At 71.2% G+C, this 54,733-nt stretch carries 56 protein-coding genes and 1 pseudogene (1 of these 57 cut by a window edge); 22 read left to right on the forward strand and 35 right to left on the reverse strand.

What is annotated here, in order from left to right:
- Positions 1–368: 368 nt before the first annotated feature.
- Complete coding sequence (locus tag ACIQ8J_RS00005) at positions 369–1,010, reverse strand: DNA-3-methyladenine glycosylase (protein ID WP_403276364.1); 642 nt, start codon at positions 1,008–1,010, stop codon at positions 369–371.
- Between the two features lie 94 nt (positions 1,011–1,104).
- On the opposite strand from ACIQ8J_RS00005, the gene ACIQ8J_RS00010 reads away from it, so the two are divergent.
- Positions 1,105–1,641 carry a YbhB/YbcL family Raf kinase inhibitor-like protein gene (locus ACIQ8J_RS00010; RefSeq protein WP_403276366.1) on the forward strand — a complete coding sequence of 179 codons (537 nt, stop codon included), beginning with the start codon at positions 1,105–1,107 and terminating at the stop codon, positions 1,639–1,641.
- A 182-nt stretch (positions 1,642–1,823) separates the two neighbouring features.
- Complete coding sequence (locus ACIQ8J_RS00015; RefSeq protein ID WP_403276369.1) at positions 1,824–2,339, forward strand: HNH endonuclease; 516 nt, start codon at positions 1,824–1,826, stop codon at positions 2,337–2,339.
- Between the two features lie 69 nt (positions 2,340–2,408).
- On the opposite strand, the gene ACIQ8J_RS00020 is transcribed toward ACIQ8J_RS00015, so the two are convergent.
- From ACIQ8J_RS00020 to ACIQ8J_RS00035, 4 genes are all read right to left on the reverse strand, one after another.
- A complete protein-coding gene (locus tag ACIQ8J_RS00020) occupies positions 2,409–3,182 on the reverse strand; it encodes a sulfite exporter TauE/SafE family protein (RefSeq protein ID WP_403276371.1) in 774 nt (257 codons plus the stop codon).
- Positions 3,183–3,275: 93 nt separating this feature from the next.
- Entirely contained in the window at positions 3,276–4,226 is a 951-nt protein-coding gene (locus tag ACIQ8J_RS00025) for an SPFH domain-containing protein (RefSeq protein WP_399049333.1), read from the reverse strand.
- 79 nt (positions 4,227–4,305) lie between these two features.
- Positions 4,306–4,734, reverse strand: a complete 429-nt coding sequence (locus ACIQ8J_RS00030; protein ID WP_403276374.1) for an NfeD family protein — start codon at positions 4,732–4,734, stop codon at positions 4,306–4,308.
- Positions 4,735–4,781: 47 nt separating this feature from the next.
- Complete coding sequence (locus tag ACIQ8J_RS00035; RefSeq protein ID WP_403276377.1) at positions 4,782–5,573, reverse strand: ABC transporter ATP-binding protein; 792 nt, start codon at positions 5,571–5,573, stop codon at positions 4,782–4,784.
- A gap of 146 nt (positions 5,574–5,719) precedes the next feature.
- Here ACIQ8J_RS00035 and ACIQ8J_RS00040 point away from each other — a divergent pair, with 146 nt between their 5' ends.
- Positions 5,720–6,508, forward strand: coding sequence for a hypothetical protein (locus ACIQ8J_RS00040; RefSeq protein ID WP_403276379.1), 789 nt, complete (start codon positions 5,720–5,722; stop codon positions 6,506–6,508).
- Positions 6,509–6,592: 84 nt separating this feature from the next.
- On the opposite strand, the gene ACIQ8J_RS00045 is transcribed toward ACIQ8J_RS00040, so the two are convergent.
- From ACIQ8J_RS00045 to ACIQ8J_RS00055, 3 genes are all read right to left on the reverse strand, one after another.
- Positions 6,593–6,838: a chaplin gene (locus ACIQ8J_RS00045; protein ID WP_403276382.1), complete on the reverse strand. Its 246-nt coding sequence runs from the start codon at positions 6,836–6,838 to the stop codon at positions 6,593–6,595.
- A 148-nt stretch (positions 6,839–6,986) separates the two neighbouring features.
- Positions 6,987–7,631: a response regulator gene (locus ACIQ8J_RS00050; RefSeq protein ID WP_403276384.1), complete on the reverse strand. Its 645-nt coding sequence runs from the start codon at positions 7,629–7,631 to the stop codon at positions 6,987–6,989.
- A complete protein-coding gene (locus ACIQ8J_RS00055; protein ID WP_403276386.1) occupies positions 7,624–8,808 on the reverse strand; it encodes a GAF domain-containing sensor histidine kinase in 1,185 nt (394 codons plus the stop codon). The genes ACIQ8J_RS00050 and ACIQ8J_RS00055 overlap by 8 nt, the downstream gene beginning before the upstream one ends.
- Before the next feature lie 216 nt (positions 8,809–9,024).
- Here ACIQ8J_RS00055 and ACIQ8J_RS00060 point away from each other — a divergent pair, with 216 nt between their 5' ends.
- The 3 genes from ACIQ8J_RS00060 to ACIQ8J_RS00070 all read left to right on the forward strand — a co-directional run bounded on the left by ACIQ8J_RS00060 (position 9,025) and on the right by ACIQ8J_RS00070 (position 11,743).
- Positions 9,025–9,726 (forward strand): SDR family NAD(P)-dependent oxidoreductase, encoded by a 702-nt coding sequence (locus ACIQ8J_RS00060; protein ID WP_403276389.1) that lies wholly within the window; start codon positions 9,025–9,027, stop codon positions 9,724–9,726.
- 8 nt (positions 9,727–9,734) lie between these two features.
- Entirely contained in the window at positions 9,735–10,802 is a 1,068-nt protein-coding gene (locus ACIQ8J_RS00065; RefSeq protein WP_403276472.1) for an S-adenosylmethionine:tRNA ribosyltransferase-isomerase, read from the forward strand.
- Positions 10,803–11,071: 269 nt separating this feature from the next.
- Complete coding sequence (locus ACIQ8J_RS00070) at positions 11,072–11,743, forward strand: transglycosylase SLT domain-containing protein (RefSeq protein ID WP_403276391.1); 672 nt, start codon at positions 11,072–11,074, stop codon at positions 11,741–11,743.
- Between the two features lie 77 nt (positions 11,744–11,820).
- On the opposite strand, the gene ACIQ8J_RS00075 is transcribed toward ACIQ8J_RS00070, so the two are convergent.
- On the reverse strand, positions 11,821–14,355 hold the full coding sequence (locus ACIQ8J_RS00075; RefSeq protein WP_403276393.1) for an FHA domain-containing protein: 2,535 nt from the start codon (positions 14,353–14,355) through the stop codon (positions 11,821–11,823).
- 347 nt (positions 14,356–14,702) lie between these two features.
- Here ACIQ8J_RS00075 and ACIQ8J_RS00080 point away from each other — a divergent pair, with 347 nt between their 5' ends.
- Positions 14,703–16,304 (forward strand): streptophobe family protein, encoded by a 1,602-nt coding sequence (locus tag ACIQ8J_RS00080; protein WP_403276395.1) that lies wholly within the window; start codon positions 14,703–14,705, stop codon positions 16,302–16,304.
- 101 nt (positions 16,305–16,405) lie between these two features.
- Positions 16,406–17,647 (forward strand): phosphoserine phosphatase SerB, encoded by a 1,242-nt coding sequence (gene serB / locus ACIQ8J_RS00085; RefSeq protein WP_403276397.1) that lies wholly within the window; start codon positions 16,406–16,408, stop codon positions 17,645–17,647.
- Between the two features lie 79 nt (positions 17,648–17,726).
- On the opposite strand, the gene ACIQ8J_RS00090 is transcribed toward serB, so the two are convergent.
- The 4 genes from ACIQ8J_RS00090 to ACIQ8J_RS00105 form a co-directional block, all read right to left on the reverse strand.
- Positions 17,727–18,245, reverse strand: a complete 519-nt coding sequence (locus tag ACIQ8J_RS00090; protein ID WP_403276399.1) for a SixA phosphatase family protein — start codon at positions 18,243–18,245, stop codon at positions 17,727–17,729.
- An 83-nt stretch (positions 18,246–18,328) separates the two neighbouring features.
- Positions 18,329–18,535, reverse strand: coding sequence for a hypothetical protein (locus tag ACIQ8J_RS00095; RefSeq protein WP_403276401.1), 207 nt, complete (start codon positions 18,533–18,535; stop codon positions 18,329–18,331).
- 179 nt (positions 18,536–18,714) lie between these two features.
- Complete coding sequence (locus ACIQ8J_RS00100; protein ID WP_399049359.1) at positions 18,715–18,831, reverse strand: SGM_5486 family transporter-associated protein; 117 nt, start codon at positions 18,829–18,831, stop codon at positions 18,715–18,717.
- A 30-nt stretch (positions 18,832–18,861) separates the two neighbouring features.
- Complete coding sequence (locus ACIQ8J_RS00105; RefSeq protein ID WP_403276404.1) at positions 18,862–20,148, reverse strand: CynX/NimT family MFS transporter; 1,287 nt, start codon at positions 20,146–20,148, stop codon at positions 18,862–18,864.
- Between the two features lie 136 nt (positions 20,149–20,284).
- Here ACIQ8J_RS00105 and ACIQ8J_RS00110 point away from each other — a divergent pair, with 136 nt between their 5' ends.
- A complete protein-coding gene (locus ACIQ8J_RS00110; RefSeq protein ID WP_403276406.1) occupies positions 20,285–20,968 on the forward strand; it encodes a FadR/GntR family transcriptional regulator in 684 nt (227 codons plus the stop codon).
- A 7-nt stretch (positions 20,969–20,975) separates the two neighbouring features.
- Here the strand turns inward: ACIQ8J_RS00110 and ACIQ8J_RS00115 are convergent, their stop codons facing one another.
- The 3 genes from ACIQ8J_RS00115 to fabG form a co-directional block, all read right to left on the reverse strand.
- Entirely contained in the window at positions 20,976–21,350 is a 375-nt protein-coding gene (locus ACIQ8J_RS00115) for a hypothetical protein (protein ID WP_403276409.1), read from the reverse strand.
- 130 nt (positions 21,351–21,480) lie between these two features.
- Positions 21,481–22,248 carry an enoyl-ACP reductase FabI gene (gene fabI, locus ACIQ8J_RS00120; RefSeq protein ID WP_403276411.1) on the reverse strand — a complete coding sequence of 256 codons (768 nt, stop codon included), beginning with the start codon at positions 22,246–22,248 and terminating at the stop codon, positions 21,481–21,483.
- A gap of 5 nt (positions 22,249–22,253) precedes the next feature.
- Entirely contained in the window at positions 22,254–22,973 is a 720-nt protein-coding gene (gene fabG / locus ACIQ8J_RS00125) for a 3-oxoacyl-[acyl-carrier-protein] reductase (protein ID WP_403276413.1), read from the reverse strand.
- A gap of 209 nt (positions 22,974–23,182) precedes the next feature.
- On the opposite strand from fabG, the gene ACIQ8J_RS00130 reads away from it, so the two are divergent.
- From ACIQ8J_RS00130 to tyrS, 3 genes are all read left to right on the forward strand, one after another.
- Positions 23,183–24,694: a TldD/PmbA family protein gene (locus ACIQ8J_RS00130; protein WP_403276473.1), complete on the forward strand. Its 1,512-nt coding sequence runs from the start codon at positions 23,183–23,185 to the stop codon at positions 24,692–24,694.
- A gap of 91 nt (positions 24,695–24,785) precedes the next feature.
- A complete protein-coding gene (locus ACIQ8J_RS00135) occupies positions 24,786–26,183 on the forward strand; it encodes a metallopeptidase TldD-related protein (protein WP_403276415.1) in 1,398 nt (465 codons plus the stop codon).
- A 53-nt stretch (positions 26,184–26,236) separates the two neighbouring features.
- Positions 26,237–27,505, forward strand: coding sequence for a tyrosine--tRNA ligase (tyrS, locus tag ACIQ8J_RS00140; RefSeq protein ID WP_403276417.1), 1,269 nt, complete (start codon positions 26,237–26,239; stop codon positions 27,503–27,505).
- 61 nt (positions 27,506–27,566) lie between these two features.
- Here the strand turns inward: tyrS and ACIQ8J_RS00145 are convergent, their stop codons facing one another.
- Entirely contained in the window at positions 27,567–27,842 is a 276-nt protein-coding gene (locus ACIQ8J_RS00145) for a GlsB/YeaQ/YmgE family stress response membrane protein (protein WP_403276420.1), read from the reverse strand.
- 215 nt (positions 27,843–28,057) lie between these two features.
- On the opposite strand from ACIQ8J_RS00145, the gene ACIQ8J_RS00150 reads away from it, so the two are divergent.
- The gene (locus ACIQ8J_RS00150; RefSeq protein WP_403276422.1) at positions 28,058–28,432 is read left to right on the forward strand and encodes a DUF3099 domain-containing protein; all 375 of its coding nucleotides are present in this window, start codon (positions 28,058–28,060) and stop codon (positions 28,430–28,432) included.
- A 196-nt stretch (positions 28,433–28,628) separates the two neighbouring features.
- Entirely contained in the window at positions 28,629–28,868 is a 240-nt protein-coding gene (locus tag ACIQ8J_RS00155) for a hypothetical protein (RefSeq protein ID WP_403276424.1), read from the forward strand.
- Here ACIQ8J_RS00155 and moaA read toward each other — a convergent pair.
- The 3 genes from moaA to ACIQ8J_RS00170 all read right to left on the reverse strand — a co-directional run bounded on the left by moaA (position 28,851) and on the right by ACIQ8J_RS00170 (position 32,008).
- Positions 28,851–29,840: a GTP 3',8-cyclase MoaA gene (gene moaA / locus ACIQ8J_RS00160; protein WP_403276427.1), complete on the reverse strand. Its 990-nt coding sequence runs from the start codon at positions 29,838–29,840 to the stop codon at positions 28,851–28,853. The two genes, ACIQ8J_RS00155 and moaA, sit on opposite strands and share 18 nt — an antisense overlap.
- 174 nt (positions 29,841–30,014) lie before the next feature.
- Positions 30,015–31,646, reverse strand: a complete 1,632-nt coding sequence (locus tag ACIQ8J_RS00165; protein WP_403276430.1) for a cation acetate symporter — start codon at positions 31,644–31,646, stop codon at positions 30,015–30,017.
- The gene (locus tag ACIQ8J_RS00170; RefSeq protein WP_403276433.1) at positions 31,643–32,008 is read right to left on the reverse strand and encodes a DUF485 domain-containing protein; all 366 of its coding nucleotides are present in this window, start codon (positions 32,006–32,008) and stop codon (positions 31,643–31,645) included. The genes ACIQ8J_RS00165 and ACIQ8J_RS00170 overlap by 4 nt, the downstream gene beginning before the upstream one ends.
- A 349-nt stretch (positions 32,009–32,357) precedes the next feature.
- On the opposite strand from ACIQ8J_RS00170, the gene ACIQ8J_RS00175 reads away from it, so the two are divergent.
- On the forward strand, positions 32,358–33,908 hold the full coding sequence (locus ACIQ8J_RS00175) for a S8 family peptidase (protein ID WP_403276435.1): 1,551 nt from the start codon (positions 32,358–32,360) through the stop codon (positions 33,906–33,908).
- Between the two features lie 47 nt (positions 33,909–33,955).
- Here the strand turns inward: ACIQ8J_RS00175 and ACIQ8J_RS00180 are convergent, their stop codons facing one another.
- Genes ACIQ8J_RS00180 through ACIQ8J_RS00190 form a run of 3 tightly spaced genes read right to left on the reverse strand, consistent with a single transcriptional unit; the run spans position 33,956 to position 36,540 of the window.
- Positions 33,956–34,999, reverse strand: a complete 1,044-nt coding sequence (locus ACIQ8J_RS00180) for a zinc-dependent alcohol dehydrogenase family protein (protein ID WP_403276437.1) — start codon at positions 34,997–34,999, stop codon at positions 33,956–33,958.
- 18 nt (positions 35,000–35,017) lie between these two features.
- Positions 35,018–35,665, reverse strand: a complete 648-nt coding sequence (locus ACIQ8J_RS00185) for a lysoplasmalogenase (protein ID WP_403276440.1) — start codon at positions 35,663–35,665, stop codon at positions 35,018–35,020.
- Entirely contained in the window at positions 35,662–36,540 is an 879-nt protein-coding gene (locus ACIQ8J_RS00190; RefSeq protein WP_403276442.1) for a sterol desaturase family protein, read from the reverse strand. The genes ACIQ8J_RS00185 and ACIQ8J_RS00190 overlap by 4 nt, the downstream gene beginning before the upstream one ends.
- A 160-nt stretch (positions 36,541–36,700) precedes the next feature.
- Here ACIQ8J_RS00190 and ACIQ8J_RS00195 point away from each other — a divergent pair, with 160 nt between their 5' ends.
- A complete protein-coding gene (locus ACIQ8J_RS00195; RefSeq protein ID WP_403276444.1) occupies positions 36,701–39,769 on the forward strand; it encodes an NACHT domain-containing protein in 3,069 nt (1,022 codons plus the stop codon).
- A gap of 2 nt (positions 39,770–39,771) precedes the next feature.
- Here ACIQ8J_RS00195 and ACIQ8J_RS00200 read toward each other — a convergent pair whose 3' ends face one another.
- The 7 genes and pseudogenes from ACIQ8J_RS00200 to ACIQ8J_RS00230 form a co-directional block, all read right to left on the reverse strand.
- The gene (locus ACIQ8J_RS00200) at positions 39,772–40,485 is read right to left on the reverse strand and encodes a VIT family protein (RefSeq protein ID WP_403276446.1); all 714 of its coding nucleotides are present in this window, start codon (positions 40,483–40,485) and stop codon (positions 39,772–39,774) included.
- Between the two features lie 82 nt (positions 40,486–40,567).
- Entirely contained in the window at positions 40,568–42,025 is a 1,458-nt protein-coding gene (gene tnpB, locus ACIQ8J_RS00205; RefSeq protein WP_403276448.1) for an IS607 family element RNA-guided endonuclease TnpB, read from the reverse strand.
- Positions 42,022–42,474: pseudogene (locus ACIQ8J_RS00210) on the reverse strand (IS607 family transposase); the annotation flags it as partial. The pseudogene ACIQ8J_RS00210 and the gene tnpB, both read right to left, overlap by 4 nt.
- 44 nt (positions 42,475–42,518) lie before the next feature.
- On the reverse strand, positions 42,519–43,745 hold the full coding sequence (locus tag ACIQ8J_RS00215; RefSeq protein ID WP_403276450.1) for an amidohydrolase family protein: 1,227 nt from the start codon (positions 43,743–43,745) through the stop codon (positions 42,519–42,521).
- Entirely contained in the window at positions 43,742–45,046 is a 1,305-nt protein-coding gene (locus tag ACIQ8J_RS00220) for an amidohydrolase family protein (protein WP_403276452.1), read from the reverse strand. Before ACIQ8J_RS00220 ends, ACIQ8J_RS00215 begins: the two co-directional genes overlap by 4 nt.
- Before the next feature lie 10 nt (positions 45,047–45,056).
- Complete coding sequence (locus ACIQ8J_RS00225) at positions 45,057–45,941, reverse strand: SDR family NAD(P)-dependent oxidoreductase (RefSeq protein WP_403276455.1); 885 nt, start codon at positions 45,939–45,941, stop codon at positions 45,057–45,059.
- A 1-nt stretch (position 45,942) separates the two neighbouring features.
- Entirely contained in the window at positions 45,943–46,740 is a 798-nt protein-coding gene (locus ACIQ8J_RS00230) for an acetoacetate decarboxylase family protein (RefSeq protein WP_403276457.1), read from the reverse strand.
- A gap of 113 nt (positions 46,741–46,853) precedes the next feature.
- On the opposite strand from ACIQ8J_RS00230, the gene ACIQ8J_RS00235 reads away from it, so the two are divergent.
- The 6 genes from ACIQ8J_RS00235 to ACIQ8J_RS00260 all read left to right on the forward strand — a co-directional run bounded on the left by ACIQ8J_RS00235 (position 46,854) and on the right by ACIQ8J_RS00260 (position 52,366).
- Positions 46,854–47,486 carry a TetR/AcrR family transcriptional regulator gene (locus ACIQ8J_RS00235; protein ID WP_403276459.1) on the forward strand — a complete coding sequence of 211 codons (633 nt, stop codon included), beginning with the start codon at positions 46,854–46,856 and terminating at the stop codon, positions 47,484–47,486.
- Between the two features lie 161 nt (positions 47,487–47,647).
- Positions 47,648–48,625 carry a DEDDh family exonuclease gene (locus ACIQ8J_RS00240; RefSeq protein ID WP_403276461.1) on the forward strand — a complete coding sequence of 326 codons (978 nt, stop codon included), beginning with the start codon at positions 47,648–47,650 and terminating at the stop codon, positions 48,623–48,625.
- A 54-nt stretch (positions 48,626–48,679) separates the two neighbouring features.
- Complete coding sequence (locus tag ACIQ8J_RS00245) at positions 48,680–48,913, forward strand: hypothetical protein (RefSeq protein ID WP_399049399.1); 234 nt, start codon at positions 48,680–48,682, stop codon at positions 48,911–48,913.
- Positions 48,914–48,969: 56 nt separating this feature from the next.
- The gene (locus ACIQ8J_RS00250) at positions 48,970–49,755 is read left to right on the forward strand and encodes an SURF1 family protein (protein ID WP_403276464.1); all 786 of its coding nucleotides are present in this window, start codon (positions 48,970–48,972) and stop codon (positions 49,753–49,755) included.
- A gap of 48 nt (positions 49,756–49,803) precedes the next feature.
- On the forward strand, positions 49,804–51,606 hold the full coding sequence (locus ACIQ8J_RS00255) for a glycoside hydrolase family 15 protein (RefSeq protein WP_403276465.1): 1,803 nt from the start codon (positions 49,804–49,806) through the stop codon (positions 51,604–51,606).
- Positions 51,607–51,610: 4 nt separating this feature from the next.
- On the forward strand, positions 51,611–52,366 hold the full coding sequence (locus ACIQ8J_RS00260; protein ID WP_403276466.1) for an SDR family oxidoreductase: 756 nt from the start codon (positions 51,611–51,613) through the stop codon (positions 52,364–52,366).
- Between the two features lie 195 nt (positions 52,367–52,561).
- Here ACIQ8J_RS00260 and amaP read toward each other — a convergent pair whose 3' ends face one another.
- The 5 genes in view from amaP to ACIQ8J_RS00285 are tightly spaced (at most 52 nt apart) and all read right to left on the reverse strand, a layout consistent with a single transcriptional unit that may run on beyond the window.
- The gene (gene amaP, locus ACIQ8J_RS00265) at positions 52,562–53,140 is read right to left on the reverse strand and encodes an alkaline shock response membrane anchor protein AmaP (protein ID WP_403276467.1); all 579 of its coding nucleotides are present in this window, start codon (positions 53,138–53,140) and stop codon (positions 52,562–52,564) included.
- 3 nt (positions 53,141–53,143) lie between these two features.
- Positions 53,144–53,830: a DUF6286 domain-containing protein gene (locus ACIQ8J_RS00270; protein ID WP_403276468.1), complete on the reverse strand. Its 687-nt coding sequence runs from the start codon at positions 53,828–53,830 to the stop codon at positions 53,144–53,146.
- Entirely contained in the window at positions 53,827–54,177 is a 351-nt protein-coding gene (locus ACIQ8J_RS00275; RefSeq protein WP_403276469.1) for an iron-sulfur cluster assembly protein, read from the reverse strand. The genes ACIQ8J_RS00270 and ACIQ8J_RS00275 overlap by 4 nt, the downstream gene beginning before the upstream one ends.
- Positions 54,178–54,180: 3 nt before the next feature.
- The gene (locus ACIQ8J_RS00280; RefSeq protein WP_053730757.1) at positions 54,181–54,372 is read right to left on the reverse strand and encodes a hypothetical protein; all 192 of its coding nucleotides are present in this window, start codon (positions 54,370–54,372) and stop codon (positions 54,181–54,183) included.
- A gap of 52 nt (positions 54,373–54,424) precedes the next feature.
- Positions 54,425–54,733, reverse strand: partial view of an Asp23/Gls24 family envelope stress response protein gene (locus ACIQ8J_RS00285; protein ID WP_403276470.1) — the 3' portion only. Its footprint extends 192 nt past the window's final position; the window shows 309 of its 501 coding nt (coding positions 193–501); its start codon lies beyond the right edge, outside the window; it ends in the stop codon at positions 54,425–54,427.

Genomic DNA, 54,733 nt, shown 5'->3' on the forward strand with positions numbered 1-54,733 from the left:
TTTGGCACGCTGTTGAGTTCTCAAGGAACGGACGCTTCCTTCGTACTCACCCTCTCGGGCTTTCCTCCGGGCGCTTCCCTTCGGTATTTCGTGTTCCCGACTCTATCAGACGCTTTCGTGTCCGATTCCCCGTCGGAAGGGGGTTCGCTTCGAGTTCCTCGCTTTCGCGTTTCCCTTTCGGCGTGTCCACTACTTTAGCGGGTTTCCCCGGCTACTCATAATCGAGTCATTCGAGTTCGAATTGCGGCATGCCGAAATTCGCACCCGTTGGGGTTCGATCGTAGGTAGTGGATGGCCGCCTGGGGTTGCTGAACAGCAGGGCCCGTCTCAAGCGGCTCGGGCTACGTTAGGCGCCCCTTGAGGCCGAGTCAAGTTCGGCGGCGCCGCGGCTGATGGGCCCGGAAGGGGCTCACCGTGGGCTCGTCGGAGATCCAGAAGCGCCAGGGATGCGGGGCGCCGTCGCCGCCCACTCCGGTGCGCGGGCCGCTGCGTACCTGGTCGGGCGTGGGAGGGGTGCCCGCGAGGACGGAGAGCGGGGATTCCGGGCCGGTGCAGACGTCCGTGCCGTTCAGGGCGCGGCCCACGTCGAGGGCGGTGGCCAGGCGGGCCGGGCCTTTGGCCAGTTCTTTGTCATGGCGGGCCGAGAGTCGACGTCCGCGGGCCAGTTCGGCGCCCACCAGGAACTCCCCCGCCCTGAGCAGTACACCGCTCGCCCTGCCCTCGGGGCCGCACACCAGGTTGAGGCAGTGCCACATGCCGTACGTGAAGTAGACGTACGCGTGTCCGGGCGGGCCGAACATCACGTCGTTGCGGGCCGTGCGGCCGCGGAAGGCGTGCGAGCCGGGATCGTTCGGGCCGTCGTACGCCTCCACCTCGGTCAGGCGGAGTTCAAGAGGCCCCGCCGGAGTGAGGCGTACCAGCGTGCGGCCCAGGAGGTCCGGGGCGACCTCCAGGACCGGGCGGTCGAAGAAGTCCCTGGGAAGTGGCGTACGTTCGGTGCCCGCGATCATGCGGTACGAGGGTAGTGGACGGCGGAACTGGTTTTGCGGGGAACGCCCCCTAGGCTCGGCCCCACCAGTTGATGCCGAATCAGGAGGTGCCGACGTGAGCGAGCTCAAGAGGCCGCCGCTTCCCCACGACTTCCACCCCGAGGTGCCGTCGTTCACCGTGGTGAGCGAGGACATCGAGCCGGGGGCCGTGCTGAAGGACGCCCAGGTCTACGGGGGCGGGAACACCTCGCCGCAGCTGCGCTGGGAGGGTTTCCCGGCGGGGACCAAGAGCTTCGCGGTGACGTGTTTCGACCCGGACGCGCCCACGGGCAGCGGGTTCTGGCACTGGTCGCTGTTCGACATCCCGGCCTCGGTGACCGAGCTGCCCGCGGGAGCGGGCAGCGGGAAGTTCGAGGGGCTGCCGGCCGGGGCCGTGCAGGTGCGCAACGACTACGGTTCGAAGGACTTCGGGGGCGCGGCTCCGCCGGCCGGCGAGACCCATCGGTACGTCTTCACGGTGTACGCGGTCGACACCGACAAGCTGGGCCCCGACGCGGACGCCTCACCGGCCGTGGTCGGTTTCCATCTGCGGTTCCACGCGCTCGGGCGGGCCCAGCTCATCGGTGAGTACACCTCTCCCGCGCAGAGCTGATCGTTCGCTTTCCGTTTGCCCTGCCCTGGTCTTGGAGAGATCAGGGCAGGGCATTTTTCTGTTGCCGGGGTCCGCGATGTGCTTCGGGCCGGCGCGGATATTGCGTTGTCCATCGTGGCGAGCCCGGCCAGAGTTGATCCAGGCCCGCCAGGGAGTGGGCCGGCACTACGGAGGTGGGCACGATGCGGGACACGCTGGTACTGAACGCGAGCTTCGAGCCGCTGTCGACGGTGACGCTCAACCGTGCTGTGGTGCTGGTCCTCCAGGACAAGGCCGTGGTCGAGCAGTCCCACCCCGAGCTGCGGATGCGTGCGGCCGCCGTCGACATCCCGGTGCCGCGGGTGATCAGGCTGTGCAGATACGTACGGGTGCCGTTCCGAAGACAGGCTCCGTGGTCGAGGCGGGGGGTGCTGATCAGGGACCAGCACCGGTGCGCGTACTGCGGGCGGCGCGCGACGACCGTGGACCATGTGGTGCCGCGGGCCCAGGGCGGCCGGGACGGGTGGCTGAATACGGTCGCCTCCTGCGCCGAGGACAACCACCGCAAGGCGGACCGGACGCCGCAGGAGGCGGGGATGCCGTTGCTGCGGCAGCCGTTCGTGCCGTCTCCGGCCGATGCGATGCTGCTTTCGATGGCGGCCGGGGACCGGTCGGAGCTGCCCGAGTGGCTGGCTTCGGGCGCCGTACCGGCCGCGTAACCGGGTCAACTCCCTTGTGCGGAGCCCGCCTTCACGATGAGGGCGGGCTCTTTCGCTTGCGTACGGCCGCTACTTGAGGGTCAGTTGGAGGATGGCGACGACGCCGACGGCGATGATGACTCCGCGCAGGACCGCGGGCTTCAGCCGGCGGCCGACCTTGGCGCCGATCTGGCCTCCGATGGTCGAGCCGACGGCGATGAGCAGGACGGCGGTCCAGTCGAATTCGGCGACGAAGAGGAAGAAGACGGCCGCGATGCCGTTGACGACGGCGCCGAGGATGTTCTTGACGGCGTTGATGCGCTGGAGGCTCTCGTGGAGCAGCAGGCCCATCAGGGAGAGGTAGAGGACGCCTTGGGCGGCGCCGAAGTAGCCGCCGTACATGCTGGCGAGGAAGAGGCCGACGAGGAGGGCGGTGCCGCCTTCGGGGTGGGCCTCGGTGCCGCTGGCCTCGCGGCGGCGCTTGATGACGGCGGCTATGCGGGGCTGGAACAGGACGAGGACGAGGGCCGCGCCGACCAGGACGGGGACGATCGCGTCGAACGCCTTGGACGGCAGGGCGAGCAGCAGGACCGCCCCGGCGAGGCCACCGAGCAGGGCGGTGCCACCGAGGCGGAGCACCCGGCGGGTCTGGCCGCGCAGTTCGTGGCGGTAGCCGATGGCTCCGCTGATGGAGCCGGGGACCAGGCCGAGTGCGTTGGACACGTTGGCCGTGACCGGGGGGAGTCCGGTCGCCAGCAGGACGGGGAAGGTGAGGAGCGTTCCTGAGCCGACGATCGTGTTGATGGTGCCCGCGCCGATTCCGGCGGCGAAGACCGCGAGTGCTTCCCAGATGGACAAGGCCATCTCCTTACACAATCAGTGAGTCGCCTCCCCGCCATGGAGGTCGAGGGGCCGCACTGATCATGCATGGACGGTGTAGGGCGCAGTCAACTGCCGTCAGTCGACGGGGGGTTCCTCGCGGCGCTCGACCGGGGCGTTGCCGGAGTTGCCGCCCGTGTTGAAGCCGGGCATTCCGCCGCCGAGGTTGCCGAAGGCGCCGGAGAGGCCCTTGAGTGCGTCGCCGATCTCGCTGGGCACGATCCAGAGCTTGTTGGCGTCGCCCTCGGCGATCTTCGGCAGCATCTGGAGGTACTGGTAGGAGAGCAGCTTCTGGTCGGGGTCGCCGGCGTGGATGGCCTCGAAGACCGTACGGACGGCCTGGGCCTCGCCCTCGGCGCGCAGCGCGGCCGCCTTGGCCTCACCTTCGGCGCGCAGGATCGCGGACTGCTTCTCACCCTCGGCGCGCAGGATCTCCGACTGCCGTACACCCTCGGCCTGGAGGATCGCGGCGCGCTTGTCACGGTCGGCGCGCATCTGCTTCTCCATCGAGTCCTGGATGGAGGTCGGCGGCTCGATCGCCTTGAGTTCGACGCGGTTGACGCGGATGCCCCACTTGCCGGTGGCCTCGTCGAGGACGCCGCGCAGCGCCGCGTTGATCTCCTCGCGGGAGGTCAGGGTCCGCTCCAGGTCCATGCCGCCGATGATGTTGCGGAGCGTGGTGACGGTGAGCTGTTCGATCGCCTGGATGTAGCTGGCGACTTCGTACGTCGCGGCGCGGGCGTCGGTCACCTGGTAGTAGATGACGGTGTCGATATTGACGACCAGGTTGTCCTGGGTGATCACCGGCTGGGGCGGGAAGGGGACGACCTGTTCACGCAGGTCGATCCGGTTGCGGATCGAGTCGATGAACGGGACGACGATGTTCAGTCCGGCGTTGAGCGTCCTCGTGTAGCGGCCGAAGCGCTCCACGATCGCGGCGCTGGCCTGTGGAATGACCTGGATGGTCTTGATCAGGGCGATGAAGACCAGCACCACCAGAATGATCAGGACGATGATGATCGCTGACATCGCGTACCCCGTGCCCTTCTTGCTCTCGGTAAGTCCTGGAAGCTCTTGGAAGTTCCGGACCGGATGATCCTGGCATGGTTCACATGACGATGGCAGTGGCTCCGTCGATCTCGACGACATCGACCTGGCGGCCCGGTTCGTACACCTGGTCCTCGTCGAGTGCGCGTGCGGACCAGACCTCGCCCGCCAGTTTGATCCGGCCGCCGCGGGCGTCGACCCGTTCCAGGACGATGGCCTGACGGCCCTTCAACGCCTCGACTCCGGTGGCGAGTCGGGGGCGCTGGTTGAGGTGCCGGGCGGCGATGGGGCGTACCACCGCGATGAGCGCGACGGAGACGGCGACGAAGATGAGCACTTGGGCGACGAGGCCGAGACCGAAGCCCGCCGCGATCGCGGCGGCCATCGCACCGACCGCCATCATGCCGAACTCGGGCATGGCGGTCAGCACGAGCGGGATGCCCAGACCGGCCGCGGCCACCAGCCACCAGATCCATGCCTCGATGTCCACGAGGTCATGGTAGGTCGGGGTGGACGCTCCCCGACAGTGCGCGCTGGTCAGCCGAGCGGGAGACCGGTCGCGGTGTAGCGGTCGCCGCGGTGCTCCACGAGCAGCGGGAGGCCGAAGCAGAGGGAGAGGTTGCGGGAGGTCAGCTCGGTCTCCATGGGGCCGGCGGCGAGCACCTTGCCCTGACGGATCATGAGGACGTGGGTGAAGCCGGGGGCGATCTCCTCGACGTGGTGGGTGACCATGACCATCGAGGGCGCGTACGGGTCGCGGGCGAGCCTGCCCAGGCGGCGCACCAGGTCCTCGCGGCCGCCCAGGTCGAGACCGGCGGCGGGCTCGTCCAGGAGGAGGAGTTCGGGGTCGGTCATCATGGCGCGGGCGATGAGGGTGCGCTTGCGCTCGCCCTCGGAGAGCGTGCCGAACTTGCGGTCCAGGAATTCGGTCATGCCGAGCCGGTCGAGGAAGGCGCGCGCGCGGTCCTCGTCGACGGCGTCGTAGTGCTCCTGCCAGGTGGCGGTCATGCCGTACGCGGCGGTGAGCACCGTCTGCAGGACGGTCTGGCGCTTGGGGAGCTTGTCGGCCATGGCGACGCCGGCCATGCCGATGCGCGGGCGCAGCTCGAACACGTCGACCTTGCCGAGCTGTTCGCCGAGGATCTTGGCGGTGCCGGTGCTCGGGAAGAGGTAGCTGGAGGCGATGTTGAGGAGGGTGGTCTTGCCGGCGCCGTTGGGGCCGAGGATGACCCAGCGCTCACCTTCCTTGACCGACCAGGAGACGTCGTCCACCAGAGCGCGTCCGTCGCGGACCACGGATACGTCCACCAGCTCCAGTACATCGCTCATGAGCGCGTTGTCTCCCCATGCCATCGTCTTGAGTTCGCGAGTGCCGTTCGGGGGCGCCTGTGGGCGCGGCCCCAGGGAAAACCTACGCCACTGGTGAAGTGATCCCGCCCTTAGGGCCGGTCGTGGGACTTGCCTAGGCTTGGGCCATGTTCTCGGAACCACGTTCAGGTCGGCTGGCCGCTTGGGGAAATGCCCTGTTGGCCGGAAATGTCTCGCCCGACGACGCGGCGCTCGCGATCGTCGGGGAGGACGCGGTGCACCGCGTGGCGGGGCTGCCCGGTGAATCCGCGCCGGTCGGACTCACGCTGGCGCTCGGCCGGCTGCGCACGCTCGGGGTGAGCGGCTGGCGGGTCGCGCTGCCGACGGCGGGGCATCCGCTGGGGCTCAGCGGTCCCGCGGAGTTCAATGCGCGGGCGCTCGACGCCGAGGAGGCGGTGGTCGGGTTCGGGGCGCCGTACGGGCTCGTCCCCGAGGTGTACGAGGTGGGGCCGGCCGGTGATGTGCATGCCGAGGTCCTGTGGCGCTGCCTGCCGGTGCGCGAGGCGCCGCCGGCGGACGTGCCCTCGCTCGGGGAGGCGGAGCGGGAGCTGGCGGAGGCGCTGCGGGAGGCGACGGCGGCGCTCACCCGGCTCGACGTGGCGGGCTCGGGTCCGGCCGCGGCGGCCGCGATCGACGCGTACCGGGCACGGGCCGAGGGCCCCGACGAGGAGGTGCTCGCACCCGGGTACCCGCCGCGCGCGGTCCGGGTGCTGGAGCTGGCCCGGCGGGTCGGACTGCTGGTCTCGATCGCGTACGAGAGCGGGCACGGGGGCGCGGTAAGCGCCTCGGAGATCGCGGCGCGGGGCGAGGCACTGCGCCCGGTGGAGCGGGTGGCGCGGCGGGCGAGGGTCGCGGCGTACAACGCGTATGTGGAGGAGCGGGAGCGGCGGGGCTGACGCCGGGGGGCGGCCCGGGGCAATGGGACCGGCCCCCAGGGCTGAGCCTGGGGGCCGGAGGTCACTGCGTGGGCGCGGGGCCGGTCAGTGGTTGGAGCTCTCGTTGCCGAACGCCGAGTTCAGGAGGCCGACCACGTTGAGCGTGTTGCCCGTGGCGTTCACCGGGACGTGCACCGGAACCTGGACCAGGTTGCCGGAGACGATGCCCGGGGAGTGCTCGGCCTTGCCGTCGGCGTTCGCCCCGTCGTGGGCGGAGGCGGCACCCGCCGCAGCGGCGAGCATGCCGCCCGCGACCATGGTGACGGCGACGGCCTTGTTGAGCTTCTTCACTTCAGGATCCTCCTGGTCATCGCCGCGGCCAGCCGCCGCGGCACGCCATGAAGAACGGCTGGCGGCCCCAGGGGATGCGCTATGTGGGTGACATACACACGACGGTATGAATCTCTCACCGGAGCATGACGGTCCGGTTCACCGTGTGTCACCCGGTAACCCCGTGCCGCACGGCCCAGAGCGCGGCCTGGGTGCGGTCGGCGAGGTCCAGCTTCATCAGTATGTTCGAGACGTGCGTCTTGACGGTCTTCTCGGACAGGACGAGCGCGCGGGCGATCTCCCGGTTGGAGCGGCCGTCCGCGATCAGTGCGAGGACCTCCTTCTCCCGCTCGGTGAGCGTGGAGCCTCGGCCGGTGCCGCCGTGCCCGTCCTCCTGGGCGAGCAGGGCGCCCGCGACTTCGGGCTGGAGCAGCACGTGCCCGGCGTGCACCGAGCGGATCGCTCCGGCCAGCGCGTCCGGGTCGACGTCCTTGTATACGTAGCCGGAGGCACCGGCGCGCAGGGCTGGGACCACCGTGCGCTGCTCGGTGAAGCTGGTGACGACGAGGACCCTGGCCGGGTTGGCGAGCTCGCGGAGCTTGCGCAGGGCCTCGATGCCGTCCATGCCCGGCATCTTCACGTCCATCAGGACGACGTCCGGCTTCAGCTCCTCGGCGCGGGCGACGCCCTCGGCGCCGTCGGAGGCCTCCCCCACCACCTCTATGTCGTCCTGTACTTCCAGGAAGGTCCGCAGCCCCCGGCGGACCACCTGGTGGTCGTCCACGAGCAGGACCCTGATCACCTTGTCAGCCACCGGGGACCTCCATCTCGATCGTGGCGCCCTCGCCGGGTGCCGATTGCACGGTCAGCCGGCCGGCCACACCGCTCGCCCGGTGCCGCATCGACACCAGGCCGAGATGGCGGCCGGCCCGGCGGACCGCCCTCGGTTCGAAACCCTTGCCGTTGTCGGTGACGCGCAGGACCGCGCCCTGCCCCTTCCTGGCCAGTACGACGTCGACCCGGTCGGCGCCGGAGTGGCGCAGCGCGTTGTGCAGCGCTTCCTGGGCGACCCTCAGCAGGGCCTCCTCCTGGGCCGGGGGCAGCGCCCTGACCCCGCGGTTGTCGAAGGTGACGCGGGCCGCGTGGGCCCGGTCCAGGACCTGGATCTGGGTGCGCAGGGTGTTCACCAGGCCGTCCTCCTCCAGCGCCGCGGGCCTCAACTCCACGACGGCGGCGCGCAGTTCGTCGGCGGCCTCGGCGGCGAGGGCGGCGACCTGCTGGAGCTCGCCCTTGGCGCGGGCCGGGTCGCGGTCGACGAGGGTGGCCGCCGCCTGGGCGGTCAGGCGCAGCGAGAAGAGTTTCTGACTGACCGCGTCGTGCAGCTCGTGCGCGAGCCGGGAGCGCTCCTCGGCGATGGTGAGCTCGCGGCTGCGCTCGTACAGGCGGGCGTTGGTGAGCGCGATCGCGGCGTGCTGGGCGAGGATGCCGAGCAGTTCCTCGTCGTCCTCGGTGAAGCCGCAGCCGCCGGCCGGTTTGGGGCAGCGCTTGTTGGCGAGGAAGAGCGCGCCGATCGTCTCGTCGCCGTCGCGGATCGGCATGCCGAGGAAGTCCGACATGTCGGGGTGGGCGGACGGCCAGCCCTCGAAGCGGGGGTCCTCGCGGACATCGGCCAGGCGCTCCGCCTTCTCCTCGTGGAGCATCGCGGCGAGGATGCCGTGCTGGCGCGGCAGCGGTCCGATCGCCCGCCACTGCTCGTCGCTGATGCCGTCGACCACGAACTGGGCGAAGCCGCCGTGGTCGTCGGGCACGCCGAGCGCCGCGTACTCCGCGTCGAGCAGTTCGCGCGCGGACGCGGTGATCGTCTTGAGGACGTCCCTGACCTCCAGGTGCCGGCTCATGGCGAGCAGGGCGGTGCTCACGGCGGCGAGGCCCGCGTGCGGCGACGGGCTCTCCGCCGACCGATCGGGGTGGACGGGGCGGGGACGGCTCATGTGATCACCGTACCGGCGGGGTACGACAGAGCGCCTCGGCCTGTGGACGGCCATGGATTGGGTCCCGGGGCCTAGGTCGAAGTGCCTTGGCCGGCTGGGGCCCGCGTCCGAGGCGGCGGGACCCGGCCCGGCGCCACTCTGAACGCAGATCGACGGACGCGGATCGACGGACGTATGACGACGGACGCGTGTCGAGGGACAGAGGGGCTGGACATCATGCCGGTTGCGATCATCACGGGGGCCTCGAAGGGACTGGGGCGCGCGCTCGCCGGGGCGCTGGCCGAACGGGGCTGGGACCTGGTCCTCGATGCCAGGACCGCGCCCGTACTGGAAGAGGCGGCGCGCGGGCTCAAGGAGTACGGAACGCAGGTCGTGGCGCTGCCCGGGGACGTCACCGATGCCGGGCACCGCGCGGAGCTGGTGGCGGCGGCGCGGGAGCTGGGCGGGCTCGATCTGCTGGTGAACAACGCCTCCGCGCTGGGAGCCGAGCCGCTGGTAGGGCTCGACGTGCTGGATCTCGCGGGGCTGCGGTCGGCGCTGGAGACCAATGTGGTCGCGGCGCTCGGCCTGGTGCAGGAGTCGCTGCCGCTGCTGCGCGGGGCGCGGGCGGGCGCGGTGGTCGCGGTCAGTTCGGACGCGGCGGTGGAGGCGTACCCGACCTGGGGCGGGTACGGGGCCTCGAAGGCGGCGCTCGACCAGCTGGTGGCGGTGCTCGCCGTGGAGGAGCCTGGGCTGCGGGTGTGGGCGGTGGACCCGGGGGACATGCGGACGGATCTGTACGCGGCGGCGGTGCCGGTGGACGACGACTCCGGCCGGCCGGAGCCCGCGACGGTGGTGCCGGGATTCCTGCGACTGCTCGACGAGCGGCCCGCGAGCGGACGGTACCGCGCTCCCTCTCTTGTGGAGGAGGCGCGGTGACGGTGCCCATGGTGGTACGGGTGCCGGACGGGCTGCTCGCCTCGGTGCCCGCGGAGGTGCGCGGCTCGGGGCGGGACGACGTACGGCTGATGGTGTCGCGGGGAGAAGCGGTGTCCCATCACGCGTTCCGCGATCTCGCGGGACAGCTGCGGGCCGGTGACGTACTCGTCGTCAATACCTCTGAGACCCTGCCCGCCGCGGTCGACGGCACGGTGGCGGGGCGGCCGGTGGTGGTGCACTTCTCCACCCGCGGGTCCGACGGGCGCTGGGCGGTGGAGCTGCGGACACCGGCCGCGTCGGGAAGTACGGAGCGGCGGACCGGGGACCGGGCGGGGACGGTTGTCGCGCTGGGCGGCGGGGAGCGGCTGGTCCTCGATGAGGCGCTGAGCCCGGACCGGCTGTGGTGGGCGCGGGTCTCGGTGGCCGACGTGCCGGGGCTGCTGCACCGGCGGGGGCGGCCGATCCGGTACGGCTACACCGAGCGGGACCAGCCGCTGGCCGCGTACCAGACGGTGTTCGCGCTGCCCGCGCCCGGCGGGCTCGGCTCGGCGGAGATGCCGAGCGCGGCGCGGCCCTTCACGGTGGAGCTGGTCGCCGAACTGGTGCGGCGGGGTGTGCAGTTCGCGCCGATCACGCTGCACACGGGGGTCGCGTCGACGGAGGCGCACGAGCCGCCGTACCCGGAGCGCTTCGAGGTGCCGCGGGCCACGGCCCGGCTGGTGAACGCGGCGAAGTCGGGCGGCGGCACGATCGTGGCCGTGGGGACCACCGCGGTGCGCGCCCTGGAATCGGCGACCGGGCCGGACGGGGTGGTGCGGGAGGCGTCGGGGTGGACGGATCTCGTGGTGACCCCGGAGCGCGGGGTGCGGGTGGTGGACGCCCTGCTGACCGGGCTGCACGAGCCGGAGGCCTCGCATCTGTTGATGCTGGAGGCGATCGCGGGGCGCCAGGCGCTGGCCGTCGCCTACGACCAGGCGCTGAGGCAGCTCTACCTGTGGCACGAGTTCGGCGACGTCCACCTCATACTTCCGGACGAGAACCCTCACCCTGCGCATTGCTTCCGCAACGCCCAGTGAGACTGTTACGTGCTCGATGTGAGCCCGAGCATAGGACGCACATCACTTACGAAGCTCGCTAGTGGACAGATAAAGGCTGTGTGAGCGGGGCGAGAGCGGGTACGAGCCGTCTTTCGCAGGCCCGTGATCCACTATCCGGCTTCGTATGTCGCACCTTTGCCACACGATTTTGCGGCCGCTAACAATGACTCCCGTCGCACAGCGCTGCGGCTCCAACGCCGCGGCGCTCAGGTGCGCCGTCCACGTCATTCGGAAGAGGTCCAACCGCCATGCCCGAGTCCAGCAACCCTGGTCATAGTCGTCTCGCCAAGACGCACAAGATCTCGATTGCCGGCGTCGCCGCCCTCGGCGCCGCCGCTCTCGCCCTCACGGTTCTCCCCGGGACGGGTGCGTCGGGCAACGCCGAAGCTGCCGAGCCGGCCGCCTTCGCGGCGACCGTCGCCAGCACCAAGACGGTCTCGGAGTCCATCTCCCAGCAGCAGGTCACCGCGGGCAAGCAGGCCCAGGACGCCGCGAAGGCCAAGGCCGACGCGGACGCCAAGGCGAAGGCCGAGGCCGAGGCGAAGCAGCGTGACGAGGCCGCCGCCGCCAGCCGCTCCGCCGCCCGCAAGCCGGTGTACGCCAACAACCTCGACGGCTGGATCCGCCAGGCCCTCGACATCATGAAGAGCAAGGGCATCCCGGGCTCCTACGAGGGTCTGCACCGCAACATCATGCGCGAGTCGACCGGCAACCCGAACGCCATCAACGGCTGGGACATCAACGCCATCAACGGCATCCCGTCGAAGGGCCTTCTCCAGGTCATCCAGCCGACCTTCAACGCGTACCACGTGCCCGGCACCTCGTGGAACATCTACGACCCGGTCGCCAACATCACCGCCGCCGCCAACTACGCGGCGAACAAGTACGGCTCGATGGACAACGTCAACAGCGCCTACTGAGCGACGCAGGACGCAGACGACGCCGAAGGGCGGCACCCCGTGCGGGGTGCCGCCCTTCGGCGTCGTTCGGCGCGGTGCTACTTGCGCATGACCTCGGGCTCGTGGCGGCGCAGCAGGCGCGCGACCACGAAGCCGAGGGCGATGCCGATCAGCATCAGCACCGAGATGTCGGTGAACCACTGCGAAGCGTCGTGCTTCCACAGCGGGTCGAGGTTGGTCGGGTTGTTCTGGTCCATCGGCCCCATCAGGTGGGCCAGGTCGAGCGTCGTGCCGGCGCCGGCGATGGCCCAGCGGGACGGCATCAGCCAGGCGAACTGCTCCAGGCCGACCGAGTCGTACACCTTGAAGAGGATGCCGGTGAAGACGACCTGGACGATGGCGAACATGACCAGGAGCGGCATCGTCTTCTCGGAGGTCTTCACCAGCGAGGAGATGATCAGGCCGAACATCATCGAGGTGAAGCCGAGCGCGATCACGACCAGGCACATCTCGATCGCCGGCGGCATCACCAGGCCCTCGGCGGGCAGCCTGCGGGTCGAGAAGCCGATGACGCAGAGGATCACGCCCTGGAAGGCCGTGATGACACCGAGGACCAGGACCTTGGACATCAGGTACGCCGAGCGGGACAGGCCAGTGGCCCGTTCGCGCTCGTAGATGACCCGTTCCTTGATCAGTTCTCGCACGGAGTTGGCGGCGCCGGAGAAGCACATGCCGACCGTGAGGATCAGCATGATCGTGCCCGCGTCGCCGTTGAACCGGACCGGTGGCGTGGGCGCCCCGAGGCCGAACTTCGACGGGATGACGACGCTCACCGCGCCGATCACGGCGGGCAGCGCCACCGACAGGGCGAGGAAGCCCTTGTCGGAGGCGATGACCGACGCGTAGCGGCGCATCAGCGTCCACAGCTGGGAGACCCAGCCCTGCGGCTTCGGCGGCTTGATCGCCTGGGCCGGCGGCATCTGCACCGACTGCGGGGCGACCGCGTCGATGTCCGCGGCGTACATCTGGTAGTGCTGCGAGCCCTTCCAGCGGCCCGCCCAGTCGTAGTCGCGGTAGCTCTCGAAGGCGGAGAAGACATCGGCCCAGGTGCTGTAGCCGAAGAAGTTCAGCGCCTCCTCCGGGGGACCGAAGTAGGCGACCGAGCCGCCCGGCGCCATCACCAACAGCTTGTCGCAGATGGCGAGTTCGGCCACCGAGTGGGTGACCACCAGGACGGTGCGGCCGTCGTCGGCGAGGCCGCGGAGCAGCTGCATGACGTCGCGGTCCATGCCCGGGTCGAGGCCCGAGGTGGGCTCGTCCAGGAAGATCAGCGACGGCTTGGTCAGGAGCTCCAGGGCCACCGACACGCGCTTGCGCTGGCCACCGGAGAGGGAGGTGACCTTCTTCTCCTTGTGGATGTCCAGCTTGAGCTCGCGCAGCACCTCGTCGATGCGCTGCTGACGCTCGTTCTCGGTGGTGTCGGCCGGGAAGCGCAGCTTGGCCGCGTACTTCAGCGCCTTCTTGACGGTCAGCTCCTTGTGCAGGATGTCGTCCTGCGGGACCAGACCGATGCGCTGGCGCAGCTCGGCGAACTGCTTGTACAGGTTCCGGTTGTCGTAGAGGACGTCGCCCTGGTTGGCGGGCCGGTAGCCGGTGAGCGCCTTGAGCAGGGTGGACTTTCCGGAGCCCGAGGGGCCGATGACCGCGATCAGGGACTTCTCGGGGACGCCGAAGGAGACGTCCTTGAGGATGTCCTTGCCGCCGTCGACCGTGACGGTCAGGTGGCGGGCGGAGAAGGAGACGTCACCGGTGTCGACGAACTCTTCGAGCCGGTCGCCGACGATGCGGAAGGTCGAGTGGCCGACGCCGACGATGTCGTTGGGGCCGAGCAGCGCGGTGCCCGACTTGGCCACCGGCTGTCCGTTGACGTACGTGCCGTTGTGCGACCCGAGGTCGCGGATCTCCATCCGGCCGTCGGGCGTCGCGTGGAACTCGGCGTGGTGGCGCGAGACCTGGAGGTCGGAGACCACCAGCTCGTTCTCCAGCGCACGGCCGATGCGCATGACCCGGCCGAGCGACAGGTGGTGGAAGGTGGTCGGGCTGCGGTCCCCGTAGACGGGCGGGGCGCCCGCGGCGCCGCCCTGCTGCGGGAACTGCGGCTGCGGGGGCTGCTGTTGGGGCTGAGCCTGCTGCGGCTGCTGCCACGACTGCTGCGGGACCTGCGCCTGCTGCGGCGGCTGAGGCTGCTGCTGTTGCTGAGCCCACCCGCCCTGCTGGGGCTGCTGCACAGGGGCCGCCTGGGCCTGCTGGGCCGGGGCGGGCTGCGCGTAGGCGGCCGCGGCGGCACCGGACAGATTCAGCCGCGGGCCGTCGGTCGCGTTGCCGAGGTGGACCGAGGAGCCGGGGCCGATTTCCATCTGGTGGATCCGCTGGCCCTGCACGTAGGTGCCGTTGGTCGATCCGTGATCCTCGATGACCCAACTGCGACCGCCCCAGCTGATCGTGGCATGCCGCCACGAGACTCTGGCGTCGTCGATCACCAGGTCACCCTGCGGATCACGTCCGAGGGTGTATGACCTGGACGCATCCAGCGTCCAGGTACTGCCATTCAATTCCAGTACGAGTTCCGGCACTCCAGCCCCACTTGTCGTCCCCCGAAAGACCTCCGCACCGGAGGCCTGTGACTCCCGACACAGGGAGTCTAGGGATGGTGAACATCGGGGGGAACTATTTCAGGCCCGAGCTCGTATCCGAAACCCGGGCCTTGTGAATTACGTGCACAGACCGCATACAGTCCGGTCGCGGTCCTGCAACAGGCCCCCGGCGGCCCCCCGTTGACGCGGGCCAAACACCCCCCGAGAGTAGTAAGCACCCATGAGTGCGTACGGATCATGCGCTCCGCCCATAAATGACCTGGGACGCGGATCAACATGGCCTCTCCGTATCAATGGGGCAAGTCGACTCTTATCGGGGGGTCCTGATGGGCGTGCGCGACAACACGGGCCGGGGCGCGATCCGGTGGGGCGATGTCGTCCTCGCCTCGATCGCCTCGGTGAGCTGGGCACTGGTCGCGATGGCGGGGACGGCGGCGCTCGGTCTGCATCTGCTCGGGGCGGACGTGGCGGGGGCGCTCGGTCCGATGACGGCGGCCGTGGTGGTGCTGGGGGCGGGGGGCTCGGTCACCCCGTCCGGCGACGTCTCGGCGTTCGGCCTGAGCGGCGCGGCGGCGAGCACCACCGTCGATTTCGCGCCACTGGGGGTCGGGCTCGCGGGCGCGGTCCTGCTCGCCTGGTTCTTCCCCCGCTCGCTGCGGGCCGCCGGAACCTGGATCACGGGTAGGGAGCTGGCGGTGCGCGCGGCCGCGGTGGCCGTCCTCTTCGTCGCCGTCATCGGCGGACTCGCCTGGGCCGGTCACGACCTCATCACGATCGACGGCGGACAGCTGGGCCTGGACAAGGTGAAGGTGCCGGGCATCGGCGGGATCGGGGACATCGGCGGGCTGCTGCCGGGCCGGCTCGCCGGCCTCGCGAACGCCAAGGCACACGTCGGCTTCAGCGTCGATGCCGCCCGCTCGCTGGCGGGCGCGGTGTGCTGGGTGCTCGGGGTGCTCGTGATCGCCCTGCTCGCCTCGCGCCGCACCCCGCTCCCGCGCGGCTGGGAAGCGCTGCACCGGGTGGTGCGGCCCGCCGTGTCGGCGCTGGTCGCGGCGGTACTGCTGGCGGTCGCGGCGGGGCTCGCGGCGGCGGCGTACGCGGCGATCGGCGACGCCCACCCGCGGCGGATCGCGGGCGCCGCCCTGCTCGGCGCCCCGAACGGCGTGTGGCTCGCGATCCCGCTCGGCCTCTTCGTGCCGTGGAGCGGACACGCCACCGGAACGCTCGCCAAGCTGCTCCCGCACCCGCTCGACCAGCTCCTCGGGCTCGGGGCCGATCAGTCGCTGACCCTGGGGCGGCTCGCCCAACTCGACCACCGGGTCTGGCTGTTGGCCCTCGCGACGGCCGTGCTCATGCTGTACGCGGGGGTGCTCGCCGCGGCCCGTACGCCGGTGCGCGGGCGCTCCCTCGGCGCGTTCACGGGGAGCTGCGCGCTGGCGCTCGCCGCGGCCACCGCGCTCGCGCTGCCCCTGATGGTGTGGCTGACCGGGATCTCCGCGAACGCCTCCCTGTCGGTGCTGGGCTTCGACGCGTTCGGGGCGGGCATCGAGCTGCACGGGAACGCCGGGCTCGCGTCGGCGCTCGGGGCGGCGTGGGGCGCCGGGGCCGGGGCGGCGGGGGCGCTGCTCGCCCGGGTGTCGGGGGCGGCCGGGCGGCGGGCCGCGGCGCTCGCGGGCGAGACGGGCGAGGCGGCCGACGTACCGGGCCCGCGCGGGGAGACGGCAGGGGTACCGGGCCCGTACCACCCGGCGCCGTCCTACCGGCCGCCGAACCCCGACACCAATCCGTATCTGAAGCTGCCGCCCGGACTGCACGGCTCCCCCACGCTGCCCGGCCTCCCGGACCGCCCGCCGGCCCGTCCCCGGCCGCGCCGGCCGCCGTACGAGGGCCCGCCGCCCCCGCCGGGAGCGCCGCGGGGCCGCCGCTGAGCGGCCCGCGGGCCGGGTGAGGGGGCCGTCCGAGGGGGCGCTGTCCGCAGGCCGGGACGGCGTGCCGGGCCGGAGCGCCGGGCGGATACGGTGGGATCACCATGACGCCATCGCCCCTGCCCCCCGCCGGCCAGCCCTCCGACGCCGGTCAGAGCTCCGACGTACCCACCCTCCTCGTCAAGATCTTCGGCAAGGACCGCCCCGGCATCACCGCCGGGCTCTTCGACACCCTCGCCGCCTACTCCGTCGATGTCGTGGACATCGAGCAGGTCGTCTCCCGTGGCCGCCTCGTGCTGTGCGCGCTCGTCACCGAGCCGACCGTGGCTTCCGCGGGCGAGCTGCGCGCCACCGTGCACAGCTGGGCGGATTCGCTCCGGCTCCAGGCGGAGATCATCTCCGGCATCGGCGACAACAGGCCGCGCGGCAGCGGCCGTTCGCACGTCACCGTGCTCGGGCATCCGCTCACCGCCGAGTCCACGGCGGCCATAGCGGCCTGCATCACCGCCACCGGCGGCAACATCGACCGCATCTTCCGGCTCGCCAAGTACCCGGTCACGGCAGTGGAGTTCGCCGTGTCCGGTGTGGAGACGGGGCCGTTGCGCACCGAGCTCGCGACCGAGGCCGCCGCCCTCGGCGTGGACGTGGCCGTCGTCTCGGCGGGGCTGCACCGGCGGGCCCAGCGGCTCGTCGTGATGGACGTGGACTCCACGCTGATCCAGGACGAGGTGATCGAGCTCTTCGCCGCGCACGCCGGCTGCGAGGAGGAGGTCGCCGAGGTCACCGCCGCCGCGATGCGCGGCGAGCTCGACTTCGAGCAGTCGCTGCACGCCCGGGTGGCGCTGCTCAAGGGCCTGGACGCCTCGGTGGTGGACAAGGTGCGGTCCGAGGTCCGGCTCACTCCGGGCGCCCGCACCCTGATCCGCACGCTCAAGGCGCTCGGCTATCAAGTCGGCGTCGTATCGGGCGGGTTCACCCAGGTCACCGACGGCCTCAAGGACCAGCTCGGGCTCGACTTCGCCTCCGCCAACACCCTGGAGATCAAGGACGGCAGGTTCACCGGGCGGGTCACCGGCGAGATCGTGGACCGGGCCGGCAAGGCGCGGCTGCTGCGGGAGTTCGCCGCCGAGGCCGGGGTGCCGCTGGCCCAGACGGTGGCGATCGGCGACGGCGCCAACGACCTCGACATGCTGAACGCGGCCGGTCTCGGCGTCGCCTTCAACGCCAAGCCGGTGGTGCGGGAGGCCGCGCACACCGCGGTGAACGTACCCTTCCTCGACACCGTGCTGTATCTGCTCGGCATCACCCGCGAAGAGGTCGAGGCGGCCGACGGCCTCATCGACTGAGGCCCAAACGGCGTACGGATGCGGGGGAAGGCCCGGTGCACGGTGTGCGCCGGGCCTTCCTCATCGTCACGCCTGCGAGTCAGTCGTGCGGGGCCCAGAAGTCCACGAGCTTGCCGACGCCGTGCTCCACCGACTTCCAGGAGCCGTTGAAGGTGAGCACGGCGAAGGCGGAGGTCGGGAAGCCGCTGCGGTTCATCCGCGGCAGCACATCGCCCTCCGCCTCCCCCGCGAGCGCGTCGGCCAGGGCGTGCATCCCGGGGTTGTGCCCGATGAGCAGCAGGTTGGCGACGTCGTCGGGGGTCTCGTTGAGCACCGCGATCAGTTCGCCGAGCGAGGCCTCGTACAGCCGCTCCTCGTACACCGTCCGGGGGCGGTGCGGCAGTTCCTGGACGGCCAGCTTCCAGGTCTCGCGGGTCCTTGCCGCGCTGGAGCAGAGGGCAAGGTCGAAGGGGATGCCGGATGCGGCCAGCCGGCGGCCGGCGACAGGGGCGTCCGTCCGCCCCCGGTCGGCGAGCGGCCGGTCGTGGTCGGACACCTGGGGCCAGTCGGCTTTCGCGTGCCGGAGGAGGACGATCCTGCGGGGTGTATCGACGCTCATGCATCAAAGCTTCGCATGAATGGCGGCGGCGGGCGCAGGGTGTCGAAGGGCTGCCCCACCGGCGTGATAAAGGAGGTTCGTGGCTAGTGGGACAGGGTCTGCTGGATGCGGTCGACGAGGTGGGCGAGGGTGCCGTCGGCGGACACGGCCTGGGTGTCGCCCGAACCGATGATGAGCGCGAGGAGCACTCCGAACGCGATCGCGGGCAGCACGAATCCCCACCACGGCAGCCGGAAGTCGACGCCACCGGCGGCCGGGTGGGAGGACCTGGGGTGCGTGTGGGCCGGCATGACCGCCTCCGTGTGGTTCCGGGTACGAGTTCCGCGTACGAACGGGGCGTTCGTCGTGGTCCCTCAAACCTACGGATCCGGCGGGCCCGGTCCCATCCGGCGACCCACCCACTCGACCCTGACCCTGGCCCCCTAGGGGATGGTGGGGCCAGCACCACCTCGACCCCTCGGGGGCTCGGTCAGGGGGAGGCGATCGTCGCGATGATCGCGACGACGACCGTGACGGCGAGCATCGCGCCGAGCACGAGAAGGAGCTTCTTCTGGCTGTTCTGCGGATTCGGTTCGAGCACTGGCATGCGGTCAGTGTCGCATCCCGGTTTCGCCCGCTATCGCCGGACCCCGGCTTCGTCCTCGATCGTACGGTCGCGTCCGGCCAGCACGCCGACCGCGATCTGGGGCACCATCAGCGCCGCCATCAGCGCGATGGGCAGGTCCCAGCCGCCGCTGCGGTCGTGCAGGACACCGACCAGGAGGGGGCCCGGGATGGAGAGCAGATAGCCGACGCACTGCGCGAAGGCGGAGAGCCGCACCACTCCCGCGCCGGTCCGCGAGCGCTTGCTGATCATCGTGAGGGCCAGCGGGAAGGCGCAGTTGGAGATGCCGAGGAGCAGCGCCCAGACCCAGGCGCCGGCGGCCGGCGCGAGGTAGAGCCCGGCGTAGCCGGCCAGGCCGCAGGTGCCGAGCGCGACGACGATGGGACCCTGGCTGCGCAGCCGGTTGACCAGCCACGGAATGACGAAGCCGAGCGGCACGCCCATGACCATGGTGATGGAGAGCAGCAGGCCCGCGGTGCCGGCCGACACGCCCGCGTCGCGGAAGATCGTCGGCATCCAGCCCATGGTGATGTAGGCGCCGGTCGCCTGGAGTCCGAAGAAGCAGGCCAGCGCCCAGGCCGTGCCGCTGCGGGTGATGCGCAGCGCGGGTGCCGCCTCCGCGCGGGCGCTCGGGGCCGGGCCAGCGCTCCCGGAGCGGTCGCGCGCCAGCGGGATCCAGACCGCGAAGGCGACGACGGCGAGCAGCGCCCAGATGCCGAGGCCCTGGCGCCAACTGCCGCCCAGCGCATCGGTGATGGGCACGGTGGTGACCGCGGCGAGCGAGGTGCCCGCGGCGAGCGCCATCGAGTAGAGCCCGGTCATCGAGCCGACCCGGTCGGGGAAGTACCGCTTGACGATCACCGGCATCAGGACGTTGCTCAGCGCTATGCCCATCAGGGCGAGCGCGCTGGCCGCGAGGAAGGTGACGGTGCCGCCCGCGAGGGAGCGCAGGAGCAGTCCGACGGTGATCGCGGCCATGCCGGCGAGGACGACCGCGCCGGGGCCGAAGCGGCGGGCGAGCCGCGGCGCCATGATGCCGAACAGGGCGAAGCAGAACGCCGGTACGGAGGTCAGCACACCGGCGATGCCGCCGCTCATGTGCAGTCCGCCGGTGACCTCCTTCATCAGCGAGCCGAGGCTGGTGATCGCGGGGCGCAGGTTGACGGCGGCGAGCACCAGCGCGAGCGGTACGAGCCAGCGCGTCCACGAGGGCACCCGGCTCGCACCGGCGGGCGGGTGCGGGGACTCGGCGCGGACGGTGGGCGCGGGGCTCAGCGTGGTGGTCTCTTCGTCGGGCATGGTGCCATCATAGAATCATGGGATGATTGGTTGTCCAATCGTGCGCGGCCCCTCTTCTCGCAACCGTCCCGCGTCGTCCCGTACGCTTCTCAGCCCTTCCCGCCCCTTCGTCCCCCCCTTCTCGCACTGGAGCACCATGACCCTGAGCTCTCCCCGGCGGTCCGCCCTCGCCGACCAGGTGATCGCGCAGTTGCGGAACCAGATCACCTCGGGCGAGTGGCCGCTCGGCGCGCGCATCCCGACCGAGCCGGAGCTGGTCGAACAGCTCGGGGTGGCGCGCAACACGGTCCGCGAGGCGGTCCGCGCCCTCGCGCACAACGGCCTGCTCGACATCCGGCAGGGCTCCGGCACGTACGTCATCGCGACCAGCGAGCTGGCCGGGGTGATGCACCGCCGGTTCGTCGACGCCGACCCGCGCCATGTGGCCGAGCTGCGCTCCACGCTGGAGTCGTCGGCGGCCCGGCTGGCCGCGCAGCGGCGTACCGAGCGGGAGCTCAAGCAGTTGGACACGCTGCTGGAGCGGCGCGAGGAGGCCTGGGCCTCCGGCGACCGGGAGGCCTTCGTCGCGGCCGACGCCACGCTGCACCTGGCGGTCGTGGCCGCCTCGCACAATGACGTACTGACCGAGCTGTACGCGGATCTCGGGCATCTGCTGCGCGACTGGCTGCGCGATGACGTGGGGCTCGACATGACGCCGGAGAGCCACATGGACCACGGCCGGATGGTCGACGCGATCCGCTCCGGTGACGCGGAGACGGCCGCCACGGAGGCCGCCGCCCACGCCTTCATCTGCCTGCCGGACCGGCTCGAAGGACGCTGAGCCGCGATCAGGGGGCCTTCTCGTGCGTCACCCAGACCTCGCGGACGTCCTTCCAGCAGCGGTCGGTGAGCCTGTGGGTCTGCCCGGGGCCCACCTCCACGGGCGCCGAGTCCGCGTCGAGGTCCCACCACAGCGCGCAGTGGATGTGCAGCCGCACCCGGTCGGCGTCCGGATAGGGGTTGTGGCAGTACACCGTCACATGCGAACCCTGTACGGAGGTCTGGCAGGCGGCACCGAAGGGCTCGGGCGGCGCCGGGGCGGGCTCGGCGGGGGGCGCGCCCGCGGCCCGCACCACGGAGGGGGCGGCGAGTCCGGCGGCCGCCGCGAGCAGCAGGAACAGCAGGGCCAGGGCCCGGCGCTGCCCGACGCACCAGGGGCGCACACCCCCACCTCCTCCCCGGCCGACTGCCCGACATGTCCGTCTCGATCAGTCTGCGGGGAAGTCGCGGTCCACGCACGGCGGCCGCCCACCGGAAGAGTCCGGTGAGCGGCCGCAGATGTGCGTCGGGGGGTCAGGCACCCACGGCGTGCAGTCCGCCGTCGACGTGGATGATCTCACCCGTCGTCTTCGGGAACCAGTCCGAGAGCAGCGCGACGATGCCCTTGCCGGCCGGCTCGGGGTCGGCCATGTTCCACTCCATCGGCGAGCGGTGGTTCCACACGTCCGCGAGCTCCGAGAAGCCCGGGATGGACTTCGCGGCCATGGAGCCGATCGGACCCGCCGAGATCAGGTTGCAGCGGATGTCGTCCTTGCCCAGGTCACGGGCCATGTAGCGGGAGGTCGCCTCCAGGGCGGCCTTGGCCGGGCCCATCCAGTCGTACTGCGGCCAGGCGTACTGCGCGTCGAAGGTGAGGCCGACGACCGAGCTGCCCGGGGTGAGCAGCTCGCGCAGCGCCATCGTCAGCGACTTCAGCGAGAACGCCGAGACGTGCATGGCGGTGGCGACCGACTCGAACGGGGTGTTCAGGAAGTTGCCGCCGAGGGCGTCCTGCGGGGCGAAGCCGATCGAGTGGACGATGCCGTCCAGACCGCCGAGCTCGTCCTTGACCAGGCCCGCGAGGCGGTCCAGGTGCTCCTGGTTGGTCACGTCCAGCTCGATGACCTTGGCGGGCTTGGGAAGCTTCCTGGCGATGCGCTCGGTCAGGGTCGGCCGCGGGAAGGCAGTCAGGATGACCTCGGCGCCCTGCTCCTGAGCCAGCTTCGCGGCGTGGAAGGCGATGGAGGACTCCATCAGCACACCGGTGATCAGGACGCGCTTGCCCTCAAGAATTCCGCTCATGGTGATCAGTGACCCATGCCCAATCCGCCGTCAACCGGGATGACGGCTCCAGTGATGTACGAGGCGTCGTCGGAGGCGAGGAACTTCACCGCGGCGGCGATCTCCTCGGGCTGCGCGTAGCGGCCCAGCGGCACCTGGGACACGATGCCCTTGCGCTGCTCCTCGGTGAGCACCTTGGTCATGTCGGTGTCGACGAAACCGGGCGCGACGACGTTGAAAGTGATGTTGCGGGAGCCGAGCTCGCGTGCGAGCGACCGGGCGAAGCCGACCAGGCCCGCCTTGGAGGCGGCGTAGTTGGCCTGGCCCGCCGAGCCGAGCAGCCCGACGACCGAGGAAATCAGCACGACGCGGCCCTTCTTGGCGCGCAGCATGCCGCGGTTGGCGCGCTTGACCACGCGGAAGGTGCCGGTGAGGTTGGTGTCGAGGACGGAGGTGAAGTCCTCCTCCGACATCCGCATCAGGAGCTGGTCCTTGGTGACGCCGGCGTTGGCGACGAGCACCTCGACGGGGCCGTGCGCGTCCTCGACCTCCTTGTACGCCTGCTCCACCTGTTCGGCGTCGGTGATGTCGCACTTGACGGCGAGGCACCCCAATTCCGCCAGGGCGGCCGGCGGCTCTCCGGAGCGGTACGTGATCGCTACCTTGTCGCCGTTCTCGGCGAATGCGCGGGCGATGGCGAGGCCGATGCCCCGGTTACCTCCGGTGACGAGAACCGAGCGGCTCAACGGATCACCCTTTCGATAGGCGGTTTCGTACTCCCCGCAAACTATCGGTACCGCCCGACTTACGGGGAATCGAGCCCTGACAGTGGCGCAGAACGAGCGCTGTCGGGTCTCTACAGAAAGCCGTAGTCACCGGGCCCGCCGACGCGACATGATCGGGGCGTCCGGTCTCATACGACAGGGAGACAACTGTGCCATCTGGGACCCATTCCATCGACGAAGCCTTCACTGCGCTGCCGCTGCGGGCCCTCGCCGACGCGGCGCTCGCCCGCGCCCGCGCCCTCGGCTCCGACCACGCCGACTTCCGGTTCGAGCGGGTGCGCAGCGCGGCCTGGCGGCTGCGCGACGCCCGGCCCGCCGGATCCTCCGACACCACCGACCTCGGCTATGCGGTCCGGGTGGTGCACGGCGGGGCCTGGGGGTTCGCCTCCGGGGTCGATCTGACGATGGACGCGGCGGCCAAGGTCGCCTCCCAGGCGGTGGCCATGGCCCAGCTGTCCGCGCAGGTCATCGCGGCGGCGGGGTCCAAGGAGCGGGTCGAGCTGGCGGCCGAGCCGGTGCACTCCGAGAAGACCTGGGTCTCCTCGTACGAGATCGATCCCTTCTCGGTGCCGGACGAGGACAAGAGCGCGCTGCTCGCCGAGTGGAGCTCGCGACTGCTCGGCGCCGACGGGGTCGAGCACGTGGACGCCTCGCTGCTCACCGTGCACGAGAACAAGTTCTACGCGGACACGGCGGGCACGGTGACGACCCAGCAGCGGGTGCGGCTGCACCCGCAGCTCACCGCGATCGCGGTGGACCGCACGACCGGTGAGTTCGACTCGATGCGGACGATCGCGCCGCCGGCCGGGCGCGGCTGGGAGTACCTGACCGGCACCGGCTGGGACTGGGACGCCGAACTGGAAGAGATCCCTTCGCTTCTGGCCGAGAAGATGCGGGCGCCGAGCGTCGAGGCCGGTCGCTACGACCTGGTCGTGGACCCGTCCAACCTGTGGCTGACCATCCACGAGTCGATCGGCCACGCCACCGAACTGGACCGGGCGCTCGGCTACGAGGCGGCGTACGCGGGGACCTCGTTCGCCACCTTCGACCAGCTGGGCAAGCTGACGTACGGCTCGCAGGTGATGAACGTGACCGGCGACCGGACCGCCGAGCACGGGCTCGCGACGGTCGGCTACGACGACGAGGGCGTCGAGGCCCAGTCCTGGGACCTGGTGAAGGACGGGACGCTCGTCGGGTACCAACTCGACCGCCGCATCGCGAAGTTGACGGGGCTCGGCCGCTCCAACGGCTGCGCGTATGCGGACTCCCCCGGGCATGTGCCGGTCCAGCGGATGGCCAACGTCTCGCTCCAGCCGGACCCGGGCGGGCTCTCCACCGAGGACCTGATCGGCGGGGTGGAGCGCGGCATCTACGTGGTCGGCGACCGGTCCTGGTCGATCGACATGCAGCGCTACAACTTCCAGTTCACCGGCCAGCGCTTCTTCCGGATCGAGAACGGCCGGCTCGCCGGCCAGCTCCGCGACGTCGCCTACCAGGCGACGACCACCGACTTCTGGGGCTCCATGGAGAAGGTCGGCGGCCCCCAGACCTACGTCCTGGGCGGCGCCTTCAACTGCGGCAAGGCCCAGCCGGGCCAGGTGGCGGCGGTCTCCCACGGCTGCCCCTCCGCGCTGTTCCGCGGCGTCAACATCCTCAACACCACGCAGGAGGCGGGTCGATGAATCGCGGATCCCACCGCAGCGCCCCCGGCTGGGGGTCCGGGGGTCGTCCCCCGGGACAGCACAGTCTCAACACCACGCAGGAGGCCGGGCGATGAGCTCCCGTACGACCGTCAAGCCGCACGAGATCGTCGAGCGGGCCCTGGAACTGTCCACCGCCGACGGCTGCGTCGTCATCGCCGACGAGCACTCCTCGGCGAACCTGCGCTGGGCCGGCAACGCGCTGACCACCAACGGCGTCACGCGCGGGCGGACCCTGACCGTGATCGCGACCGTGGACGGCGCCGAGGGCACCGCGTCCGGCGTCGTGTCGCGGTCGGCCGTCACCGCGGCCGACCTGGAGCCGCTGGTCCGCGCGGCGGAGGCGGCGGCGCGCGGCGCCGGGCCCGCCGAGGACGCGCAGCCGCTGGTCGGCGGGGTGCCGGTGGCGCCGGACTTCACCGACGCCCCGGCCGAGACCAGCTCGGCCGTGTTCGCCGACTTCGCGCCCGCGCTCGGCGAGGCCTTCGCCCGCGCCAGAGCCGGCGAGCGCGAGCTGTACGGCTTCGCCAGCCACGAGCTGACCTCCACCTACCTCGGTACGTCCACCGGCCTGCGGCTCCGCCACGACCAGCCCAACGGCACCCTGGAGCTGAACGCCAAATCGCCCGACCGCACCCGCTCGGCCTGGGCCGGGCGCGCCACCGCGGACTTCAAGGACGTCGACCCGGGCGCCCTCGACGAGGAGCTCGCCCGCCGGCTCGGCTGGGCCGAGCGCCGCGTCGAGCTGCCCGCCGGGCGGTACGAGACGCTGCTGCCGCCCTCCGCCGTGGCCGATCTGCTGATCTACCAGATCTGGTCGGCGGCGGCCCGCGACGCCGCCGAGGGCCGCACCGTCTTCTCCCGGCAGGGCGGCGGCACCCGCATCGGCGAGACCCTCTGCCCGCTGCCGCTGTCGCTGCGCAGCGACCCGAACGAGCCGGGCCTGGAGTACGCGCCGTTCATGGTGGCGCACGCCTCGGGCGACGCGGAGTCGGTGTTCGACAACGGGCTGCCGGTCACCGCGACCGACTGGATGCGGGAGGGCCGCCTGGAGCACCTGGTCACCACCCGGCACAGCGCGCAGCTCACCGGTCTGCCGGTCGCGCCCTCGCCCGGGAACCTGATTCTGGACGGGGGCGGCGAGCGCTCCCTGGACGAGATGGTCGCCGCCACCGAGCGGGGCCTCCTGGTGACCTGCCTGTGGTACATCCGCGAGGTGGACCCGGCGACGCTGCTGCTCACCGGTCTGACCCGGGACGGCGTCTACCTCGTGGAGAACGGCGAGGTGGTCGGCGAGGTGAACAACTTCCGGTTCAACGAGTCGCCGGTGGACCTGCTGTCGCGGGCCACCGAGGCCGGGCGCACCGGGAAGACGCTGCCCAGGGAGTGGAGCGACTACTTCACCCGGGCGGCGATGCCCGCGCTGCGCATTCCCGACTTCAACATGAGCTCGGTCAGCCAGGGCGTGTGACGCCCATAGACTGGGTTGACCCATCGACCCTGGATCCAAGGAGACGTAGAACCGTGACGGACATCGTCGACGAGCTGAAGTGGCGCGGGCTGTTCTCGCTGTCCACCGACGAGGACGCATTGCGCAAGGCTCTCGCGGACGGTCCCGTCACGTTCTATTGCGGCTTCGACCCGACCGCGGCCAGCCTGCACGTCGGCCACCTGGTGCAGGTGCTCACCGTCCGCCGGCTCCAGCAGGCCGGGCACCGGCCGCTGGCGCTCGTGGGCGGCGCCACGGGCCAGATCGGCGACCCGCGGCCGACCGCCGAGCGCACCCTGAACGACCCGGAGACGGTCGCGAACTGGGTGAACCGGCTGCGTGGCCAGATCGAGCCGTTCCTGTCCTTCGAGGGCGAGAACGCGGCCGTGATGGTCAACAACCTGGACTGGACCGCGGGCCTGTCCGCGATCGAGTTCCTGCGGGACATCGGCAAGCACTTCCGGGTCAACAAGATGCTCACCAAGGACTCGGTCGCCCGTCGGCTGGAGTCCGAACAGGGCATCAGCTACACGGAGTTCAGCTACCAGCTGCTCCAGGGCATGGACTTCCTGGAGCTGTACCGGCGGTACGGCTGCACCCTCCAGCAGGGCGGCAGCGACCAGTGGGGCAACCTCACGGCCGGGCTCGACCTGATCCACCGCCTGGAGCCGGACGCCGAGGTGCACTGCCTGGCGACGCCGCTGATGGTCAAGTCGGACGGCACCAAGTTCGGCAAGACCGAGGGCGGGGCCGTCTGGCTCGACCCGGAGATGACCACCCCGTACGCGTTCTACCAGTTCTGGCTGAACGTGGACGACCGGGACATCTCGACCTACCTGCGCATCCTCTCCTTCAAGTCCCGCGAGGAGCTGGAGGAGATCGAGAAGCTCACCGAGGAGCGGCCGCAGGCGCGTACCGCGCAGCGGGCGCTGGCCGAGGAGCTGACCACGCTGGTGCACGGCGCCGAGCAGTGCGCGGCCGTGATCGCCGCGTCCAAGGCGCTGTTCGGCCAGGGCGAGCTGGCGGAGCTGGACGAGGCGACGCTGGCCGCCGCGCTGGCCGAGCTGCCGCACGCCAAGGTGTCCGAACTCGGCCTGGTCACCGACCTGTTCGCCGAGGTGGGCCTCGTGGCGAGCAAGTCGGCCGCCCGCCGCACCGTGAAGGAGGGCGGCGCCTACGTGAACAACGTGAAGGTGACCGCCGAGGACGCGGTGGCCACGGCCGGGGAACTCCTGCACGGGCGCTGGCTGGTGCTGCGCCGGGGCAAGAAGAACCTGGCGGCGATCGAGGTCACCGGCGCCTGACGGGTACGAACGGACGGAAGGGGGCGGTTCCCCTCACGGGACCGCCCCCTTCCGCGCGCCGTCAGGCTCTCTCTTTGCTGCCGCGCAGCGCCATGTACAGCATGTCGCCCAGGAAGACGATGACGACCGCGGCCGCGATCTGGAGCCCGTGCCGGCCCCAGTCGATGCCCTTGGTCTCGGCGATCCCGATCGCCCGAGCGACCGAGTTGCCGACCACGCCGCCGATGATGCCGAAGATGGTGGTCAGCCAGAGCGGACTGTGCTGTTTGCCGGGAATGATCGCCTTGGCGATGATGCCGAGCACGAATCCGACGATGATGGCCCACAACCAGCCCATGGCTGCCTCCTAGTGCGGCTCGACGTGAGCAGGTCCAGCCAGTGTCAGCCCGTACTCCGTACGGCGCATGTCGGACACCTCCATACGTGGTCAGTACTGCGGCATCCGCGCAGGTTGGAGCCGCCCCGGTCTCGAACCCGGCGGACCCCCGGCGTACGGTGATAGCAGTACGGGCCGGGGGAGAGCCCGCGGCGGAACTCAGGCGGTGGAACGTGATGCGGAAGCAGAACAGCGGTCAGGTCTTCCGGATCACCGGGGCGCGCACGGGGCTCGCCGAGGACGTCCGGGGGCGGCAGCGCCGCTATGTGATCTCGATGTCGATCCGTACCGTTTCGGTGGTTCTGACGGCAGTGCTGTGGAACGTCGAGCGTCCTGTCGCCATCGTGACGCTGGTGCTCGGTGCGCTGCTGCCTTATGTGGCCGTGGTGTTCGCCAACGCGGGCCGGGAGAACGTCACTTCGCTGCCCTCGACATTCATCCCCGCGCCGAGCCGGCCGGCCCTCGGCGCGGCCCCGGCGGGCGGCTCCGCGGAATCCGCTGCGGAACCCACAGGCAGTGACCACGAGCCCCGGTCACACGGACCGGCTTGATCCGTCACCGTCTGCGAACCTCAGGAAAAGCTCAGATCAATCATGAAGTTCCGGTGCCCGACACCGGGTGCCCCATGCCATACTTCGTAGGCGCTCCGCATCCCCCGTCGGAGCGACGGACCGACGCCGGGCAGCTCCCCCCGTGGCTGCTCGGCGTCGCCCTTTTGTACGGGCCCGGATGACGCACAATGTCTCTGTGAGTGACAAGACGAGTGACGAGACCCCCATCTGTTCCGCCAAGGGCTGCCGTGCCGACGCCGTCTGGGTGCTCGCCTGGAACAACCCGAAGGTCCACACGCCGGAGCGCCGCAAGACGTGGCTCGCCTGTGCGGAGCACCGCGAGCCCCTCTCCCAATTCCTGGGCGTACGGGGCTTCTTGAAGGATGTGGTGACGCTCGCCGAGTGGGAGTCGGCCGGCTCAGCCGCCGATCGCTGACATCGGGCGGTCGGGCTGCAGGAACGAGGGGTCGTCCAGACCGGATCCGGCCTTCTTTCCCCACATGGCCAGCTTCCAGAGCCGGGCGATCTCCTCGTCGGGAGCGCCCGAGCGCAGCGCGGCGCGCAGGTCGGACTCCTCGCGGGCGAACAGGCAGGTGCGCACCTGGCCGTCGGCGGTGAGGCGGGTCCGGTCGCAGGCCCGGCAGAACGGGCGGGTCACCGAGGCGATGACGCCCACGGTGTGCCGGCCGCCGTCCACCACCCAGCGCTCGGCGGGCGCGGAGCCCCGCTCCTCGTCCCCTTCGGGGGTGAGCGTGAAGCGTGTACGCAGCGATTCCAGGATGTCGCCGGCGGTGATCATGCCGTCGCGCTTCCAGCCGTGCTGCGCGTCCAGCGGCATCTGCTCGATGAAGCGGAGCTCGTAGTCGTGCTCGACGGCCCAGGCGAGCAGGTCGGGGGCCTCGTCGTCATTGAGACCGGGCATCAGGACGGCGTTGACCTTGACCGGGGTGAGGCCCGCCGCGCGGGCGGCCTCCATGCCCTCGATGACGTCCTTGTGCCGGTCGCGGCGGGTCAGCGTCTTGAAGACGTCGGGACGCAGGGTGTCCAGGGAGACGTTGACGCGGTCGAGACCGGCCGACTTCAGGGCGGCGGCGGTGCGCTTGAGGCCGATGCCGTTGGTGGTGATCGACATCTGGGGGCGCGGCTCCAGGGCGGCGCAGCGCTCGACTATCCCGACCAGGCCGGGCCTCAGCAGCGGCTCACCGCCGGTGAAGCGGACCTCGGTCACTCCGAGGTCGGTGACGGCGATGCGGATCAGCCGGACGATCTCGTCGTCGGTCAGCAGATCGGGCTTGGCGAGCCACTGCAGACCCTCTTCCGGCATACAGTACGTACACCGCAGATTGCATCGGTCTGTGAGTGAAACACGCAGGTCAGTGGCCACACGGCCGTAGGTGTCGATGAGCACTGTGGGCCCCCTCCCCTGTCTCGGAACGCTGTCTCGAAATCGATTCGGCGGTATATACACCGAGCCTACGCGAGACGTCCGACAACGGATGGGGGCCGATTGTCACGAGGTGCGGCGAGGCCGTGTCGTAGGACTCTACGACACGGCCTCGGCCATCCGCCGTGCGGATGTACGTCAGTGGGCGCCGATGCCCGTGAGGGACTTGACCTCCAGCTCGGCGTACTTGCCCGTATCGGGCTCCTCCTTGGAGAGCAGCGAACCGATCCAGCCGAGCAGGAAGCCGAGCGGGATCGAGATCAGGCCCGGGTTCTCCAGCGGGAACCAGTGGAAGTCGACGCCCTTGAACATCGACGTCTTCGGGTTGCCGGACACGACGGGCGAGAACAGCACCAGGAACACCGAGCTGAACAGGCCGCCGTAGATCGACCACAGCGCGCCCTGGGTGGTGAAGCGCTTCCAGAACAGGCTGTAGAGGATGGTCGGCAGGTTTGCGGAGGCAGCGACGGCAAAGGCGAGCGCGACCAGGCCCGCCACGTTCATGTCGCGTGCGAAGGCGCCCAGGACGATCGCGATCGCCCCGATGAAGACGGTGGCCCAGCGGGCCGCGCCCATCTCCTCCTTCTCGGTCGCCTTTCCCTTGCGGATGACGTTGGCGTAGATGTCGTGCGCGAAGGACGAGGACGAGGCGAGGGTGAGCCCGGCCACGACGGCGAGGATGGTCGCGAAGGCGACCGCCGAGATCACGGCGAGCAGGGTCGCGCCGCCGGTGGTGCCGACGCCGCCGCCGAGGTACTCGGCGAGCTGCGGGGCGGCCGTGTTGCCCGCCGGGTTCTGGGCCTTGATCGCGGCCGGGCCCACGAGGGCGGCGGCGCCGAAGCCGAGCGCGATCGTCATCAGGTAGAAGGCGCCGATGATGCCGATCGCCCAGTTCACCGACTTACGCGCGGCCTTGGCGGTGGGCACCGTGTAGAAGCGGATCAGGATGTGCGGCAGGCCCGCGGTGCCGAGGACCAGGGCGATGCCGAGCGAGATGAAGTCCAGCTTCGAGGTGCCGTTGGCGCCGTACTTCAGGCCGGGCTCAAGGAACTTGGAGCCCTTGCCGCTCTTCTCCGCGGCCGTGCCGAGCAGGTCGGAGATGTTGAAGTGGAACTTGAGCAGCACCAGGAAGGTCATCAGGATCGCGCCCGCGATGAGCAGTACGGCCTTGACCATCTGGACCCAGGTGGTGCCCTTCATGCCGCCGATGGTGACGTACACGATCATCAGGACGCCGACGAGGGCGACGATGAGGATCTTGCCCGCGTCGGTGGTGATGCCGAGCAGCAGCGAGACCAGCACGCCCGCGCCCGCCATCTGTGCGAGCAGGTAGAAGATCGACACGACGATGGTGGAGGCGCCCGCGGCGGTGCGGACCGGCCGCTGGCGCATCCGGTAGGCGAGGACGTCGCCCATCGTGTAGCGGCCCGAGTTGCGCAGCGGCTCGGCGACCAGGAGCAGCGCCACCAGCCAGGCGACCAGGAAGCCGATGGAGTACAGGAAGCCGTCGTACCCGAAGAGCGCGATGGCTCCGGCGATGCCGAGGAAGGACGCGGCGGACATGTAGTCGCCGGAGACCGCGAGGCCGTTCTGGAAGGCGGTGAACTGGCGGCCGCCCGCGTAGAAGTCGGACGCGTTCTTGGTCTGGCGCCCGGCCCAGACGGTGATGGCGAGGGTCGCGGCGACGAACACCGCGAACAGGGTGATGATCAGCGGCCGGTGCTCGGTGGTCGAGGAGGCCGCGGCGAGGGGGACGAATGCGGGGCTCATGCTCCGGCCTCCATGCGGGACTTGATGGCCTCGGCCTTGGGGTCAAGCTTCGCCGCGGCGTGCCGCGAGTAGAACCAGGCGATGAGGAAGGTGGTGAGGAACTGGGCGAGGCCGAAGACGAAGGCCACGTTGATGTTGCCGATGACCTTGGTGGCCATGAAACCGTCCGCGTAGTTGGACAGCATCACGTACAGGAGGTACCAGGCGATGAAGGCGATGGTCAGGGGGAAGGCGAACGAGCGGTGGGCGCGGCGGAGTTCGCCGAATTCCGCGCTCTCCTGCACCGCGGCGAACGCCTCGGTGCTGGGCTGGGCGGGGCGTTGGTCCGCCCCGGCTTCGGGCGGCGGCGCGTCGGTGGCCACGGAATCTCCTCGCGATGCGGGTGAGGCGGGAACAGAGAATTCGGACAAGGGGGCCTCGCTGTGAGGTGGGTGGTGCGGTCCCCCTGACAACGGCACGGAGCCCGCGGCGTCTCGGTTCAGTCCAGCCGTTTTTTCTCCGCCTTCTCCGCACCGGATCGATGGTGGGTGTTTGCGTCGGATCCGCGGCATTCTTCGCGAAGTCGGCGGAAGACGTTGATCTGCCGAGATGATCGGCGATAGCTTCACTCGTCATGCACCCGGCCGGCCCCGGCCCCTACCGCCGGACCTGGTGCCGCCCTGCTCTCCCGTACGTACGCATCGAGAGTTCCGCCAACCACATGGAGACCCCATGACGTTGCACATCTCCCGTACGCGCCGCGCCGTCGCCCTCTCGGCGGGTCTGGCCACCGCCACCGCGCTCGCGCTGCTGCCCGGCACGGCGTCGGCCGCGGCCACCGGCACCGGCGCCGGCTCGGTGACCGCGAAGGCGGCGCGAACGACCGGGCCCGAGCTGAGCTACATCGTCAACATCCGCCCGGGGCACGGGAATTCGGCCCGGGTGCAGAGAGCCATCACCGATGCGGGCGGCTCGGTCGTCCAGGCGTACGACCGGATCGGCGTGATCGTGGCGCACTCCGCCGACACGGCGTTCGCGCCGACGATCCGCAAGGTCAGGGGGGTCGATTCGGCCGGGGCGACGCGGACCGCGCCGCTGCCCGCGCAGGCCACCACCGAGGTGGGCACGCCCAAGAAGCTCACCGCCGAGGACCTGAAGGCGGCGAGTGCCAAGGCCGCGCCGGGCGAGGATCCGCTGGAGCCCTTGCAGTGGGACCTGAAGGCGATCAAGGCGGACAAGGCGCACGAGAGGACCCTGGGCAGTCCCAAGGTCACCGTCGGCGTCATCGACACGGGCATCGACGACACCCACCCGGACATCGCGCCCAACTTCGACCGGGCGAAGTCGGTCAGCTGCATCACCGGCAAGCCGGACACCACGGACGGCGCCTGGCGCCCGTTCGCCACCGGCGGCTCCCCGCACGGCACCCATGTCGCCGGCGAGATCGCGGCCGCCAAGAACGGCGTCGGCATCACCGGGGTGGCACCCGGTGTGAAGGTCGCGGCCATCAAGGTGTCGACGCAGGGCGGCAGCTTCTTCTACACGGAGTCCGTGGTCTGCGGTTTCGTGTGGGCGGCCGAGCACCACATCGACGTGACGAACAACAGCTATTACACCGACCCCTGGTACTTCAACTGCAAGAACGACCCGGACCAGAAGGCGCTGGTCGAGGCGATCACGCGGGCGTCGAAGTACGCCGAGTCCAAGGGCACCGTCAACGTGGCGGCGGCCGGCAACGAGAACTACGACTTCGCGGCCGACTCGATCACCGACCCGTCGAGCCCCGACGACTCGAAGCAGGGCAGCCGGGTCGTCAATCCGCGTGAGTGCCTGGACATCCCGACCCAGCTGCCGGGTGTGCTGGCGGTCGCCGCGACCGGCGCCAAGGGCATCAAGTCGTCGTTCTCCAACTACGGCCTCGGCTTCATCGACATCGCGGCCCCGGGCGGCGACTCGACGGCGTACCAGCCGCCGCAGGCCCCGGCCACCAGCGGGCTGATCCTCGGCCCGATCCCCGGCGGCGGCTGGGCGTACATGGCCGGCACCTCGATGGCGGCGCCGCATGTGGTGGGCGTGGCGGCCCTGCTGAAGTCGGAGCACCCGAACGCCTCGGCGTGGGAGATCAAGGCGCTCCTCAAGCTCCAGGCGGACAAGACGCCGTGCACCACGCCGTACGACATCGACGGTGACGGCAAGGTCGACGCGGTCTGCCAGGGCGGGAAGTCCTACAACGGCTTCTACGGGGCGGGCATCACCGATGCCCTCAACGCCGTGACGCGGTAGGCGAGTTGAGGGGGCCGTCCGGTCGACGGGCGGCCCCCTTCGGCGTGTTACGGCTTGACGAGGACCTTCAGGGCGGTGCGCTCGTCCATCGCCCTGTAGCCGTCCGGTACGCCCTCGATGCCGACGGTGAGGTCGAAGACCGGGGACGGGTCGATGGTGCCGTCGAGCACGTCGGCGAGCAGTTCGGGGATGTAGGTGCGCACGGGCGCGACGCCGCCGCGCAGCGCGATGTTCCGGTCGAACATGACGCTCAGGTCGAGGCCGGTGCTGCTGCCGTGCGGGACGCCGACGTAGCCGATGGCGCCGCCGTCCCGGGTGATCTCGACAGCGGTCCGCATCGACTGCTCGGTGCCGACGGCCTCGATGACGGCGTGCGCGCCCTGGCCCCGGGTCAGCTCGCGCACCGCGTCCACGGCGGCCTCGCCGCGCTCGGCGACGACGTCGGTGGCGCCGAAGAGCTTCGCGATGTCGGTACGGACCTGGTGGCGGCCGAGCGCGATGATGCGCCCGGCGCCGAGCCGCTTGGCGGCGAGCACCCCGCACAGGCCGACGGCGCCGTCCCCGACGACGGCGACGGTCGAGCCGCGCTTGACGCCGGCGCCGACCGCCGCGTGGTGGCCGGTGCCCATGACGTCGGACAGTGCGAGCAGCGCGGTCAGCAGGTGGTCGTCGGAGGCCGCGTCGGCGGGCAGCTGGACGAGGGTGGCGTCGGCGAACGGGACGCGGACGGCCTCGCCCTGGCCGCCGTCGGAGCCGACCGAGCCCCAGAATCCGCCCTGCGGGCAGGAGGTGGTCAGGCCCTCGGCGCAGAAGTCGCAGGTGCCGTCGGACCACACGAAGGGCGCGACGACGAGGTCGCCCTTGCGGAGCCCGCGCACGTCCGCTCCGGCCTCCTCGACGATGCCGAGGAACTCGTGCCCGATGCGCTGTCCGGGCTGACGCTCGGACTCGCCGCGGTAGGCCCACAGGTCGCTGCCGCAGATGCAGGCGCGCAGGACGCGGACGACCGCGTCGGTGGACACCTGCACCTTCGGGTCCGGCACCTCCTCGACCCGGATGTCGTGGGGGGCGTGGATGACGGTGGCGCGCATGGTGCGGGTCCTTGCCGGTCAGGGGGTGGTTCGGGGCTTCCCACGGTACGCCTGTGCCAGGAGTGCCTGCGCGCCGAGATAGCTGAGCATGACCCAGAAGTCGGGGCGCGGCGGCTGCGGCCAGTGGGCGACGCCGGTGGCGATGAGCGTGTCGGAGAGCAGGAACAGCGCGCCGCCGAGCCCGACGAGCGGCCCGAGCCGGGAGGAGCGGTAGGCCATCGCGGTGAGCAGCAGGCTGTATCCGGCGACCGGGATCCGCAGCGCGGCCGGCAGGTCCGGCCAGAGCGCGGCGACGGTGGCGACCAGCGCGATCCCGTAGGCGGCACCGAGTCCGGGATGTGTCCTGCCGCGCCCGAACAGCATCAGATAGCAGACGTGCCCGGCGGCGAAGCTGCCCATCCCGAGCAGGAAGGCGGGGTCGGCGTCCGAGAGCAGGAACACGTCCCCGCCCCAGCCGCACAGCAGCGCGGCGACCAGCAGCCGGGGCCCGCCGCGGGCGGACACGTGCCCGGCGAGCAGCGGCATGAGGAGCGGTTTGGCGAGGAGGTGTCCGGTGCGCCAGCCCGCGAGCAGGGAGCCCAGGTCGACGGCGGCGGCCAGGGCGAAGGCGAGGAGCAGCGGGGCCGCGTACCGGGCCCTCGCGTACCCGGCGCCGGCCGCCGTCACGCGGCGTTCTCCGGGACCGCCTGCGGCGCGGCCCCGGCCCGGGGCGCCGGCTGCCAGCCCGGCCCGCGGAAGATCCGCCCGGCCCGCTCGCGCCAGGTGCGGGCGGCGCGCACGTCGCGGGCGATGGCGGCGTACTCGTGGGTGGCGACGCGCAATGGGTTGAAGGTCGAGATGTTCTTGGTCAGCCCGAACACGGGCCGCTCGGTCTCGGCCGTGAACGAGCCGAACATCCGGTCCCAGACGATCAGGATCCCGCCGAAGTTCCGGTCCAGATAGCCGCCTTGGGAGGCGTGGTGCACCCGGTGGTGCGAGGGCGTGTTCAGGACGAACTCGAACGGCCGGGGCAGCTTCCCGACCCGCTCGGTGTGCACCCAGAACTGGTAGACGAGGTTCGCCGAGGAGCAGAAGGCGAGGACGGCGGGGTGCACGCCGAGCGCGATGAGCGGCACGTAGAAGGGCCACACGGTCCATGTCGTCCAGGGCTGGCGCAGCGCGGTGGTGAGGTTGAACTTCTTGCTGGAGTGGTGCACGACGTGGCAGGCCCACAGGATCCGGATGACGTGGTGCCCCCGGTGCGACCAGTAGTAGAAGAAGTCCTGCCCGAGCAGCATCAGCGGCACGGTCCACCACAGCACCGGGATCGCGAGCGGGGTGAGGGCGTACACCGCGGTGTAGATCGCGACGATGGGGATCTTCCAGAGCGCGTCGAAGACCAGGCTGCCGAGCCCCATGCCGACGCTGGTGGCGGCGTCCTTCGTCTCGTACCCCTCGGCGTCCTCGTCCGGATGGAGCCGGTAGCTCACCATTTCAATGACGGTGAGCAGCACGAACGCGGGTATCGACCACAGCACGACATTGGGCAGGTTCGGCGACATGCCTGCACCGTAGGGGCGCGGTGGCGGGCTGGGCTAGATGTTGTTACCGACAAGTATGCGAGACGGGTTGTCAGCAACTTTTGGTGAGTTCCGCCAATCACGCTTCCGCGGCGCGGCGTACGATCGCCGGCACGGGTGCGCTCTGGGGGAGGCAACTGCGGTGCCAGGACTGGAAGTTGTGGTCGTACGGCTGGCTAGCACGGTGGTGTCGGCGGTCGCGAAATCGGTCCTGTCGCCGAAGCCGGGTGCGGGCCTCGTAGCCGGGCCCCTGCGCCCACTGCCGAAGCCCGCGCCGCCGGACCGGCTGGCGAAGGTGCTGGGGCAGCGCCTTGAGGAGGCGTACGGCTCGCTCCCCGAGCACGAGCGGACGGCGGCCGCCGACGCGGTGCGGGACGGTTTCGCGGCGGCGGGTGCGATCGACGCGCAGCGGCTGTTCGCGCTCGGCCTCGCCCCGGACCGGCTGGCCGCCGAAATCCGTCGGCCGCACCCGGGCCCGGCCGAGCCCCTCTACGAGGAACTCCTCGCCCTCTGCTGCGCGCATGTCGTCGAACAGCTCACCGCACACCCGTCGTTCGCGGCGCGGGCGGCGGTGGAGCAGATCCGCTCGGCGGACGCCGCACGGGAGTTGATCGAGGACGTACGCGACCGGGTCGGCCCGCGCGCGGAGGCCGCGGCCCTCGCCTCCGAGGATCGGTACGCGCGGTATGTGGCGCTGGCGCACGGGCGGCTGGAGCTGTTCGGGCTGACGCTCGGGCGGTCCGGGAGCGAGTGGCCGCTGGACACCGCGTACATCAGCCTGACGGTCAGCGGTGAGCCCCGGCAGGCGGTGGGGCTGCCGCACGCCCGGCCGAGCACGGTGGGCGTGGAGCACGCGCTGGCCGGCACGGACCGGCTGCTGCTGCGGGGCCCGGCCGGCTCGGGCAAGTCCACACTCGTCCAGTGGCTGGCGCTGAACGCGGCGCGCAGGTCGTTCGGGCCCGAACTGGCCGACTGGAACAGGTGTGTTCCGTTCGTGCTGCGGCTGCGGGCGTTCACGGCGGCCGAGTCGCTTCCGATGCCGGAGGACTTCCTGCGGGCGGCGGGCGTGCCGCTGTCGCCCGCGCCCGGCTGGGCCGAGTCGCTGTTGACCGACGGCCGGGCGCTGGTCCTGGTGGACGGCGTGGACGAGGTGCCGATGCGGCTGCGGGCCCGGACCGAGGCCTGGCTGAAGTCGCTGGTCACCGCGTTCCCACGGGCCCGGTACGTGGTGACGACCCGGCCGTCGGCGGTGTCGGAGGACTGGCTGGCGGGGCGCGGATTCATGGCGCACTCGCTGCTGCCGATGGAGCGGGAGGACGTGCGCGCGTTCGTGGCGCACTGGCACGACTCGGCACGGCTCGCGTGCCCGGCACCCGAGGAACGGGCCCGCCTGGACACGTACGAGAAGTCCCTGCTGACCGCCGTCACCACCCGCCGCGACCTGGGACGGCTCGCCACCAACCCGCTGATGTGCGCCCTGCTGTGCGCCCTGAACCGGGACCGCCGCATGCAACTCCCGCGCGCCCGCAAGGAGTTGTACGACGCGGCCCTGGACATGCTCCTCGTGCGGCGGGACACCGAGCGGGAGATCACCGGCGTCGAGGGCGTCACCCTCACCCGGGACGAGCAGACGGCCCTGTTGCAGCGGCTCGCGTACTGGCTGATCCGCAACGGGCTGACGGAGGCGGGCCGGGACGAGGCCGCGTCGATGGTCGCGGGGTGGCTCGGCGCGATGCCCCAGGTCAGCGGCGAGCCCGACCAGGTCTTCGCCCACCTGCTGATCCGCAGCGGGCTGCTGCGCGAGCCGATGCCGGGCGCGGTGGGCTTCGTCCACCGCACCTTCCAGGACTACCTCGGCGCGAAGGCGGCCGTCGAGGAGCGGGACTTCGGGGTCCTTGTACGCAACGCGCACGACGACACCTGGGACGACGTGGTGCGGATGGCGGTGGGCCACGCCCGGGTCGATGAACGAGCCCGTCTGCTACGGCAGTTGATCCGCCGCGCCGACCACGCCCCGCGACTGCGTCACCGGCTTGTTCTGCTTGCCGCAGCCTGCCTCGAACACGCACCGGAGCTCGATCCGCAGGTGCGCGCGGAAGTGGAGAAGCGGGCGCGGGAACTGATGCCTCCGCGCACCTGGGACGAGGCCGAGGCGCTGGCCAAGGTGGGACCGCTGGTCCTTGAACTGCTTCCGGGGCCTGAGGGGCTCACCGAGGAGGAGGCGGCGTGCGTGGTCCGGACGGCGGGGCTCATCGGCGGGGATGCGGCGCTGAGTGTGGTGAGCCGGTTCCGGGAGGAATCCCGACCGACAGTGAGCGTCCAACTCTCCATGGTCTGGAGCAGGTTTGAAGCCTCCGAGTACGTGACGGAAGTGCTTTCGGCGGCCCCGGAGTGGAGCACCTATCTCACGGCACGAACTGAGGAGCAGGTAGCCCAGCTGGGGAGACTGCACCAGATGAAAAAGATCATTCTGGAGGGCGAGCACTCCCTGTCGGACGCCATCCCCGCTCGGCGCTCTCTGATAGGCCTGACCCTCATCGGCAACGACCTCGTCGATGACCTGGCTCCGCTGGGCCGACTGCCCGCTCTGGAGCAGTTCGGCCTCCACATCTGCCCAGCTGTCATGGATCTCGCACCGCTCTGCGATCTGCCCCGTATCCGTTCCCTCTCCCTCTCCGCCCTGGCGCCCGGACTCCCCCTGCAGCCACTCGCCCGGCTCGACCTACTGGAAAGCCTGATGCTAGGAACTCCTGGCGAGACACGCCGCCTCGCCGACCTGCCAGCCCCGGACGGCCTCCTTGACCTCGGACTGCAGCGGGGGGCGGAAGGCATCAGCCTGGACGGACTGGAGCGCTGGCCCGGCCTGCGCTACCTCACCATCACCGGCAGCCGCCAAGCCGACGGACTGGGCCGGCATTCCACACTGCGGGAACTGCGCACGCTGCAAATAAATGACCACCGCGCCCTCAACCTGGCCAAGTTGATCCACCACCACGGGCTGACCGCCCTCTACCTCAACGGGTGTCATCTACTCGCAGGCCTGTCAATCCTGCGCGAGCTGCCGGATCTGCGGCGCCTGGACTTCTACAACTGCACGGGATCGATCGACCTCAGCGCCCTCATCACTCTGCGCCAGCTCCACATCCGGTACCAGAAAACCGAAGTCCAAGGCGCCGAGTTCCTACCGCCCAATCGCCTGCAACGGGACTGAGCTCACGCCCCCACCGCCCCCAACAGCACCCCCGCCCCATACGTGACCCCCATCGCCACCGCTCCCCCGGTCACGTTCCGCAGCACCGCGCGGCGTACCGGGGCCGAGCCGAGGCGGGCGCTCCACCAACCCGTGAGGGCCAGCGCGGCCAGGACGGAGCCGACCGTCACATACAGGCGGACAGAGGCCGGGGGCAGGACGATGGCGAGGAGGGGGAGCAGGGCGCCCGCCGTGAAGGCGAAGAAGCTCGCCCAGGCCGCGTGCCAGGGGTTGGTGAGTTCGTCGGGGTCGATGCCGAGCTCGACGCGGGCGTGCGCGCGCAGGGCGTCGCGTTCGGTGAGCTGGACGGCCGCCTCCCGGGCCAGCTCCTCGCTCAGCCCGCGCTCCTCCAACAGGCCGGTCAGCTCGGCGAGTTCGGCCTCCGGCTCGTCCCGCAGCTCGCGCCGCTCCATCGCGAGCGCGGCCTTCTCCGAGTCGCGCTGGGTGGAGACGGAGACGTACTCGCCGGCCGCCATGGACATGGAACCGGCGAGCAGTCCGGCCAGGCCCGCCGTCAGCAGGGCCGAGCGGTCGTCCGTCGCACCGGCCACGCCGACGACCAGGCCCGCGGTGGACACGATCCCGTCATTGGCGCCCAGGACCGCGGCCCGCAGCCAGTTCAGCCGCGAGCCCAGCGCCCCGTCGTGTGCCTCGTCGTGGTCGTCGGATGAACTCATGCGGGGAGGGTCTCACCGTTGCTTTGATCAGCAAGTGATCTCAGCAATCCCGGCGTTTCCGCCGGAATGGTCCGTAACGGTCTCACCAGAGCGCGAGTTGCGCACCGGTGTCCTGTTGACGGTCTCCCGTTTCCTTCCCGGCCCGGGGGCTGGGGATTGCGCCACCTGCCCGCCCCGTCCCGGCCTTGCGGCGCGGGCGGGTGGCGCGGGTCTTCCGGTCGGCTCCACGGGGCTTCGGCTCCACCTTGGTGGGGTCCAGGTCTCCGGCCACTCCGGTACCTGTCGTGCGGGCCGCGAGGGCGACCAGATTGTGTCCGGCGTTGGCGTCCCGGTCGAGGACGAGGCCGCAGTTGTCGCACTCGAAGACGCGCATGCTGAGGGGCAGCTTGGCTTTCACCGCACCGCAGCGGGAGCAGGTCTTCGAGGAGGGGAACCAGCGGTCGGCGACGACGAGTGTCGTGCCGCGTCGACGGGTCTTGTAGGTGAGCTGGCGTCGGATCCCTCCGAACCCGGCATCCGCGACGTGGCGGGACAGGCGCCGGTTGCGGCCCATGCCGACGACGTTGAGGTCTTCGACGACGATCGTGCCGTACTCGGAGGCGAGACGGGTCGTCATCTTGTGGAGGGTGTCCTCGCGGAGGTTCGAGACCCGGTGATGGATCTTGTTCCGCGCCTGGTTGGCCTTCTCCCAGCGCTTCGACGGCTGCTGCCCGGTGCACCGGTCGGGGCCCTGGCGGCGGGAGACGACCCGGCTGGCGCGGCGCAGTTGCTTCTGCGCGCGGTCGAGGTGGCGTGGGTTGGGTTCCTTGCCGAGGACACCGTCGCTGTCCGCGAGGACGGCCAGCGTCTTGATACCGAGGTCGATACCGACTGTTGCGTCCGGGCGAGCGACTTTCACCAGTTGGTGCTTCTCCTCGACCTGGAGCGACACGAACCAGCGACCCCGGTCCAGTCGTGCGGTCGCGGACAGGATGCGCATGTGTCCGGCGTCGGCAAGGGCCCGCAGGCGGGAGGCATCCTCGTGGAGGCGGACCGTGCCGATCCTGGGCAGGGTGATGTGCCGCCCGTCTGGCTCGATACGGATCGTGCCCGTGGTGAACCGGCAGGTCAGGAGCGCTTTCCGCTTCGACTTGAAGCGAGGGATGCCCATCTTTGGGCCTTTGCGCTTACCGCTCTTCGACTTCGTGTAGTTGTAGAACGCCGCCGACGCGTTGGCCAGGCCGGTGCTGTACGCCTCCTTGGAGTTCTCCTCCCACCAGTCAGCGAAGCGCGGGTTGGCGCGCTTGTCCTCGTTGAACGCCTTCCGCAGCGAGGGCAGCGACCATGACCGCCACTCAGTCAGCTCATCCTCGGGGATGCCGTACGACTGCTCGGCTTTGCGCTGCCACCACACGGCCGTGATGTACGCGACCGCCCAGTTGTACGCGGCCCGCGCGGCACCTCCGTGCGAATGCAGGCGGCTCTCGGCCGTGGCGTTCGGGTCCAGTGCGAGCTTGTGCGCGAGGACGGTGAAGCCCAGCTGCGGCTTGAACTTCTTCATCCGGCCGTCTCCGGGCCGGTGGCGACGGCGACGGCCCGGACGGCGCGATACTTCGCGGAGCGGCGACCGTACAGGCGTGCGCACATCGAGGTCAGGACCTCGGTGATGTCCCGTACGAGGTCGTCGGCGCTCTCCGCCGGGTCAAGGACAACCAGGCGCCGTCCCGTGGCCGAGAGAGCCGCTTCCAGGTACTCGACACCGAACCGGGCGAGGCGATCTCGGTGCTCGACCACGATCGTCCCCACACCCGGGTCGGCGAGCAGGCGGTGCAGCTTGCGGCAGCGCCCGTTCAAGCCGGAGCCGACCTCCGTCACCACGTCAGCGACGGTGAGCCCCTGGTCCGTTGCGCGCCGCACGGTCCGGGCGACCTGGCGCTCCAGGTCCGTTTTCTGGTCACCGGACGAGACGCGGCAGTACGCCACAACCCGCCCGGCGGCCTGCGGGGCGAGCTCGGTCACGAGCCATGTAAAGAAAAGAGAACTGTCGTTCCCCCTCACCACACCCGCACCGACCCACCCGGCGCGAACGCCGGGCTCGTCGCCGCGGCCGGGATCTGCTTCAGCGGCTCGGCGATCTCGTCCACCGCGGGGCCGACCCGTGCCGCGATCGCGTCCAGGAAGGTCAGGTCGAAGCCGTACACGCGGGCCGCGTTGCCGCCGACCATCGCCGCGACCTCGTCCCTCGGCAGACCGGCGTACGCGATCCGCAGGCCCTCCCTGGAGAAGGGTGCCGTGCCCTCGTCGTGGGGGTAGTCGCTGCCCCACATGATCTTGTCGAGGCCGATCCGGTCGCGCAGCGGCACCTCGTGCGGCCGCATGAAGCTGGCGCCGACGAAGCAGTTGTCCCGCCAGACCTGGGACGGGCCCTTGCCCATGGACTCCGCGAGGCCCGCGCCGAACTTCGATTCGGCGGTGGCGGCCTTGGTCGCCGCCGCCACCAGGCGGTCGTGGTAGTAGTCCAGCATGTCCAGCACGCCGGGGATCCAGCCCGAGCCCTGTTCGGTGAGGACCAGTCGCAGCGCCGGGTGGCGGCGGAACACGCCGCCGAACATCAGGTGCCACAGCGCCCGGTGCGAGAACCACGTCGTCTCCACCATGAACACGGCCCGCGCCGCGGGGTCGTCCCCCAGCGGCGGGGACGCGGACCCGCCGTGGTGGTTCACCGGCAGACCGAGTTCCGCGCAGACCGCCCACAACGGGTCGTACGACCGGGAGTGGAGCTCGACGAGCCCCGAGCCCGGCGGGGTGCCCGGCAGCAGAATGCCGCCCGTCAGGCCCGCCTCCTTCACCCGGCGGATCTCCCGTACCGCCTCGTCCACGTCGTTGAGCAGGATCTGCGCCACGCCCGCCCGCTGTCCCGGCGCCTGTCCGCAGAAGTCCGCCAGCCAGCGGTTGTGGGCGCGCAGGCCCGCCCAGCGCTGCTCGAACTCCTCCCGCGTGGGCGCGGGGGCCATCAGCGAGGCCGAGGGGAAGAAGGGCGGGATGGTGTTCGGGAAGACGACCTCCGCGACGATGCCGTCCGCCTCCAGCTCGGCCGTCCGCCGGGCCGAGTTCCAGTTGCGGTCGGCCGTGTCGGCCATCAGGTCCTCGTACGGATTGACGTAGGTGGCCGCCCACGCGTCGAAGTCCTCGTGGTACTTCGACTCCAAGTACGGCTTGTAGTCCAGGAGATCGGCCCCGGCGTGGCAGTCCGCCGAGATCACGGTGTAGCGGTCCGTCATGACGACACTCCCAGGGCCGGGAAGTCGTGCTCGGTCAGCCAGTGGCGGCCCACCTCGCGCGAGCGCGCCCAGGCGGCCGCCACGGCCAACTGGTCGTCCGGCTGGCCGAGTTCGGCGGGGGTGGGGCCGATCCGGCGGGCGATCGGGGCCAGCTTGTCGGTGTCGAAGCCGAAGACCTCCGCCGCCGCCAGGCCCAGCATCCGCCGGGTCTCGGTCACCGGGATGTCGTGGAAGGTGTTCTTCAGCCACTCCCCGGTGTTGGGCCACGTGCCCTCCGGATGCGGGAAGTCGGAGCCCCACAGGATGTTGTCCACGCCGATCTCGTACCGCTGGGCGAGTTCGCGGCGCTTGGTGTTGGTGGCGCAGACGAACATCTGCCGGTCGAGGTATTCGCTCGGCGGGCGCTTCAGCTCCGCGAACGGCGAGAGCTTCTTGCCGCCGTGGGCGCCGAGGTAGAGGCGGTCCATGAACCACAGCAGGTTCGGCAGCCACCAGCAACCCGACTCTGCCACCCCGAACCTGAACCCGGGGTGGCGCTCGAAGACCCCGGACCAGAGCAGGAACCAGAGGGGACGGGCGGGCCACCACGTCACCTCGGAGACGTAGATGCCCAGATGGTCGCCGTACTCGTGGCGCGGGGCCGCGCCGGAGTGGGTCACCATCGGCATGCCGGTCTCGGCGGCCGCCGCCCAGACGGGGTCGTAGCGGCGGTCGTGGTAGGGGGCCCGGTCCACCCACATCGACGGGATCATCAGCGCGCCGAGCCCGGACTCCTTGGCCCGGTGGATCTCGGCGACCACCCGGTCGGCCTCGCCCGTGATGGGCAACAGGGCGACCCCGCAGTGCCGTTCGGGGTGCTGCCCGACGAACTCGGCCAGCCAGCGGTTGTGCGCCTGGGCGCCCGCCATGCCGAGGTCGGGGTCCTGGTCGCCGGAGAGGCCGAGGCCCACGCCGAAGGGGGCCGCGGTCCGGCTGTCGACGGCGTCCGCGTCGGGGAAGACGACCTCGGCGGCCACCCCGTCCCCGTCGAGCTCCTTGAGCCGCTGGGTGGCGTCCCAGCCTCCCTTCAGTCCTTCCTCGTTGTCGCTGAACCACTGGTCGGCGAAGGCCTCGTTGCGCACGCCGAGCCGGGTCATCTCCTCGCGGCGGCGGTCGCGCCCGGCGAGGAACTCGTCGAAGTCCCGGTGGAACCGGGCGTCCAGATAGGGCCGGTACTCCTCGGTGGGCAGCCCGGCGTGGCAGTCGGAGGAGATGATCAGGTACGGGTCGTTGCTCTGGTACGGGTCGTTCTGAGCCGTCATCACACGTCCCTCAGTCCAGAATGAAGCTTTCCAGGTACGACGGGTCGGCGCGGTCGAGCATCGACTGCGACCTCGCTCTGATCTGCCGGTCGCTGTGCTCGCTCGCCGGCAGCATCCAGAACCGGCCGGCGCGGATCCCGTCGGCCACCTCCGCGGCCACGGACTCGACCGGGGTGAACTCGATCTCGTGGCCCGCCGCCCGCATCGCGGACTCCCACTGGTCGAGGCTGCGGTAGGGGGTCCTGCGCGGCCGCTCCTTGGCGTACCGCTCGGGCCGGTTGCGGTGCGACTCCCACAGTCCGGTGCGCAGCATGTGCGGGCCGGGGAAGAGCACCGAGACGCCGACGGACACACCTTCCGCTTTGAGGTGGGCGTACAGCGACTCGCTCATCGTCACCACCGCCGACTTGGTGACCGCGTACACGGAGGCGGTCGGCAGCGGGGCGATGCCGCCGTCACTGGACGAGGTGTTGACGACGTGGCCGGGCTCGGCGCCCGCGATCATGCGGGGCACGAAGGCCTGGATGCCGTGGAAGACACCCCACACATTGACCGCGAAGGCCCACTTCCAGTCGTTGACCTCGTGCTCCCACATGCGGCCCTCGGCGCCGGAGCCGACCCCCGCGTTGTTGCACAGCACGTGCACGGCCCCGAAGGCGTCGTACGCCGCGTCCGCGAGCGCGGTCACGGAGTCCCGCTCGCTGACGTCGGTGATACGGGCGAGGACCTGCGCCCCTTCTTCCCGCAGCTCCCCCGCCGCCTTCTCCAGGGCGCCCGCCTCGACGTCGGCGAGGACGACCTTGAGGCCCTCGGCGGCGAACCGCCGGGCCATCGCGAGCCCGATCCCGCTCGCCGCGCCCGTGACGACGGCGACCTGCCCGGCGCGCAGCTCCATCTCAGAGGCTCCCCTCGGGCGGCCCGTCGAGGATCTGCCGCGGGTCGTCGTAGCGCTGGTGGATGTAGGGCAACAGGGCCTGCGCGCTGACCCGTTCGGCCACCCTGCCCTGCTGGTCGGTGGTCTTCTCGCCGATGGTGATCCCGGCCAGCCGGCGCACCGGCAGATCGGCGACCGGGTCGTACATCGACTCGCGGAGCACCACATCACCGGCGATCCGCTCCAGCCTGCGCACCTTCTCGTTGCGTACGCAGTGGACGAGGACCGGGTCGGCGTCGAAGCCCTCGCCGTCCACGGCCGGCAGGAACTTGAAGTAGAAGTCGGTCCTCCGGGTCGGCTCGGGCAGCGGCAGCGGGCCCTCGACCGCGCCCCGCACCTCCACGAACGCGATCCCGTGCCGGGCCAGCGAGGCCCGTACGACCAGGCCGTCGCGCTCGACAAGGACCTCGCCGAGCTTCTTCGGCTCGCCGAACACCTCGCGGCCGCCGATCAGGGCCCGCTCGTGGGTCATCGGCATGACCAGCGGATACCAGCCGTCCTGCCCGTCGTGCACGGCGGCGACCGCCACCGAACCCGCGCCGAGCGGATAGCCGGGCAGGTCGACCTTGCTGATGTTGACCCGCACCAGTGGGCGTTCGGCGGGCCCCAGCGGCGGCGGCAGAACGGCCGCGACCGCGTCGGGGTCGCTCTCCCAGACCGCCACCACGCCGGTCGACCAGATGTCGGGGAGCTTGGAGCTCGCGGTGCGCGCGGCCTGGATCTCGGCCTCGGTGCGCGCGCCGTACCGTACGCGTGCCATGTGGTACCACCCTTCGTGACGTCATCCGTTCCGGGGGTCTGTAACACAGTTACACCGAGCCCGATGAAGGGTAAAGACCCTTGCACTCAACGGAATTGAGGAGGCGTCAGACAATGACGCGTGCGTCGCTCACCCGTGAGGAGATCCTGGCCGCGGCCGGATCCCTGGTCAGGCAGCACGGCCCGGCGGCCCTGACCATGCGCAAGCTGGCCGCCGAGCTGGGTACCGCGGTCACCTCGATCTACTGGCACGTCGGCAACCGCGAGTCGCTCCTGGACGCGCTGGTCGAGCGGACCGTGGAGGAGCTGGGTGAGATCAGACCGCGCGGGCGCACCCCGGCCGCCCGTATCGTCTCGGTCGCCCGCACCCTGCGCCGCGAACTGCGCGCGCGCCCGCACCTGATCGCGATGGTCCACGAACGGGGCCTGACCGAGCGGATGTTCCTGCCCGCCCAGCAGGCCCTGGTCCACGAGATGCACGCGGCGGGCCTGCGCGGCACCCGGGCGGCCCAGGCGGTGCGGGCCGTGCAGTTCCAGGTGGTGGGGTACGTCCTGGTCGAGCGCAACCGGGAGCGCGCGCCGGTGCAGCGCCCCGACGAGGAGGAGCTGTGGCACCCGCACACCGCCCCCGCCGAGCACGACCCGGCGCTGGCCCGCGCCCTGGCCGGCCCGGTGGACCAGGACCGCCTGTTCACGCACTCGGTGCGGGCGCTGGTGGCGGGGCTGCTCGCGGGCCCCGGGAGCTAACCCGCGCACCACTCAGGAGTGGCTCTTGGGCGGGCCGCCGGGGCCGCATGTCGCCTGCTCCCGGGCCCAGTTGACGGCCGGGGCCCGGCCACGCCCGCCGCCCTGGCCCCGGCGGCGGCACCGACCGCGGCCCGGACTGTCAGTGCGGCCCCGTATTCTCTGTGACCATGCTCGACGACCTGACGACAGCAGCGACGTGGCCGGCCGCCTACCCACAGGGGTACGCGGTCGTCGACGTGGAGACCACCGGCCTCGCCCGCGACGACCGGATAATCTCGGCTGCCGTCTACCGGCTCGACGCCCAGGGCAACGTCGAGGACCACTGGTACACGCTGGTCAATCCCGAGCGCGACCCCGGGCCGGTCTGGATCCACGGGCTGACCAGTGACGTCCTTGCGGGCGCCCCGCTCTTCCCGCAGATCGCCGAGGAGTTCGCGGCACGGCTCGACGGGCGGGTCCTGGTCGCGCACAACGCGATCTTCGACTGGCAGATGATCGCCCGCGAGTACGCACGCGCCGAGCGCACCGCACCGGTCCGCCAGCGGCTGTGCACCATCGCGCTGTCCAAGGAGCTGGCGCTGCCGCTGCCCAACCACAAACTGGAGTCACTGGCCGCGCACTACGGCGTGGTACAGCAGCGCGCGCACCACGCCCTGGACGACGCCCGGGTGCTCGCCGAGGCGTTCCGGCCCAGCCTGCACGAGGCGGCGGCCGGCGGGGTGCGCCTCCCGCTGCTCGAATGCCGGCCGCTCACCGAGTGGACGGACTCCCCGGCCACCCCGCGGATCGGCTACCAGGCCTCGTACGGCGGCGCGGGCAGCTGGCGGGCCTCGCGCAAGCGGCCCGCCTGCCCCTACCCCAACCCCGGGCGCTACGCGCCGGACCGCCCGCTGAAGCAGGGCATGCGGGTGGCGTTCTCCGGCGACACCTCCGTGGACCGGGAGCTCCTGGAGGACCGGGCGATCGAGGCGGGGCTGCACGTGGCGACCAGCGTCTCGCGCCTCACCAGCCTGCTCGTCACCAACGATCCGGATTCGGCGACCTCCAAGACGGTCAAGGCGAAGTCGTTCGGCACGCCGGTCGTGGACGAGGCCGCCTTCACCCAGCTCCTGCGCGACGTGGCACCGGCAGACGGGTGACCGCCGGGCGTGCCGTCCGGCCTCGGGCGGGCGGCACCCCGCACCCTGTGGCGCATGGCACGTTGCGAGGTCTGCGGAAACGACTACGGGATGTCCTTCGAGGTGCACGCGCAGGGCGCGGTGCACGTCTTCGACTGCTTCTCCTGCGCCATTCACCGCATGGCGCCCATCTGCGAACACTGCCGGGTCCAGATCATCGGCCAGGGCGTCGAGGTGGGCGACCTGTGGTACTGCGGGGCGCACTGCGCCCGCGCGGAGGGAAAGGCAGGCATCGTGGACAAGGTCTGACCGTCCTCCCCGACCCCCCTCGGCGCGCCCCGTGGTCCGAGTTGTACGGTCATGGGGTGTACCGCTTCCTGTTGTCCCGGCAGTGGGTGCTCGTCACCCTCCTGGCCCTCGCTCTCATCCCCACGATGATCGAGCTGGGTTTCTGGCAGCTCCACCGGCACGAGCACAAGGTCGCCCAGAACACACTCATCGCCGACAACCTGAAGGCCAAGCCGGTCCCGGTGACCGACCTCACCTCGCCGGGCCACACGGTCCCGCAGGGCGACTACTGGCGCCGGGTCACCGCGACCGGCACGTACGACACCGCGCACGAGGTCGTCGTGCGGCGCAGGACCGCCGCCGACGGCCGGGTCGGCTACCACGTACTCACTCCGTTCGTCCTGGACGGCGGCCAGACCGTGATGGTCAACCGGGGCTGGATCGCCGACAACGGCAGCCAGATGGACTTCCCGAAGATCCCCGCGCCGCCCGGGGGCAAGGTCACGGTCACCGGCCGTCTGATGGCCGACCAGACGACCGCGGCCAGCGGCATCAAGGACGTCAGGGGCCTGCCGCCCCGCCAGGTCATGCTGATCAGCAGCGCCCAGCAGGCCAAGGCGCTCGGCCGCCCGGTGCTCGGCGGCTATGTGGAGCAGACCGACCCGCAGACGCCCGACAACTCCCCCGAACTGATCCCGGCCCCCGACGACGGCTCGATCGGCCCGCACATGGCGTACGCCGTTCAGTGGTGGCTGTTCTCGGCCGGGGTGCCGGTCGGCTGGTTCGTCCTCGTACGGCGTGAGAAGCGCGACCGGCAGGAGGCGGCCCGGCCCGCCGCCACGCCCGAGCCCGCGACCGCCTAGCGGCCCGCGGCTGCTTAGCAATTTGTCCGGGCGGGAACACGCCATGGCGTGACCCCACGTACTCAGCGCATCGAGGACTACGCCCTCATCGGCGATCTGCAGACCGCGGCCCTGGTCGGCCGGGACGGATCCGTCGACTGGCTCTGCCTGCCCCGGTTCGACTCCGCCGCCTGCTTCGCGGCGCTGCTCGGCGACGAGGACAACGGCCACTGGCGGATCGCCCCGAGCGAGGCCGGCCACGCGGGCCGGTGCACGCGGCGCGGCTATCTGGACGATTCGCTGATCCTGGAGACCGTCTGGGAGACCCGCACCGGCACCGTGAAGGTCCTCGACTTCATGCCCCAGCGGGACAGGGTCCCCGAGGTCGTGCGCATCGTGGAGGGCGTCGGCGGCACCGTGGAGATGGACTCCGTCCTGCGGCTGCGCTTCGACTACGGCCATGTGGTGCCGTGGATGCGGCGCTCCAACGGGCACCGGGTGGCGGTCGCGGGCCCCGACTCGGTGTGGCTGCGCAGCGATCCCGAGGTCAAGACGTGGGGCCAGCACATGAGCACCCGTTCGTCGTTCACGGTCGGCGAGGGCGAGAAGGTGGCGTTCGTCCTCACCTGGCATCCTTCGCACGAGCCGCGCCCCGACCTCATCGACCCCTACGAAGCCCTGGAGCAGTCCCTCGCCGACTGGCGGGAGTGGGCGTCCCGCTGCTGCTACCAGGGCTCCCACCGGGACGCCGTGGTGCGCTCCCTGATCACCCTCAAGGCGCTCACCTACGCGCCCACCGGCGGCATCGTCGCGGCCCCCACCACCTCGCTCCCCGAGGAGCCCGGCGGCGTACGCAACTGGGACTACCGCTACTGCTGGCTGCGCGACTCCACCCTCACGCTGGAGGCGCTGCTCTCGGCCGGCTATCTGGACGAGGCCGCCGCATGGCGGGACTGGCTGCTGCGCGCGGTCGCCGGCGACCCGGCCGATCTCCAGATCATGTACGGACTCGCGGGCGAGCGACGGCTGCCCGAGGTCGAACTCCCTTGGCTGAAGGGCTACTTGAGGTCGGCTCCGGTGCGCGTGGGCAACGCGGCCGTCGAGCAGCTCCAGCTCGATGTGTACGGCGAAGTGGCCGACTCGCTGTATCTGGCGCGCGCCGCGGGCCTGGCCGGCCAGCCGCACGCCTGGAACATCCAGCTCAGCCTGCTCGGCTTCCTGGAGGCGCGGTGGCGCGAGCCGGACGAGGGGCTGTGGGAGGTGCGCGGGCCGCGCCGGCACTTCGTCCACTCGAAGGTGATGGCCTGGGTGGCCGCCGACCGCGCGGTGCGCACCCTGGAGGCGGACCCGAAGCTGCACGGCGATGTCGGGCGGTGGCGGCGGATGCGCGAGGAGGTGCACCGCGAGGTTTGCGAGAAGGGCTTCGACCCGGTCCGGGGCACCTTCACCCAGGCGTACGGCTCACCGGAGCTGGACGCGGCGACGCTGCTCATCCCCCGGGTCGGCTTCCTGCCGCCGGACGATCCCCGGGTGGTGGGCACGGTCGACGCGGTGCGCGCCGAGCTCGGCACGACCGGTTTCGTGCGCCGCTACAGCACCGACAGCGCGACGGTGGACGGGCTGCCCGGCGGCGAGGGAACGTTCCTGGTGTGCTCGTTCTGGCTGGCGGACGCGCTGCGCCTGACCGGGCGCGAGGAGGAGTCCCGGGAACTGTTCGAGCGGCTCCTCGCGCTCCGCAACGACGTGGGGCTGCTCGCCGAGGAGTACGACCCGGTGGCGGGCCGCCAGCTCGGCAACTTCCCGCAGGCCTTCAGCCACATCGGCCTGGTGGCGACCGCCTGCGCGCTGCAGTGCGGAGACGGGGCAGGATAGGCGCATGGATCTTGGACTGAAGGACCGCGTGTACGTAGTGACCGGGGCGTCGCGGGGCCTCGGCCTCGCGTCCGCCCGCGAGCTGGTCGCGGACGGCGCGAAGGTCGTCATCACCGGCCGCACCGAACAGACGCTGAAGGAGGTCGCCGCCGAACTCGGCCCCGGCGCGCTCCCGTTGGTCTCCGACAACGCCGATCCGGCAGCGGCGGCGCGGCTGATCGCCACCGCCCGCGAGCACTTCGGGCGTTTCGACGGGGTGTTGATCAGTGTGGGCGGCCCGGCGCCGGGCTTCGTCGCCGACAACACCGACGAGCAGTGGCGGTCGGCCTTCGACTCGGTGTTCCTGGGCGCGGTCCGGATGGCCCGCACGGCGGCCGACGAACTCGACACCGGCGGAGTGATCGCCTTCGTCCTCTCCGGCTCCGTCCACGAGCCGATCGCCGGCCTCACCATCTCCAACGGGCTGCGCCCCGGCCTCGCGGGCTTCGCCAAGTCGCTGGCCGACGAGCTGGGTCCGCGCGGCATCCGCGTCGTCGGGCTGCTGCCGGCCCGCATCGACACGGACCGGGTCCGGCAGCTGGACGAGCTGTCCGGCGACGCGGAGGCGACCCGCGCGGCCAACGAGTCCCGCATCCCCCTGCGCCGCTACGGCAGGCCCGAGGAGTTCGGCCGCACGGCCGCGTTCCTGCTCTCCCCGGCGGCGTCGTATCTGACGGGCATCATGCTGCCCGTGGACGGCGGAGCACGGCACGGCTTCTGAGGCGGTCGGGGGCGGGCTCCGGCGCCGGCCGCGCGGAGGGGTGCGGTGGGTGACGGCTCGCGGACGCCGCCCCCACCGCGAGGACCGTCAGGGCCGTCGTCAGGTGTCGGGGCCGCATACGAACAACCAGCTCCTTCACCGGTGACCGTCGACCGGTCCACGTTCACAGAAGGAGCTGACAGCGAACCGACACCCTCAACTCACGCGCCGCGCCCCATGTTTGACGGCCCGCAGGCGGACCTCGGCGGGCAGCTGCGCGAGGCCCGCCGAGTCCCGGGCGTGGGCCAGTGCCTCCCCCTCAAGGCGAGCGAGCGCACCCGCGGGCTCCGCGTGCGCCTCCAGGAGCAGCGCCACTCGCGCCTCGGGCGCGGACCGGCGGCCGACCAGCGCGACCTGGGCCCGGGACACCCCCTCCAGCGCCTCCGCCTCACCCGCGAGCACCGTCTCCAGGGCCCGGCCCCGCAGCAGCGCGCCCTCCCCGTCCCCGGAGTCCACCAGGATCTCGGCGAGGCGGGCCCGGCGGAACTGGGCGAGCAGCCACCACAGGGCGAGCAGCACGACCGCGCCAAGCACGGCGATCACCACCGGCCACCACCAGCCCTGGTCGTGCCAGTGGACCCGGCGGGACCGGCTCAGGAGCGCCTCGTGCCGGTCGCCCCAGGGCCACCAGGAGGGGACCGCCAGGCCGAACCCGGCGGCGAGGGCCGCGCCGCCCGCGAGGAACAGCACCAGCCCCGCGACGCCGAGCAGCACCCGGTTGACCGTCCTCAGCATGTCTCAGCCCTTCCGCGCCGGGCGGCTCACGTGGACCGCGAGACCGGGCGGCCTGGCCAGGCCCAGCTCCCGGATGCCCGCGCCCAGCGCCGCGTCCAAGTCGGCCCGTACGTCGTCGAGTTCACGGAAGTGCGACAGGGCGCGCACCACGACCCTGGCGCGCCCCATGCGGACCCGCGCCGACTGGACTCCGGCCACTTCCATGGCCCGGTCGCGCAGGACGAGCGCCGCGGCCGTGCGGTCGAGTCCGGCGCGCACGGACGCCGATTCGCGCCGCATCGGCAGGACGCCGCGCAGCCCGGGGGTGACCGCGAGCACGATCAGCCAGACGCCGATCAGCGCCACGGCGGCCGCGCCCGCGAGCACCGCCACATCGTCCACGGGGTGGCCCGCCAGCCAGCCGGCCAGCCGCGCCCGCCAGTGCATCGCGGGGCGGTGGGCGCGTACCGCGGCGATGTCGTACAGGAAGAGACCGGCCGCCGCGAGGACCACGAGGGCGAGCAGCCCGGCGGGCACTCTGCGGACCGACCAGAACCGACCCGCGCCGTCCGAGCCACCCTCGGCGAGGACCGGCACCGGGTCGTAGTCGGCGGCCGATGCCGACTGGTCGAGCCCGTGGCCGGCGGCCGGATCCTGCTCGATCACCGGCAGCCGTCGCGTGCTGTCGTCGGGTTCCTGCGGCTGGCTCATCGGATCCTCCCCGGGTCCGCCGCGCCCGTGTGCGCCGAGTGCAGCCGCTCGATCTGCACCGCCACTTCGGGCACCTCCATCCCCGCCAACGCCCTTACCCGTTCGGCGACTTGGCGACGCACCGCGCGGCACTGGCCGCCGAGGTCGCCGGGGTAGCCGAGTTCGAGGCTGACCCGCACGCGGGCGCTTTCCTGGTGCACGACGACCGTGGCGCGCGGGGGTGCGCCGCCCTCGGGGATCGCGTCGAGCGCCTCTCTGGCCGCCTGGGCGGCGATCTTCGCGACGACCCGGTCGGCGATCCGGGTGGCACCGCGCTCGGCGGCCTCGATCCGTCCGGACGCCGTCATGGATCAGCGCCGCCGGTCGCCGCGGTCGCGGGGGCGGAAGAAGTCGCCGGGTTCGAGATCGCCCTCCAGGAACCGGCCCACCACGAAGCCGATCGCGCCGAGCGCCGCGACCAGCAAGAACGCCCCGAAGCCGCCGAAGTATCCGGCGAAGCCGAGCGCCATGCCGGCCATCAGGCCTACCACCGCCATGCTCATGCTGAGCTCCTCGGTCCGATACAGGTTCCGCTACGTGTCCCGATCACGGGCCTTACTGGAGCCGGGACTCCGGCTCCTCCTCTTCCTCCTCGGGCAGCTTCACATCGCTGACCGCGATGTTGACCTCCACGACTTCCAGCCCCGTCATGCGTTCCACCGCCGAGATGACGTTCTCGCGGACGTCCCGGGCGACATCGGCGATGGACACGCCGTAGTCCACGACGATTTCGAGGTCGAGCGCGGTCTGCACCTCGCCCACCTCGGCCTTCACCCCGCGCGTGACGGCCGATTTACCGCCGGGCACCCGGTCCCGGACCGCCCCGAACGTACGGGAGAAGCCGCTGCCCATCGCATGGACGCC

The organism is Streptomyces sp. NPDC094147, from assembly GCF_044764265.1.
Classification (GTDB): Bacteria; Actinomycetota; Actinomycetes; order Streptomycetales; family Streptomycetaceae; genus Streptomyces.

Bases quoted from the DNA above. Each gene is read 5' to 3' on its own strand.
- ACIQ8J_RS00220 (WP_403276452.1), bottom strand. From the start codon at position 45,046: ATGACGGCTCAGAACGACCCGTACCAGAGCAACGACCCGTACCTGATC.
- ACIQ8J_RS00015 (WP_403276369.1), top strand. From the start codon at position 1,824: ATGCGGGACACGCTGGTACTGAACGCGAGCTTCGAGCCGCTGTCGACG.
- tnpB (WP_403276448.1), bottom strand. From the start codon at position 42,025: ATGAAGAAGTTCAAGCCGCAGCTGGGCTTCACCGTCCTCGCGCACAAG.
- ACIQ8J_RS00095 (WP_403276401.1), bottom strand. From the start codon at position 18,535: ATGCCGGCCCACACGCACCCCAGGTCCTCCCACCCGGCCGCCGGTGGC.
- ACIQ8J_RS00100 (WP_399049359.1), bottom strand. From the start codon at position 18,831: ATGCCAGTGCTCGAACCGAATCCGCAGAACAGCCAGAAGAAGCTCCTT.
- ACIQ8J_RS00230 (WP_403276457.1), bottom strand. From the start codon at position 46,740: ATGGCACGCGTACGGTACGGCGCGCGCACCGAGGCCGAGATCCAGGCC.
- ACIQ8J_RS00005 (WP_403276364.1), bottom strand. From the start codon at position 1,010: ATGATCGCGGGCACCGAACGTACGCCACTTCCCAGGGACTTCTTCGAC.
- ACIQ8J_RS00215 (WP_403276450.1), bottom strand. From the start codon at position 43,745: ATGACGGACCGCTACACCGTGATCTCGGCGGACTGCCACGCCGGGGCC.
- ACIQ8J_RS00260 (WP_403276466.1), top strand. From the start codon at position 51,611: ATGGATCTTGGACTGAAGGACCGCGTGTACGTAGTGACCGGGGCGTCG.
- ACIQ8J_RS00060 (WP_403276389.1), top strand. From the start codon at position 9,025: ATGCCGGTTGCGATCATCACGGGGGCCTCGAAGGGACTGGGGCGCGCG.
- ACIQ8J_RS00080 (WP_403276395.1), top strand. From the start codon at position 14,703: ATGGGCGTGCGCGACAACACGGGCCGGGGCGCGATCCGGTGGGGCGAT.
- ACIQ8J_RS00280 (WP_053730757.1), bottom strand. From the start codon at position 54,372: ATGAGCATGGCGGTGGTAGGCCTGATGGCCGGCATGGCGCTCGGCTTC.
- ACIQ8J_RS00190 (WP_403276442.1), bottom strand. From the start codon at position 36,540: ATGTCGCCGAACCTGCCCAATGTCGTGCTGTGGTCGATACCCGCGTTC.
- ACIQ8J_RS00275 (WP_403276469.1), bottom strand. From the start codon at position 54,177: ATGACGGCGTCCGGACGGATCGAGGCCGCCGAGCGCGGTGCCACCCGG.
- ACIQ8J_RS00245 (WP_399049399.1), top strand. From the start codon at position 48,680: ATGGCACGTTGCGAGGTCTGCGGAAACGACTACGGGATGTCCTTCGAG.
- ACIQ8J_RS00150 (WP_403276422.1), top strand. From the start codon at position 28,058: ATGCGGAAGCAGAACAGCGGTCAGGTCTTCCGGATCACCGGGGCGCGC.
- amaP (WP_403276467.1), bottom strand. From the start codon at position 53,140: ATGCTGAGGACGGTCAACCGGGTGCTGCTCGGCGTCGCGGGGCTGGTG.
- ACIQ8J_RS00270 (WP_403276468.1), bottom strand. From the start codon at position 53,830: ATGAGCCAGCCGCAGGAACCCGACGACAGCACGCGACGGCTGCCGGTG.
- serB (WP_403276397.1), top strand. From the start codon at position 16,406: ATGACGCCATCGCCCCTGCCCCCCGCCGGCCAGCCCTCCGACGCCGGT.
- ACIQ8J_RS00040 (WP_403276379.1), top strand. From the start codon at position 5,720: ATGTTCTCGGAACCACGTTCAGGTCGGCTGGCCGCTTGGGGAAATGCC.
- ACIQ8J_RS00145 (WP_403276420.1), bottom strand. From the start codon at position 27,842: ATGGGCTGGTTGTGGGCCATCATCGTCGGATTCGTGCTCGGCATCATC.
- ACIQ8J_RS00035 (WP_403276377.1), bottom strand. From the start codon at position 5,573: ATGAGCGATGTACTGGAGCTGGTGGACGTATCCGTGGTCCGCGACGGA.
- ACIQ8J_RS00070 (WP_403276391.1), top strand. From the start codon at position 11,072: ATGCCCGAGTCCAGCAACCCTGGTCATAGTCGTCTCGCCAAGACGCAC.
- fabI (WP_403276411.1), bottom strand. From the start codon at position 22,248: ATGAGCGGAATTCTTGAGGGCAAGCGCGTCCTGATCACCGGTGTGCTG.
- ACIQ8J_RS00180 (WP_403276437.1), bottom strand. From the start codon at position 34,999: ATGCGCGCCACCGTCATCCACGCCCCCCACGACATCCGGGTCGAGGAG.
- ACIQ8J_RS00025 (WP_399049333.1), bottom strand. From the start codon at position 4,226: ATGTCAGCGATCATCATCGTCCTGATCATTCTGGTGGTGCTGGTCTTC.
- ACIQ8J_RS00225 (WP_403276455.1), bottom strand. From the start codon at position 45,941: ATGGAGCTGCGCGCCGGGCAGGTCGCCGTCGTCACGGGCGCGGCGAGC.
- ACIQ8J_RS00175 (WP_403276435.1), top strand. From the start codon at position 32,358: ATGACGTTGCACATCTCCCGTACGCGCCGCGCCGTCGCCCTCTCGGCG.
- ACIQ8J_RS00055 (WP_403276386.1), bottom strand. From the start codon at position 8,808: ATGAGCCGTCCCCGCCCCGTCCACCCCGATCGGTCGGCGGAGAGCCCG.
- ACIQ8J_RS00105 (WP_403276404.1), bottom strand. From the start codon at position 20,148: ATGCCCGACGAAGAGACCACCACGCTGAGCCCCGCGCCCACCGTCCGC.
- ACIQ8J_RS00165 (WP_403276430.1), bottom strand. From the start codon at position 31,646: ATGAGCCCCGCATTCGTCCCCCTCGCCGCGGCCTCCTCGACCACCGAG.
- ACIQ8J_RS00200 (WP_403276446.1), bottom strand. From the start codon at position 40,485: ATGAGTTCATCCGACGACCACGACGAGGCACACGACGGGGCGCTGGGC.
- ACIQ8J_RS00065 (WP_403276472.1), top strand. From the start codon at position 9,735: ATGGTGGTACGGGTGCCGGACGGGCTGCTCGCCTCGGTGCCCGCGGAG.
- ACIQ8J_RS00135 (WP_403276415.1), top strand. From the start codon at position 24,786: ATGAGCTCCCGTACGACCGTCAAGCCGCACGAGATCGTCGAGCGGGCC.
- ACIQ8J_RS00020 (WP_403276371.1), bottom strand. From the start codon at position 3,182: ATGGCCTTGTCCATCTGGGAAGCACTCGCGGTCTTCGCCGCCGGAATC.
- ACIQ8J_RS00235 (WP_403276459.1), top strand. From the start codon at position 46,854: ATGACGCGTGCGTCGCTCACCCGTGAGGAGATCCTGGCCGCGGCCGGA.
- ACIQ8J_RS00110 (WP_403276406.1), top strand. From the start codon at position 20,285: ATGACCCTGAGCTCTCCCCGGCGGTCCGCCCTCGCCGACCAGGTGATC.
- ACIQ8J_RS00090 (WP_403276399.1), bottom strand. From the start codon at position 18,245: ATGAGCGTCGATACACCCCGCAGGATCGTCCTCCTCCGGCACGCGAAA.